We start from the raw sequence: 56,076 nt of genomic DNA, 5'->3' as shown, positions 1-56,076 counted from the left end.
TGGCTGGCATCGAAAGGCGGCAACTGGCGGCTGTCGCGCACCAGTCCGAGGTTCTGGTTATAGACCGTCAGCGTCAATGCCTGGCGGGCGTCGGCGTCGATATGCAGCGTCTGGGCGCCGAGCGGGGCGGCCATCGCCGCCAGCAGCAGACTCAGGCAGCGAAAGGACATGGGCATGGGGGCTCTCCTTATCTCATGGAGACGGTATGACCCGTCAGCCGGCGATTGGTTAAGTTAGGGGCTGTTTGGCCGATCGGTTGCGCTCGCGGGAAGGTCCACGGCGACCCTGAAGCCCCAGCTCGAACGCCGCGTGTCGGGCGGATGCCGGTAGCGGCTCGAGGACCTTACCAGACGGCCGATATCGAACCAGGAGCCGCCGCGCATCACGCGATACTCGCAGTTGTCTTCGCTGCGGGCGGCGCCGTTAGCCGGCGCGCCGGCGTGGCTGTCGAAATAGCAGTCCTGTACCCACTCGTCGACGTTGCCGTTGAGGTCGTGGAAGCCCCAGGGATTGGCCGCCAGGGTGCCGGCCGGTGCCGGCCGTCGGCCGTCCCAGTCGCTGCCGCACTCGTCGCAAACCGCGTGCCCCTGGCCGAGTTCGTCGCCCCACCAGTAGGGGCCCGTGGTACCGGCCCTTGCGGCGTATTCCCATTCCGCTTCGCTGGGCAGACGGTAGGGCTGGCCGCTTTGCTCCGCCAGCCAGCGGGCGTAGGCCCTCGCATCGTTCCAGCTGACGTTGATGACAGGTTGTTGACCGCGGCCCCAGCCGCCGTCGTCCGGCAACGGACGGCCGGTGGCCCCGGCGAAGCGGTCGTATTGCTCGAAGGTGACTTCCTGACGCGCCAGGGCAACGCCGTGGCCGATGTCGATGCGCGTGACCGGACGCTCGTTGTCGTCGGCCAGTTTCGAGTCCGACCCCATCAGGAAGCTTCCGCGCGGAAGCATCAGCATATCGGGGCCGAAGCCGCCGCTACTCAGCTCGTCGCGAAAGGCCCCGGTCGTACCGGCGGTACTGTCTGCGCTGCTTTCGGGCGTTCCGTCGGGGGCGGATAGCTGCGACTCCCCGGGGGCTTCCCGGGGCGTCTGGGAGGCCTGCAATGCCTGCAATGCGGTCCTAAGCTCCGCGCCGCGCTGCGCCACCTCCCGCAGCTGCGAGCGGGTGGCATCGAGCTGTCGCTGTCCGAGCCAGATTCCGAGCAGGAATCCCAGTACCAGGCCGGCGGCAAAGATGGCGGGGACGCGCAGCCGTTCCGGCCGCAGCCTGGCGGTGAGACCTGTTAGCGCCTGCAGCGCGGCGCGGCTGCGTCCGGCTCCCGCTGCCGGCGATACGTCGTCCCCGGCGGCAGAGGTATCCCCGGCAGGCGCGCTGGTTTCGGGGCGTTCGGACCTGGCTCGGGGCTCGGGCTCATCCGCCAGCGGCTCGTCGCTGAACAGCTGGCGTACCCAGGCGGTGGCGCTAGCCGGGCGCCGGGCAGGATCCGTTGCCAGGGCGCCGGTGATGAGCTGCCATTGCCGGGTATCGATCTTCGAAGGGCGCGACAGGCGCGAGGGATCCCGATCCCCGGGCGACGACGTCCAGGGCGGGGATCCGGCGAGCAGCTCGTGGGCCAGCAGCGCCAGGCTGTAAAGGTCGGCCCGCGCGTCGGGCCGGCCCGGGCCCTCGGTCTCCGGCGCGAGATAGGCCGCGGTTGCGTGCTCGAGCTCCGGCAGCTTGCGGCCGGCCAGCTGCAGGCACTCGAGACCGGCGAAGCCGAGCAGCTTGACGCCCTCGCGGCGATTGATGAAAACCTGCGCCGGTGTCAGCACGCCGTGGGGCTGGCGCAGCTTGTGGTAGCCGGTTTCCAAAGCCTGCGCCAGTTGCCCCAGCAGCGCCCGCTTTTGCGCCGTCGGCAGCTTTCGTCCTCTGCGGCTCGCCAGCAGCTGCGCCAGAGTCAGGCCTTCGAGGACTTCATGGGCGCTGAACAGGCGTCCGCCGCGATCGAGAAAATAGCCGTAGCTTTCGGTTAGGTGGGGGTGTTTTAGCGACTTGCACAGCGTCTGCTGTTTCTTGAACGCGTTGACGAAGGCGCTGTCGCCGCCGAGTTCAGGTTTCAGGACCAGCAGGGTGACGTTGGCGGTCGGCTCGGTACTGAGGTCCCTGGCGTGCCAGAGTTCGCCGAACAGATAGTCGCCGAGGCGGTCACTGAGCTGGAATCGGTGGTGTTCCGGTCCCAGCGCCTGGCCGCTGGCGAGGGGCGGGTACTGCTTGTCCGTCGGCGTTTCCATCGCTGGCCTTGTCCTGGTTTTTGATGATGATAGACAAGGCCCGCGAAGAAATTAAGTGTTGCCGGATGCAGTCGGTGGCGTCCGGCAGGGGCGGTTTCAGGCCGAGGTGTCCAGCGGCGCGAAGCTCTTGACCAGTTCGTCCACCGCTTTCATCTGGGCCAGATAGGGTTCCAGCTTCGCCAGCGGCAGTGCGCAGGGGCCATCGCACATGGCCTGCTCGGGGTCCGGGTGCGCCTCGAGGAAGAGACCGGCGATGCCCTGGGACAGGCCCGCGCGGGACAGCTGGGCCACCAGCGCGCGACGGCCATCGGCGGAGTCGGCGCGGCCTCCCGGCATCTGCAGGGCGTGGGTGGCGTCGAACATTACCGGATAGCCGAACTCCTTCATGATGCTGAAGCCGAGCATGTCGACGATCAGGTTGTTGTAACCGAAGGCGCTGCCGCGTTCGCACAGGATCAGGCGGTCGTTCCCGGCGTCCTCGCACTTGTGCAGGATGTGCTTCATCTCGTGCGGCGCCAGGAACTGGGCTTTCTTGATGTTGATCACCGCGCCGGTTTTGGCCATCGCCACCACCAGGTCGGTCTGGCGCGAGAGGAAGGCGGGCAGCTGGATGATGTCGCAGACCTCCGCGGCCGGTGCGGCCTGGTAGGGCTCGTGCACATCGCTGATGATCGGCACACCGAAGGTGTTCTTGACCTCTTCGAGGATCTTCAGGCCTTCGTCGAGGCCCGGGCCGCGGAAGGAGTTGAGGGACGAGCGATTGGCCTTGTCGAAAGAGGCCTTGAAGACATAGGGGATATCCAGGCGCCCGGTGACTTCGACATAGTGCTCGGCGATCTTCAGCGCCAGGTCACGTGACTCCAGCACGTTCATGCCACCGAACAGAACCATGGGCTTGTCGTTGGCGATTTCGATGTTGCTGCCAACCTGTACGACTTTCTGTTGCATCTTTTCCTACCGTTGCCGGAGATGGGAACGGGATCACCACCGGTCCCGGACCGCGGATTCGCAGTTCAGGGCTTGGATGGTTCCCTAAAGGCCCGATTATAGGGCATTCGCCGGGAAAAGTGCGGCATATCGGGCGATCCATTCCAGCGCGGCTTCGTCCTCGCTGAGGAAGCGGCCCTGTGTTTCCTCCAGAAGGCGGCGGTAGCGGCGGATATGGCAGACCTGCTCGAACATCCTCACGCGCATGGCGTGTTCCGAGTCCGGGAACAGAATGCCGAGTTCGAACCCGCCCCGTTGCGGGTGGCACCAGTCAACCTGGCCTTTGATGTCGGGGCAGTGGATCTGGCTCCGGGCGTTGATGCTGACCTGCTGGCCGCACTCGAGCGGCACCGGTAGTCGGCAGACCAGCCTCAGGGGTATGGAGTCGTCGCTTCGGGCGACAGGTCGTTCGATGACTTCGAGATCGAGGGGGATCTCGTCCGGGTGGCGAATGAAAAGTTGCAGGTTGCTCATGACAACCTCCGCAGTCCATGGATGACCTGGACGTCGGTACGGTGCGCGAAGGAACTTCAGCTCACGACCGGCTCCATTAGGTAATGCAGGTCCCGGGTTGTTTCACTGCCGGACCGGCAGAGGCTCGATGTGCACAGGTCCCGATTACCTATACCTACAGTATATCGGCCAGGGTGAAAGTAACCTGAACAGTCGGAAATCATTTTTTTCGGAATATTCTGTATTCCATCAGGAAAAGCTAATAGAGACGCCACGACTGTTGCATAAAACTTACAGCAGTGGCTCAGAGCACGAGCAGCAGCTCGCCTGCGACCCAACTGGCAACGAGCACGGCGACGAAGCAGCCATGGGCCATCCAGCGGAAGCGGCGTGCCAGCTTCTCTTCGTCGAGGGTGGAAATCACGAACGGCTGGCCGCTTTCCTCGGGGCAATTGAGTACGTGCACCGTTGGCATCGCGTGCAGGTCGCGCTGTTGTGCCGCGGCCTGGCGCCGCGCCTCGTCCTGCACCTGCTGCCATTCCTGCAGATCCAGCTCGCCGTTGCCGTCCTGGTCGAAGCGTTCCAGCAACTGCTCGTAGTTCGCTTTCCAGCCGCGAATCAGGTCCCCGGCGGCCTTGTCCTGGTCGAGGTTGTCGCGTCCGCCGCCGACGCTCTGGAAGCGGCCGAGGGCATAGACCCGCTCGTATTCCAGCACCAGTTCCTCGAGATAGCGGTAGCGTCCGCCGCCGAAGCTGACGTTGATATTGAAAATGGAGCCGTTGCGGCCGGTGTCGGTTCCCGGGTTGGGGCTGTTGCCGTACCAGCGGCGCCGGCTGTCGACCCGGCAGTGGGCGCCCTCGGGATCGATCTGGCAGACGCCGCTGCCGTCATCGAGCTGAAACCACTGAGTCGAGGTGCCGCTGCGCTCGGTGACCCAGCGGCGGTTCTTGCCGCTGCCCTTTTCCCGTTCCACCCTGTAGCGGTACCAGACGCATTCGGTGCCGGTCAGCGGCGCGTAGACCGGCCCTTCGGGTCCGGGTTGTGCCTGGCCGATCAGTTCGACATAGCCCTGGTGCGCCGAACGGATACGCGCCGTCGGGGTGTCGGCGATCAGGTGATAGCGCCGCAGCTGACGCAGCCCGTACCAGAGGCCGATCAGCGCCACCACAGCGCAGGCGACCAGCAGCATCAGGCGCTCGTGGGAAGCGAGGCCGGTCACGTCGATCAGCATTAGCCGAACAGTGCCTTGATATTGACATCGGCCTTCTCGGCGTCATCGAACTCGAGCAGATCGGCCGCCTTGAAACCGAAACGGCCGGCGATCAGGTTGTCCGGAAACTGCTCGATGCGGACGTTGTTGAGGTTGACCGACTCGTTGTAGAACTCGCGGCGGTCGGCGATGGCGGTTTCCAGACCGCTGATACGCGACTGCAGGTGCTGGAAGGAGTCGCTGGCCTTGAGGTCGGGGTAGTCTTCGGCGACCGCGAACAGGTTGCCAAGCCCCAGTCGGAGCTGGGTTTCGGCCTGTCCGAGCGCCTTGACGTCCTGCGCCTCGCGTGCCGCCGATACCGAATTGCGGGCCCGCATCACCGCTTCCAGGGTCTGCTGCTCGTATCCCATGTACTGCTTGCAGGTTTCGACCAGCTTCGGCAGTTCGTCGTGGCGCTGCTTGAGCAGCACGTCGATATTGGCCCAGGCCTTGGAAACGTTGTGCTTGAGGCGAACCAGGTTGTTGTAGAGCGTGATGCCGTAGAACAGCACCACCACCAGTGCCGCCAGTACGATAAGGGTAATCGGGTCCATTGCATTCATCCCTGTCTGTTTGCAGCCAGAGTACAGAATACAACCTGTAAGGGGAATGAGGGGAATGCTACTGGAACCTGGCACGACGTAGGATGGGTCAAGCGATGCAACGGCACGGATTTTGAATCGCCTCGCAGCTTGAGCATCGCGGACCCATCATATCGATCGTATTACAGATCGATGGAACCCGGTTGGCGTTTTAGGCTCCGAGGATACCGATGTTGGGTTACGCGACTCCGTCGCTAGACCCAACCTACGGAGCTCTCCGAATAATAGGTCAGCGAGCGCGATTGCATCGCTAGACCCACCCTCCTGTGCCGTGCCAATCTCCGTCACCCGTCACCCGTCACCCGTCACCCGTCACCCGTCACCCGTCACCCGTCACCCGTCAGATATGCCCGCTGCCCATCAGCTCGACGACGACCGTCTTGATAACGAAGGCGAACAGGCCCATGCCCAGCACGACGAACAGCATGGCGGTGCCGAACTTGCCGGCGTTCGACTTCTTCGCCAGGTCGTAAATGATGAAAAACACGAAGATCGCGAACACGGCCAGCCCGATGTTCAGCGCAATGGACTCCATTTCTGCCAGACGCATGGGATTCCTCTCGGTACAAGTCTCTGAAAAAGGCCAAAAAACTGGTCGCGGATTGTACAGCATTCTGCGCCGACGGAGAACCTTGGACGTCGCTGTGACGGCTGGTCGAAATTGGATTGTTGTTGTGTCGCAAAATGGTGCGTGCCGCTTAAAGGCAAGTGGCAGGCGCCCTTTTATCGCGCACTCGGCTGTATTTTGGTCAGCGAAGGGTCTGTGACTGGCGGCGGCAGAGGCACGCAGGGCGGGCGTTGCGAGCCATAAGCCCACAGTTGGCACCTGCATTGCATCATGTCAGCGCGCATGTTTCTGACTGATGCACACAACTGACGAAGGGGTAACTGATAATGGAAAACAAGGCTTCGAAGTCCAGGTTGCTGTTGGGCTCCGTATCCGCGCTGGCGCTTTCGGTTTCGATGAACGTGGCGATGGCGGCGGAGGACACCATCAAGGTCGGTATTCTGCACTCGCTGTCCGGCACCATGGCGATCAGCGAGACCACGCTCAAGGACACCATGCTGATGCTGATCGAGGAGCAGAACAAGAAGGGCGGACTGCTCGGCAAGCAGCTGGAGCCGGTGGTCGTCGACCCCGCCTCTAACTGGCCGCTGTTCGCGGAAAAGGCCCGCGAGCTGATCGAGAAGAACAAGGTCGATGCAGTGTTCGGCTGCTGGACCTCGGTGTCCCGCAAGTCGGTGCTGCCGGTATTCGAGGAACTCGACAGCCTGCTGTTCTACCCGGTGCAGTACGAGGGTGAGGAGTCGTCCAAGAACGTCTTCTACACCGGTGCTGCGCCCAATCAGCAGGCCGTGCCGGCGGTGGACTACCTGATGAACGATCTCGGCGTCGAGCGCTGGGTTCTGGCCGGTACCGACTACGTCTATCCCCGCACCACCAACAAGATTCTCGAAGCCTATCTGAAGGCCAAGGGCGTTGCGCCCGAGGACATCATGATCAACTACACCCCGTTCGGCCATGCCGACTGGCAGTCGATCGTCTCCGACATCAAGAAGTTCGGCTCCGAGGGCAAGAAGACCGCGGTGGTCTCGACCATCAACGGCGACGCCAACGTACCGTTCTACAAGGAACTCGGGGCCCAGGGCGTTTCGGCCGGCGATATCCCGGTGGTGGCATTCTCGGTCGGCGAAGAAGAGCTGTCCGGTATCGACACCGCGCCGCTGGTCGGTCACCTGGCGGCCTGGAACTACTTCATGAGCGTCGATTCGGACGCCAACGACGGCTTCATCGACAGCTGGCACAGCTATATCGAGAACGAGGAGCGGGTTACCAACGACCCGATGGAAGCGCATTACATCGGCTTCAACATGTGGGTCGAGGCGGTCAAGAAGGCCGGTACCACCGAGCCTGCCGCGGTGCAGGATGCCATTGTCGGCGTCGCGGTGCCGAACCTGACCGGCGGCTATTCCACCATGATGCCGAACCACCACATCACCAAGCCGGTGCTGATCGGCGAGATCCAGGACGATGGCCAGTTCGAGGTGGTCTGGGAAACCTCCGGTACCGTCGCCGGGGATGCCTGGTCCGATTATCTCGAGGGTTCGAAGGACATCATTTCCGACTGGCGTGCGCCGCTGTCCTGCGGCAACTACAACACCAAGACCGGCAAGTGCTCGGGTCAGAATTTCTGATCCACTGATCCACTGATCCACTGAGCCGGATGAGCGGGCTAGCAGCCTGTCTGTATTGGCGCCGTACCGGCAGGGATGTCGGCCGGCGCCCGACCCGATCGGAGACCGACGCAGGCCGCTCCGACCACATCAACTGTTGGGAGAACGGAATGTCGAAGCCCCTGGTCAGACCGTTGCCATTTTTCGCACTCTGGATGCTGATTGCGCTGCTGCTGGGACTGTCGCTGCAGGCCCGTGCGGCCGAGGATGAGACCCTGGCGCAGGTCAGCGCGCTGCTGGTGCAGAAGTTCGATCAGCGCGCCCGTGGCGTGGCCTTACTGGTGGAGCAGGAGCATCCGCGGACCGAGGAAATCCTGCACCTGCTGAAGGATGGCGAACTCTATTACCGCAAGGACGACGACCGGCTGTTCATCGTACGGTCGGCCGATACCGGCGCCGAGGCGCTGGATCTTCTGGATGGCAGTGCTGTCATCATCGAGAAGAAACGCGATTTCAGAAAGGTCACGCTGAACAACCTGATGCGTGGCCAGATAAGTCAGGCGCTGGCGGAGCTGGGCCTCAAGGCCGAGGACCCAGAGCGTCGCGCTGCGGCGGTGCGCGAGCTGCTCGGTGCGCTGGATCCGGATACCGTCGCCGTGCTGCGCAACCGTATCGGCGACGAGCCGGTGACCGAAGTGCGAGAGCTGATGGCGCAGGCGCTGGCGATTCAGGATCTGGAGACCGGTGACGAGGCGGCCCGTCTGCAGGCCATCGAGCGCCTTGACGGCTCACTCGAGCCGCCGGTGCGCAACGCCCTGACGGCGCTGCTCGAGAGCGATGCCGGCGACCAGGTCAAGCGGCAGGCGCAGCTGGCGCTGAACGGCATCGATGAGAAAATCCGCTATTACGGCATGCTCGAGACGCTGTATTTCGGCATCAGTCTGGGGTCGGTGCTGGTGCTGGCCGGTATCGGACTGGCGATCACCTTCGGCGTCATGGGCGTTATCAACATGGCGCACGGCGAGCTGATCATGCTCGGCGCCTATACCACCTACGTCATTCAGCAGCTGATGCCGAATCATATCGGCGCCTCCATACTGGTGGCGATTCCCGCGGCCTTCGTGGTCTCGGGACTGGTCGGCATTGCCATCGAGCGCGGCGTGATCCGCTTTCTCTACGGCCGGCCGCTGGAAACCCTGCTGGCCACCTTCGGCATCAGTCTGGTACTGCAGCAGGCGGTACGCTCGATCTTTTCGCCGCTGAACCGCTCGGTGGAGACGCCGGACTGGATGAGCGGCCTGGTCGAGATCAATCCGGTGTTTTCGCTCACCCTGAGTCGCCTGTACATCATCCTGTTCTGCCTGCTGGTGTTCGCTGCACTGGTGATGGTGCTCAAGCGAACCCCGCTGGGCCTTCAGGTGAGGGCGGTGTCGCAGAACAGGGCCATGGCACGGGCCATGGGCGTGCGTTCGAAATGGGTCGATGCGCTGACCTTCGGTCTCGGCTCCGGGGTTGCCGGTGTCGCCGGCGTGGCGCTGTCGCAGCTGACCAACGTCGGGCCCAACCTCGGCCAGGCCTACATCATCGACTCCTTCATGGTGGTGGTGTTCGGAGGCGTCGGCAATCTCTGGGGAACCCTGGTTGCAGGTCTCAGTCTGGGTGTTGCCAACAAGGTACTCGAGCCCTGGGCGGGCGCGGTACTGGCCAAGATCCTGGTGCTGGTGTTCATCATTCTGTTTATCCAGAAGCGCCCGCGCGGACTCTTTCCGCAGCGTGGCCGTGCGGCGGAGGGCTGAGCGATGTCGGAAAGGAATGTATGCAGGCGACCCGGCAGCGGTCCGCAGACCCGCGCGGTGGCACGCAAGCGCACGGATTCATTCACTGTCATGGTGACCGTGCGGCGGAGGGCTGAACCATGTTGATGCAAGCGCTCAGGAATGACCGCGGCGGCCAGGTGCTGATCGGCGTGCTGCTGGTGCTGATGATCGCGGTACCCTTGCTGAATCAGCTGCCACCCGGGCACGCGCTGCACGTGCCGACCTACACCGTCACGCTGATGGGCAAATACCTGACGCTGGCGCTGCTGGCGGTGGCCGTCGACCTGGTCTGGGGCTATTTGGGGATACTGACGCTGGGCCACGCCGCCTTCTTCGCCCTGGGCGGCTACGCCATGGGGATGTATCTGATGCGCCAGATCGGCGATCGCGGCGTGTACGGCAACCCGCTGCTGCCGGACTTCATGGTGTTCCTGAACTGGGACGAGCTGCCCTGGTTCTGGTACGGCTTCGACGAGTTCTGGTTCGCCGCGCTGATGGTGCTGCTGATACCGGGGCTGCTGGCCTTCGTGTTCGGCGCGTTGGCGTTTCGTTCCCGTGTCTCCGGCGTCTACCTGTCGATCATCACCCAGGCGCTGACCTACGCGCTGATGCTGGCGTTTTATCGCAACGAGATGGGGTTCGGCGGCAATAACGGCCTGACCGATTTCAAGGATATCCTCGGCTTCGACCTTCAGGCCGACAGCACGCGTCTCGGGCTCTTCATCGCCTCGGCACTGGCGCTGCTGCTGGGTTATCTGCTCTGCCGCTACCTGATGGCCGGCCGGCTCGGCCGTGTCTGCGTTGCGGTGCGCGATGCCGAGTCGCGGGCGCGTTTCCTCGGCTATCGCGTCGAGAACGTCAAGCTCGGTGTCTTTACCGTCTCGGCGATGTTGGCGGGTGTTGCCGGCGCGCTTTACGTGCCCCAGGTCGGCATTATCAACCCCAACGAGTTCTCGCCGCTCAACTCCATCGAAGTCGTGGTCTGGGTGGCCGTCGGTGGTCGTGCGACGCTGTACGGCGCAGTGGTCGGGGCTCTGGTGATCAACTACGCCAAAACCTACTTCACCGCCGAGCTGCCGGAAATCTGGCTGTTCGCCCTCGGCGGACTCTTCGTAGTGGTGACGCTGCTGCTGCCGCGCGGCATCACCGGGCTGTTGCGACGCCGGGAGGCCAGTGCATGACCGTTGCCAGCGTGTTCGAACAGATTCTCGATCGTGACCATGTCTATCCGTTCATGCAGCGGGCACGACCGCACGATATCGACGTCAGCCATCAGGTGCTGCTTTACCTGGAAGGCATATCGGTCAGTTTCGACGGCTTCAAGGCCATCAACGACCTCAATCTCTACATCAACGACGGTGAGCTGCGCTGCATCATCGGTCCCAACGGCGCGGGCAAGACCACGATGATGGATATCATCACCGGCAAGACCCGGCCGGATACCGGCTCGGCCTGGTTCGGCCAGACCATCAACCTGCTGGATATGGATGAGCCGGCGATCGCGCAGGCCGGCATCGGCCGTAAATTCCAGAAGCCCACGGTGTTCGAGTTCCTCAGCGTGGCGGAAAACCTCGAGCTGGCGATGGAGGATGATCGCACCCTCTGGACCATCCTGAGCTCGCGGCTCAGCGGCGAGCAGCGCGATCACCTCGACCAGGTGCTGGAAATGATCGGCCTGGCCGATCAGCGTCTGCTGCACGCCGGCAGCCTGTCCCACGGGCAGAAGCAGTGGCTCGAGATCGGCATGCTGATGATGCAGCGCCCGCGTCTGTTGCTGGTGGACGAGCCGGTTGCCGGCATGACCCACCAGGAAATGGATCGTACCGCCGAGCTGCTGACGTCGCTCGCCGGGCAGCATTCGGTGGTGGTGGTGGAGCACGATATGGACTTCGTGCGCAATCTGGCCGCCGGTGGGCGCACCGTGACGGTGCTGCACCAGGGCTCGGTGCTGGCGGAGGGCACCATGGACGAAGTCCAGAACAATCAAAAGGTCGTCGAAGTGTACCTGGGGGAATAGGATGCTGAAGATCGAGCAACTGAACCAGTTCTACGGCGAGAGTCACACCCTCTGGGATGTCGACCTCGAGGTGCCGGAAGGGCAGTGCACGGTGCTGATGGGACGCAATGGCGTCGGCAAGACCACCCTGCTGCAGTGCATCATGGGGCACCAGCCGGTACGCAGCGGCGATATCCGTCTCGCCGGCGGCGACCTGCTGAGCCGGTCGGTGGAGCAGCGGCCGCGCCTCGGCATCGGCTACGTACCCCAGGGACGACAGATCTTCCCGTTGCTGACGGTGGAGGAGAATCTGCAGATCGGCCTGCCGGTGCGAAAGCGCGGCGACCGCAAGATTCCGGACTACATTTTCGAACTGTTCCCGGTGCTCAGGCAGATGCTGGGCCGGCGCGGCGGCGACCTGTCCGGCGGTCAGCAGCAGCAACTGGCGATCGGCCGCGCCCTGGTGGTGGATCCAAAACTGCTGATCCTCGACGAGCCCACCGAAGGCATTCAGCCCAACGTGGTGCAGGAGATCGGCGATATCATCCGCCATCTGAACCGCGAGATCGGTCTTACAGTGCTGCTGGTGGAGCAAAAGCTGCCATTCGCGCGTAAGGTCGCCGACCGCTTCTGCATCCTCGACCGCGGCCGCAGCGTCGCCAACGGCGCCATGGATCAGCTCGACGACGGTCTGATCCGGCAGTATCTTACCGTTTAAACCGTTGTAGGAGCCCGGTCCCCGGGCGAATGGACGTGGCGGCCTCCGTCCCGGTGGGGTTCGCTCACGGAGTGAGCTCCTACGTGCTTTTCGCTTCTTATGTAGGTTGGGTCTAGGCGCGTAGCGCCGTAACCCAACATCGCTTTGGGAACCGACTAATGGACATGGCAGTACCCGAAACCCGCGGCTGGCAGGCGCGGCTGGAGCTGGGCTTCGAGGCCCGGTTCGATAAAACCCGCCTCAAACACCGCCGCCAGCGCGGTCCTCTGGCGGTGCAGAGACCTTTCTATCCGGAGTATGGCGTTTGCCACTGCTATCTGCTGCACCCGCCTGGCGGCGTGGTCGGCGGCGATGAGCTGGAAATCGACGTGCACGTCGCCAGCGGCGCCCAGGCGCTTATCACCACGCCGGGCGCGACCAAATTCTACCGTTCGGCGGGCCTTTCGGCATTGCAGACCCAGCATCTGAGGGTCGAGGCCGGTGCCTCGCTGGAATGGCTGCCGCAGGAAAACATCTATTTTCCCGCGGCCCGCAGCCGGCTGCGCAGCCGTGTCGATATTGCCGAGGGTGGGCGTTTCATCGGCTGGGAACTGCACTGCCTCGGGCGTCCGGCCAATGGCGAGCGTTTCGATACCGGTACGCTCGACAGCCGTGCCGAGTTCTGGCTCGACGGGCGTCGCGTGCTGATCGACCAGCTGCAGGTCAGCGGCGACGACCAGTTCAGCGCCGCGGCCGGCATGCGCGGCCACGCGATGGCGGCAAGCCTCTGCGCGGCGCCGGCCGGCCAGGCGGAACTCGATGCGGTGCAGGCGCTGATCGAAGAGCGCTTCGCGGCTCTGCCGGTTGGGGCGACCCTGGTCGACGGCGTGCTGGCGGTGCGCATGCTGGGGCAGAACACCGAATGTCTGCAGGCCACGCTGATTCCGGTCTGGGAGCTGTTGCGACAGCGGTTGCTGGGGCTTGCACCCTGTCCGCCGCGGATCTGGGCGACCTGACAGCGGGATTGATCAAAGTCATAGACTTGTTACGACTTTCGTCTAGACTGGGTTGCTCAATGAAACGGCGCTGGAGCGCTTGCAATGTCCGAGACCGATTATCTCATTCTCAACGGCAATACCGACACCAGGATGACCGGGCGCATGGTGCAGCTGGCATCTGCGCATTTCGGCGACGAGTTCCGGGTGCGCGGTATCAGCGCCGAAACCGGGGCTCTCTCCATCCGCACGCCGGAGCAGTGCGTCCAGGCCTGCACTGCGGTGCGCGCGATGCTGAGCAAGGCGCAGGGTGCGGTGGAAATCGGTATTCTCGGGACTTTCGGGTTGCCGGATTTCGACGGCCTGCGCGCCCGGTCGCCGTTTCCGCTTATCGACCTGGTCGAAGGCGGCGTGAATGCCGCGCGGCAACTGACCGACCGCTATGCGATCGTGACGGTCGGCGGCCGCTGGCCGTCGATGCTGCAGCTCGAGCTGAAGCGCCGTGGCCTGTTGTCGGGCTGCGTCGGTATTCAGGCATTGCCGCAGCTGGCGTTCGATCCGGTGGCAGAACCGCAGCGGCTGGCGGCGTGGCTGCGCGAACCCGTGGCGCAGCTCATCGAAGATGTCGATCCCGGTGCCGTGCTGCTTGGCGGAGCGGTATTCGCAGGCCTCGGAGAGGCGGTGCAGGACGGCGTCGAAGTGCCGGTCATCGATGCTTTCAGCGCCACGCTAGAACTGGTCGAAACGCTGCAGCTGATGCAGCAGGTCGGACTGGAGTCTCCGTTGCTCAGCGTTGCCGGGGCTCGTTCCGGTCCGGCCTGTCGCTCCGCCTGATCGGCCGGCCTTCCCCGTCGGCCCTGTCGCGCCGGTCTGAGCGTTCCGGGCGCTGCTGTCGCTGGTCGTGGCGTTGTCGCGCCCGTTCGGCGTTGTCCTTTCTCTTTCTGGGCTCCTCGTTGCGTCTCTCCTGGACGCGGCGTGGGAGGACGTCGGTCCTTTCAGGCCCGGGCCTGTGGGCCCTCGAACGCTGTTCCCTTTCGTGACGCTCGGCGCGTGACGCATCGCGCCGGCCGCCGTCGCGACGTGAGTCCGGCCGCCGCTGCCGGTCCTGCAGCAGTTTCCGGTCAGGCTCTTTGTCCCGGCGTCGCACGTCGCTGCGATGCAGATCCCGGTGGCGCAGGTCCTGATGGATACGATCCCTGTCGCGTTGCCAGTCCCTATCTCTATCCCTATCCCGGTCGTTTTCGTGCCGGATACTGCGATCCCGCCGCTCGTGGCGGTCGTCGCGGTCGCGCAGGCGGCGATCGTCCCGGTCCCGTCGCCAGTCCCGGTTCCGGTCATAATGACGATCGCGATAGCGTCCCTTGCGATGGTCATCGTAGTAGCGCCAGGGGCGGTCTCGATCCAGCTGGAGCTTGACGCGGTGGCGGTGGTTCAGGTGATAGTGTGACGGAAGCCGGTGCACCCTGATCCAGCGATCATGCGGGCGGTACCAGTAGTCACCCGAGCGGATGCTGAAATAGACACCGACATCGGGGTAGAAGTAGTAGTCGTCGTAAACGGTGCTGACATAGCCACTGCTGTATCCGCTACCGACGTAGCCGCTGGCGTAATAGGGATCGTAGACGCATGCGGTCAGCAGCGTGGCGGCCATCAGCATCAGACCCCGGCAGATTCTGTTCGACATGGCCGACCTCCGAAGGGTTGTCGATGTATCAGGCAGGCATTTGCAGGTGATACCAGTAAGACACCCGGCAACTGAATCCATGCTGAAATTCCTGTGGCTGACCGGTTTTTTTCGCGGCGACCCGGGGATCCGTGACGGGTATGCCGCTCGAGGTGCCCTGCTGAACGGCGGGAGCGAACCCACGGCGGCTGCAGCCATCCTACAATTGGAGATTTTCCCGCAAGCGCTCGATGAGCCTTTTATCACAGGTGTAGAAAACATGACGAAACCGCGTTGGGTGCTGGTCGCCGCGCTACTGCTGACGGGCTGCTCCGATAACGAAGTGGGGGAGGTCAGCCTCGGGCTCTTCACCACCAAGGATATCAAGCTGGAAATGCTGAAGGATCCCAAGATCCCCGGTGTCACCTGCCATATCAGCCATGTCGAGGCCAATCTGGATTTTGCCGACCCGTCTGACATGGGCATCGCCTGTCGCCAGACCGGCCCCATCACCGCCGAGATGATTGCCTCCATTGATAAATCCAGGAGCGGCGAGGTGCTGTTTCGTACCTCGAAAAGCGTGCTGTTCAAGTCGCTCAAGGTACGTCGAATATTCGATGCCGAAAACCGCACGCTGCTCTACGTCAGCTACTCTACCAAGGAGGTTCAGGGCAGCCACAAACATTCGCTCTCGACGGTTCCACTATGGGGCAACCCGGTTTGGGGGCAGTTGCAGGCAGAGGCCGGAGCAAAGTAAGTTGCCTGAGGTGTTGCACCATATAAGTGCAGATCGTTCTGTTTATGGTCTTTAATGGTGCGAAAGTTGCCTGTTTGTGAGCCGTATCTCTGGTCCGTTTATTGCTCTTGACTTCTGCATCCTAAGAATTTGTATACCAAGGGAGTGAAAATTGGAGCAGATCGAACAGCGCCTGCAGAACGAATACAGCGAGTTGCCACCGCAGGAGCGCCGGCTGGCCGATTTTATTCTGGGGCACCCGGAAGATCTGCCGCTATACAACAGCACCGAGCTGGCACGGCACTGCGGCGTCTCCAAGGCAACGGTCAGTCGTCTCTTCAAGCGTCTTGGGTTCGGGTCGTTTCGCGAAGGCCGGCAGCGGTTCCGCGACCTGCGGCAGCAGGGTGTGCCGGTCGTCAACGAGGACGCCTTTGGCGGCGGTATACTCGAGCAGCACCTGGAGCGGGAGATCGGCAACCTGAAACGGCTTTATGGAGGGTTGGACAACGATCTGCTGACGAATGCCGTCGAGGCGCTGATACAGGCGCGCGAGGTCGTGGTCATCGGCTTTCGCAACAGCTTCCCGGTGGCACTGCATCTGCGTCAGCAACTCGCCCAGGTGCGGGAGCGCGTGAGGATGGCGCCTCAGCCCGGACAGTCGCTGGGGGAAGAACTCGCGGAGCTGCACGCGGATGATCTGGTCGTGCTGTGTGGGTTCCGTCGCCGTCCGCACAAATTTCCGGCGGTTCTGAGATCACTGCACCGACAGGGTGTGCCGGTCCTGCTGCTGGCGGACGGTTCGGCTCGTGGGATTGCCAGTCAGGCCAGCTGGTGGCTGGAGTGTCCGCTCGACAGTCTTTCTGCGTTCGATTGCTACAGCAGCGCCATGAGCCTGACCAACCTTCTTGCCAACCTGGTACTGCATCAGAATCTGAGCGCCGGTAGTGAACGTATCGCTGCCATCAATGAACAGTATGAGCTGATTGACGAGCTGTCACTGGACCTCTCCGGTAGCGCACGTTGATAGCTGATTTGTAGAGATTTTTTCTGCCCTAGTCCCTCGTTCGCCTTCCTGAAAGTTTTGTTTCGTTCCGGCACCTTGTTGGTGCCGACGTCCATTTTTGTGCACTTCTCTGGAGCCCTCTGCCGCAGATTCAGGGCGTTGTTTTTGGATAAATAACGCTATCTGTTTGTTTGTAAAGTTGTTTTCCTTTCTGGTCCGTTAGTTGCAGGCCTGTCTGTTAGTGAAACAAAAGTAACAGATAGTCCGGCAGACGTAGGAGCAAGAAGCAATGAAAAGCCTGGTTAAAAAGTGTGCATCTGTATTGGGGGCAGCGGTGTTGACGGTAACGGCTATCACCTCTCAGGCAAATCAACTGGAAGAGGTTGAAGCCCGCGGCATTCTGCGCGTAGCGGTACCGCAGGACTTTCCGCCGTTTGGTTCCGTAGGAGCGGATCTGCAGCCCCAGGGCTACGACGTCGACATGGCCGGCTATCTGGCGGACGGCATGGGCGTGAAGCTCGAACTGGTGCCGGTGACCAGCGCCAACCGCATTCCCTACCTGCAGACCCGCAAGGTCGACCTGGTGATCTCGAGTCTGGGCAAGAACCCCGAGCGCGAGAAGGCGATCGACTTTTCCCGTGCCTATGCCCCGTTCTTCCTCGGTGTATTCGGTGACGAGTCAGTCGAGGTGGCCGCACCGGAGCAACTCGGGGGCCAGGTGGTTGGCGTCACCCGCGGTTCGGTCGAGGACATGGAGCTGAGCGAACTGGTGCCGGCCGACGGTGAAATCAAGCGCTTCGAGGACAACAACACCACTCTGTCGGCCTATCTTGCCGGGCAGGTCGATCTGATCGCGACCGGTAACCTGGTGGTTGCAACCATTGCCGAACGCAATCCGGACCGCCAGCCGGTGACCAAGTTCATGCTCAAGAACTCGCCCTGCTACATCGGCGTGCACAAGGGGGATACGGAGCTGCTCGAGAAGGTCAATGCGCTGGTCGAGGCCGGTCTGGCCGACGGTACTCTCGAGGGCATGTCGATGAAATGGCTCAAGGCGCCGCTGCCGGCCGACCTCAAGGGGTGAGGCAGAATCATGGAATACCAACTGCAATTCGGCGAATTGCTGCCTTATGTGCCGCAACTGGCACACGGTTTCTGGGTGACGGTCTGGCTCACAGTCGTCACCACCCTGGCGGGGTGCGCGCTCGGTATCCTGGGCGCGGCTGCCCGCAGTAGCCGGCAAGCCTGGTTGCGCCGCGTATCGGGTGCTTATGTCGAGGTATTTCGCAACACGCCCTTCATCGTGCAGCTGTTTTTCATCTTCTTCGGTCTTCCGGCGCTGGGATTCAAGCTGTCGGCGGTCGAGGCAGGGCTGCTGGCGCTGGTCGTCAACCTTGGCGCATACAGCACCGAGATCATCCGCGCCGGTATTCAGGCAACCCCGACGGGTCAGCTGGAAGCCGCACGAACCCTGGGGCTTGGCAAGGTGCAGACATTTGTCCGGGTGGTGTTGCCGCCGGCGTTGGAACGCATCTATCCGGCGCTGTCGAGCCAGTGCATCATCGTGATGCTGGGCTCCGCGGTGGTGTCGCAGATCTCGGTCGAGGACCTGACCTTCGCCGCCAACTTCATCCAGTCCCGCAATTTCCGTAGCTTCGAGGTCTACCTGGTCACCGCGCTGATGTACCTGCTGCTGGCGATCGGCATGCGCCAGGGGTTTCGGCTGGTGGGTTACTACGCCTTTCCCAAGAAGAGGACTCGTTGATGGCTTCGTTAACCGACTGGGACATCCTGCGAAACCTGTTGCTGGCGGCGCGCTGGACCATAGTGCTATCGCTGATCGCCTTTGCCGGCGGGGCTGTCGTGGGCCTGCTGCTGACCTTCATGCGCATGAGCCGGCGTACGGCTTTGATCTGGTTTACCCGGCTTTATACCGAGCTGTTTCAGGGAACCCCGCTGCTGATGCAGCTGTTCCTGGCGTTTTTTGGCCTCTCGATGCTCGGTATCGAGGTGTCTGCCTGGACGGCTGCGGCGCTGGCCCTGACGCTGTTCAGCAGCGCCTTTCTTGCCGAGATCTGGCGCGGCTGTATCGAATCGATCCCCCGTGGGCAGTGGGAGGCGGGGCGCTGTCTGGGCCTCGGCTACTTCGAGTTGATGCGCCATGTGATCCTGCCGCAGGCGCTGCGCGTGGCGGTCCCGCCGACGGTGGGTTTCTCGGTGCAGATCGTCAAGGGCACGGCGCTGGCTTCGATCATAGGCTTTGTCGAACTGACCAAGGCCGGCACCATGCTCAACAATGCCACCTTCGAACCGTTCAAGGTGTTCGGGCTGGTGGCGCTACTCTACTTCCTGCTCTGTTATCCGCTGTCCAAGGCCAGCCAGAATCTGGAGAAAAAGCTGCATGTCACTCGTTAGCATCGATAATGTCCATAAATACTATGGCGATAACCACGTCCTGAAGGGTGTGGATCTGAAAATTGTGGCTGGCGAGGTGGTGTCCATCATCGGACGCAGCGGTTCCGGCAAGAGTACGCTGCTGCGCTGTATCAATGGCCTGGAGGGGTATCAGGACGGTGGCATCGTCGTTGACGGCCTCGAGGTCACCAGCGATGACCATCAGGTCCGCAGACTGAGCCGCAGTGTCGGCATGGTGTTCCAGAGCTTCAATCTTTTCCCGCACCTGACCGTGGGGCAGAACGTGATGCTGGCACCGAAGCTGGTGCTGAAGTTGTCCGCTGCCGAGAACGAGGCCAGGGCCCGTGAGGTCCTTGCCAAGGTCGGCCTGGCCGACAAGTTCGACGCCTATCCCGAGCAGTTGTCCGGAGGTCAGCAGCAGCGGGTGGCGATTGCCCGCTCGCTGGCGATGCGCCCGAAAGTACTGCTGTGCGACGAGATCACCTCGGCACTGGATCCGGAACTGGTGGGTGAGGTGCTCAAGGTCCTGGAACAGCTGGCCGCCGAAGGTATGACGCTGATTCTGGTCACCCACGAAATGAACTTTGCCCGTGACGTTGGAGACCGGGTGGTCTTTATGCATCAGGGCAAGGTATGGGAAACGGGCCCGGCAAAGGAAGTGTTCGCCGCACCGCAGACAGAAGAGCTGCAAAATTTCATACGAGCTGTGCTTTAGGTCTAGTCTCTAGTAGTCCGAGAGTCATTTTGGTGCAGCTGCCGGTTGTTCCTGCCTTGCTTTGGTACACATATTGCTTGCAGGTTGAGGGCGGGCAATGACCGGCCCGCTGCTTTCGCTAACAGAATCAACAGAAAGAGCTGCGTATGGAACTAACACCGCGGGAAAAGGACAAGCTGCTGCTGTTTACGGCCGGCTTGCTCGCCGAACGCCGCAAGGAGCGAGGTTTGAAGCTCAACTACCCCGAGGCGGTGGCCTATATCAGTGCAGCCATCCTCGAGGGTGCGCGCGACGGCCGCACCGTTGCCGAACTGATGGATTACGGCCGCACGCTGCTGACGGTCGATGACGTCATGGAAGGGGTGGCCGAGATGGTGCACGAGGTGCAGGTCGAAGCGACCTTCCCGGACGGCACCAAGCTGGTCACCGTGCACGACCCGATCGTTTGAGGAGCGCCTTATGATTCCCGGAGAGATAATCGTCCAGGCGGGCGATATCGAACTCAACGCCGGCCGCCCGACCGTCACGGTGGAGGTCGCCAATACCGGCGACCGGCCGATTCAGGTGGGCTCCCACTACCACTTCTTCGAAGTCAATGACGCACTGCGTTTCGATCGCGATCAGGCGCGGGGCTTCCGCCTCAATATCGCCGCCGGCACCGCGGTGCGCTTCGAACCGGGCCAGACCCGTACGGTCGAGCTGGTGGAGTACGCCGGCGATCGCAAGGTCTATGGCTTCCAGGGCAAGGTAATGGGGGATCTGTAATGGCGAAAATATCACGGCAGGCCTGTGCGGAAGCGGTTGCGAGAGCGGCCCACATCGGCTTCTTCGTCGCCGGCAGGGAGGTCTAACCGATGGCCAGGATTTCACGACAGGCCTATGCGGAAATGTTCGGCCCCACCACCGGTGACCGGGTACGGCTGGCCGACAGCGAACTCTGGCTTGAGGTCGAGAAGGATTTCACCGTCTATGGCGACGAGGTTAAATTCGGCGGCGGCAAGGTCATTCGCGACGGCATGGGCCAGGGCCAGCGGCCGAGCAGCGAAACCATGGACCTGGTGATCACCAATGCGCTGATCCTCGACCACTGGGGTATCGTCAAGGCCGATATTGGCATCAAGGCCGGCCGCATTGCGGCGATCGGCAAGGCCGGCAACCCCGATGTTCAGCCCGGCGTCGATATCGTCATCGGTCCCGGCACTGAAGTGCTGGCCGGGGAAGGGCAGATCCTGACCGCTGGCGGTATCGATTCCCATATCCACTTCATCTGCCCGCAGCAGATCGACGAGGCGCTGATGTCCGGCGTCACCACCATGCTGGGCGGCGGCACAGGTCCTGCGACCGGCACCAATGCCACCACCTGCACGCCGGGTCCCTGGAACATCCACCGCATGCTGCAGGCGGCCGATACGCTGCCGATGAACATCGGCTTTCTCGCCAAGGGCAACGCCAGCCAGCCGGAGGCGCTGCGCGAGCAGGTCGCGGCCGGAACCATCGGGCTCAAGCTGCACGAGGACTGGGGCACCACTCCGGCGGCGATCGACTGCTGTCTGTCGGTGGCGGACGAGATGGACGTGCAGGTGGCGATCCACACCGATACCCTCAACGAGGGCGGCTTCGTCGAGGAAACGCTGAAGGCGATCGGCGGGCGCACCATTCACACCTATCACACCGAGGGTGCCGGCGGCGGCCACGCCCCCGATATCATCAAGGCGGCGGGCTTCGCCAACGTGCTGCCGTCTTCCACCAACCCGACGCGTCCGTACACGGTCAATACCGTGGACGAGCACCTCGATATGCTGATGGTCTGCCACCATCTGGACCCGAGCATCGCCGAGGACGTGGCCTTTGCCGAGTCGCGCATCCGCCGCGAGACCATCGCTGCCGAGGACATTCTGCACGATCTTGGCGCCTTCTCGATGATCTCGTCCGACTCCCAGGCGATGGGCCGGGTGGGCGAGGTGATCACGCGCACCTGGCAGACCGCGCACAAGATGAAGGTCCAGTTCGGCAGTCTCGACGGCGACCCCTCGCACCACGACAACAAGCGTCTCAAGCGCTACGTCGCCAAATACACCATCAACCCGGCGCTGGCCCACGGTATCGCCCACGAGGTGGGGTCGGTGGAGGTCGGCAAACTGGCGGACCTGGTGCTGTGGAAACCGGCCTTTTTCGGCACCAAGCCGAGCGTGATCCTCAAGGGCGGTCTGATCGCCGCGGCGCCGATGGGCGATCCCAATGCCTCGATCCCGACGCCGCAGCCGGTGCACTACAGGCCCATGTTCGGCGCCTATGGCGCGGCGTCGCAGGCCACCTCGATGCTGTTCATGTCCGGCGCGTCCATTGCCGCCGGCGTGCCCGAGCAACTCGGACTTGGCAGCCTGATCGGCGAGGTCGAGCGCTGCCGCAGCGTGACCAAGAACGATATGGTGCACAACAGCTACCAGCCGGTCATCGACGTCGACTCCCAGACCTACCAGGTGCGCGCCGACGGCCGTCTGCTGGTGTGCGAACCGGCCGAGGTGCTGCCGATGGCGCAGCGGTATTTCCTGTTCTGACAAACAATGACAACTCATTGTAGGAGCCCACTCCGTGGGCGAACCGGGTTGGCACCCTGGTTGTTCGCTCGCAGAGCGAGCTCCTACAGCCCGTAGGATGGGTGCAGCGATGCAATGCCGGAAAGGTGTCAGGTTTGCACCTGTTGCGGGCATCGCGTAACCCATCATGTATACCCAAAGAGTGGCGAGTAAAGAATGATCAAACTGACCCGGGTGCTGCGCGACGCAAAGCCCCATGAGGCCGCGCTGCGGTTGCCGATCGATAAGCGCATCAAGAGCCGGCTGCGCGCCGAGCTGACCGACGGCCGTGAGGTCGGGCTATTCCTGCCGCGGGGCCTGGTTCTGCGGCACGGGGATCTGCTCGAAAGCGACGATGGTCTGGTGGTGCAGGTCGAGTCGGCGCCGGAGACGGTTTCCACGGTGCGCAGCACGGATGCCCTGCTGCTGGCCCGTGCCTGCTACCACCTTGGCAATCGCCACGTGCCGCTGCAGGTCGAGGCGGGCTGGATCCGCTACCTGCACGACCACGTACTCGACGACATGGTGCGTGGCCTGGGCCTCGAGGTGATTGCCGAGCAGGCGCCGTTCGAGCCCGAAGCGGGCGCTTACCAGAGCAGCGGACAGGGCCACCACCATCATGGCGACGACGATGGTCATGAACACAGCCACGGCGGCCACCACCATCACTGAATACGGACAAGCTGAAACGGAGTATCCACGATGAACATGAAGCAGAAACTGAGCCTGACTACCGTTGCAACCCTGGCCTCCCCGCTGGCCCTGGCCCATGGCGAGCACCAGGGCAGCGGCCTGGCCGGGGCCCTTTCGCACCAGTTCACCAGCCTCGACCACCTGGCCATGCTGGCGGTGCTCGGTGGCGCGCTGTATTTCGTGCTGAAGCTGACGCGTTCCGAGCGCAAGCGCGACGACCAGGAAGGGCGTTGAGCCGATGCTGGCGGACCTGCGCCTTTATCAGCTGATCAGCCCGTCGCTGCCGGTCGGAGCCTTTACCTACTCGCAGGGACTCGAGTGGGCCATCGAGTGTGGCTGGGTCAGGGATGCCGACGGCCTCGGCGACTGGCTTGAGAGCGTGCTCGATCATAGCCTGGTGACGCTGGAGCTGCCCCTGCTGGCGCGGCTGTGCGATGCCTTCGAGCGCGAGGACGCCGGGGCGGTTCAACGCCACTGCGACTGGCTGCTGGCCTGTCGCGAGACCTCGGAGCTGCGCAAGGAGGAGCGCCAGCGCGGGGCGGCACTGGCAACCCTGCTGCCGCAGTTGGGCGTGGCGGTGCCCGAGGCGCTGCGACCGGCGCTCGACAGCACCCAGCTGGCAGGTTTCGCGCTGGCTGCGGGTTGCTGGAATATCCAGCGCGAGGATGCCCTTGGCGGTTACTGCTGGAGCTGGCTGGAGAACGGCGTCATGGCGGGCGTCAAGCTGGTGCCGCTGGGGCAGACCGCCGGTCAGCGCCTGCTGCTGCGACTGTCCGAGCGCGTGCCGCAGGCGGTTGCTCGGGCGCTCGAGGTTGACGACGACCGTATCGGCAGCTCGACGCCGGCGCTGGCGATCGCCAGCAGTCGGCACGAGACACAATACACGAGGCTCTTCCGTTCCTGAGCGGATGGAAGAAGATGGCAGGGCGGCGGTCGTCGTTGTCCTGCTCGCATTTCAAGACACCTAACAGGGTGTTGAAAAACGTTTTCGAGGCAGCCGAGGCTAGGCAAAAACAGGCGAAAAAGCGCAGTTTAGTGGACTAAATGAGCATTTTGAGCCTGTTTTTAACGACGCATTCGGCAACGCAGATAGATTTTCAACAGCCTGCTAAATGTTTCCGTTTCCGAGGACCAGTAATGAACGACTACAAATCCCCGCTGCGCATCGGTATCGGCGGGCCGGTGGGTTCCGGCAAGACCGCGCTGCTGGAAGTGCTGTGCAAAGCGATTCGTGACGATTTCGATATCGCCGTCGTGACCAACGACATTTACACCCAGGAAGACGCCAAGATCCTGACCCGTGCCGAGGCGCTGGCCGCCGATCGCATTATCGGCGTCGAAACCGGCGGCTGCCCGCATACCGCGATCCGCGAGGATGCCTCGATGAACCTGGCCGCGGTGGAAGAGCTGGCAAAACGTCACAAGACCCTCGATGTGGTCTTCGTCGAAAGCGGCGGCGACAACCTCAGCGCCACTTTCAGCCCGGAACTGGCGGATCTGTGCATCTATGTCATCGACGTGGCCGAAGGCGAGAAGATTCCGCGCAAGGGCGGCCCGGGCATCACCCGCTCCGACCTGCTGGTGATCAACAAGATCGACCTCGCTCCCCATGTCGGCGCCGACCTTGCGGTAATGGAAGCCGACACCCGGCGCATGCGACCGGGCAAGCCCTATGTCTTTACCAACCTCAAGGAAGGCAAGGGGCTGCCGGAGATCATCGACTTTATCGTCCGTGAAGGCATGCTGGAGCCGCATAAGGCATAAGGCATAAGGCATAAGGCATAAGGCATAAGGTGTAAGGCGTAAGGCGTATAACGCGTAACGCCCCTTAGCGGTTGAACCCGAGCCTGCAAGTCCGGTCTATGGAGGTATTCCCTGTCCGAGGAGCTGGCCGATGCTGTTCCGGTTGCCGCTGATCCTTCTGTTGCTCGTCTCGCTGGTCGGCTGTGCCGGCCAGCGGGTGTCGGTCGATTACCAGCCCGGCACGGCCTTTGGGCTGATGCAAACCTTCGGCTGGGCCGAAGGTGACTCCTCGGAACTCGCGGCCCGCAACGGCCTGATGGAGCGTCGCATCCGCGACGCCATCGCCCAGCAGCTCAGGTGGCACGGCTACAGTGAAGCCAGCGCCGATCCGGATTTTCTGGTCGATTTCCGGCTGCAGGACGTGCAGCGCGTGCGCTACCACACCTACTACGACGATCCCTTCTTCTGGGGCTATCACAGACCCTATTTCGGGCCGGTGTTCAGCCGCACCGTCGCCGAGCCCTACATCGAGCGCATCCTGACCCTCGACGTGCTGGACCCGGAGCGTCGGCTGGTCTGGCGCGGCAGCTACTCGGGACGTCCGTCCAGCGCCGAGTCGCCGGCCGAACGCGAGGCCGAGATCCAGGCTCAGATCCAGGCGATCCTGCAGCATTTCCCGCCCTAGCAGCCTGTCGGACTTAACACTGATCTACTCGGCTCGGGCATCCTGCTTCGCCCTACCTCCTGCATCCATGCAGTCGTGCGGAAAAGCCGATTCTGGCCATTTTTGAGCTCTTGTGCATGGGGCACTTCCTTGTGCCCCACCTCTTCGAGGCAGCCTGCGGCTGTGCAAATCGGCGATCCTGCCGATTTGTGTTAAGTAGAACCACTATTCGTCGCGAAAGAGCTCAAAAACTGACTCAGAACGGTCTTTCCCTCGCTACGACCGGCTAAGCCCGACAGGCTGCTAGCGGCGCCAGTCATGGTAGCGCTTTAACCAACGTAGCAGCCGCTCCGGCTTGTGGTTGCGTTTCCATTCCCCGGCGGCATATTTGCTCGCTTCGCTCAGGGTCGGATAGACATGGATGGTGCCGAGGATCTTGTTGAGGCCCAGGCCGTGCTTCATTGCCAGCACGTACTCGGCCAGCAGGTCGCCGGCGTGCGCCCCGACGATGGTGGCGCCGAGTATCCGGTCGCTGCCGGGGGGCGTCAGTACCTTGACGAAGCCGCGCTCGTGGCGGTCGGTGATGGCGCGGTCCAGCTCGCCGAGTTCGAAGCGGGTGACTTCGTGGGCGATGCCGCGCTCGGCCGCCTCCTTTTCGTTGAGTCCGACGCGGGCCAGCTCGGGGGCTGTGAAGGTGCACCAGGGAATAACGCTGTAGTCGACACGAAAGCGCTTCACCGCGCCGAACAGCGCATTGACCGCCGCGTACCAGGCCTGATGGGCAGCGGTGTGGGTGAACTGGTAATGCCCGACAACGTCGCCGGCGGCATAGACGGTCGGAATACTGGTGCGCAGGTGCGCGTCGACCAGGGGCGCGCCGCGGCTGTCCGTCGTCAGGCCCAGCTGTTCGAGTCCCAGCCCTTCGGTGTTCGGGGTACGGCCGAGCGCCAGCAACAGGGTGTCGAAAGCGAGTTCGGTCTGGCCCCCGGGCGTCTGGCAGATCAGCACCCGGGCGTTATCACGTCGTTCGAAGCGGATGGCGCTGTGTTCCTTGAGCACGCGAACGCCGTCCTGTCGCAGGGATTGCTCGACGATGGCGGCGGCGTCGAGGTCTTCCCGCGGCAGCAGCTGGTCGCGTCGCTGTACCAGCGTGACCTCGGCGCCGAGCCGGGCGAAGGCCTGGCCCAGCTCGCAGCCAATCGGACCGCCGCCGAGCACCAGCAGGCGGCCCGGGTCTTGGCGCAGTTGCCAGAGACTGTCGGAGGTCAGGTAGGGGACCTCGTCGAGCCCGGGAATAGACGGCACCGACGGCCGCGCGCCGGTGGCGATGACGATATTGCGGCTGCTGATCACGCGGCCGTCGACCTCGATCTCCCAGGGGGAGACTATACGGGCCTCGCCGGCGATGCAGTCGACGCCGAGCCCGCGGTAACGTTCCACCGAGTCATGGGGCTCGACCTTTTCGATGACCCCTTGCACGCTCTCGAACAGCGCCGCGAAATCGACCTCGGGCTCGGCCGGTGCGATGCCGAGCTTCGCGGTGTCACGCATCTCCCGTGCGGCCTGCGCCGAGCGGATCAGGGCCTTGCTCGGCACACAGCCGGTGTTGAGGCAGTCGCCCCCCATCCGGTGTTTCTCGATCAGCGCGACCCGGGCCATGACGGTGGCGCCAATGTAGCTGGTGACGAGGCCCCCCGCGCCGGCGCCGATGGCCACCAGGTTGTAGTCGAAGTGTCGGGGCCTGCGAAATCCCTTGAGTGAGCGCCGTTGCTGGACCCCGTCCAGGAGTCGCCGGGCCAGCAGCGGAAACAGGCCCAGCAGCGCGAAGGAACCGATCAGTTCCGGCGACAGTATACCGGCGAGGCCCTCGATCTCGCCCAGGCGGGTGCCGGCGTTGACGTACACCAGTGTCCCCGCCAGCATGCCGACCTGGCTGACCCAGTAGAAGGTCCAGGCGCGCAGCGGCGTCAGCCCCATCACCAGGTTGATGATGAAAAAGGGGAACAGCGGTACCAGGCGCAGGGTGAACAGGTAAAAGGCGCCGTCGCGTTCGATGCCGCGGTTGACCGATTGCAGCGTATGGCCGAAGCGTGACTGCACCGCGTCGTGGAACAGGTAGCGCGAGACCAGAAATGCCAGGGTCGCGCCCAGGCTGCTGGCGAAGGACACCAGCACCACCCCGGTGCCGAGCCCGAACAGGGCCCCGGCTGCCAGCGTCATTACCGCGGCGCCCGGCAGCGACAGTGCGGTAACCAGTACATAGGCGGCGAAAAACAGCGCCGGTGTGGTCAGCGGGTGGGCCCGGTACCAGGCGTCGAATTCGGCCTGGCGGTGTTTAAGCGCTTCCAGGTTCAGGTACTGCTGCAGATCGAAGGCGAAGAACAGCGCGATCAGCGCGGCAATCGTCAGCAGCAGCAACAGGCGGGTCTTGTTCATTTCGTGGCCGGCATCCTTGTAGGTCGGTTGAGCCTATTCTGCATTCCCCGATGAAACCAGTCTGAACCGTGCCACTGATTCAGCGCAAGGTATCGCAGCGGTGTGGTTTCTATACTGAGGACATATAAACCGGCACTGACCATACCTGATTCGGGGAAACAGCAAAGCCTGTTGTGTTGAGCGGTTGGTCCTGCCTGAAGAATACCGATAAAAACAGAGAGCAGACATGGACACCGAACGGCTATTCGACCGCAGCTACGAGCGGGTACTCTCGCACGAAGTCGACGGGCGCGCCTTCTTCGAAGGCTTCTACGATGCCTTCCTGGCTGCGTCCGACGAAGTGGCGGAGAAATTTCACGACACCGATATGGATCGCCAGCAGGCGATGCTGATGAAATCCTTCTACCACCTGCTGAGCTTCTATGCCTCCAACAACGCCGACTACTACCTCGATCGCGTTGCCATCAGTCACAACCGCCATCATATCAACATCCGGCCGGCGCTCTACGATCTGTGGCTCGACACCCTGATTCTTACGGTACGTCGCTTCGATCCCGAATGCTGCGACGAAACGGAACTGGCCTGGCGCCTGGTGATGACCCCGGGAATCGTCTATATGAAGTTCCACTACAACCGCGACAGCATCGTCGGGTCCTGACCCGGGGGCGAAGCTTTTGGTCAGGGCAGTTATTCGCGGCGAGAAAGTGCCCTTGAGTTTGGGTACGCCGCTCCTACGAGATCCGGGCGTCCGGCACCTCATCGTGGGAGCCGCGCCCCCGCGGCGAAGCCTTTGGTTTTGGGGCTCTTCGCGGCGGGGCGCCGCTCCTACGAGATCCGGGCGTCCGGCACCTCGTCGTAGGAGGCGCGCCCTCGCGGCGAAGCCTTGGTTTTGGGGCTCTTCGCGGCGAGACGCCGCTCCCACGGGATTCGGGTACTTGGGACCCGTCGCAGGAGCTGCGCCCCCGCGGCGAAGCTTTTGGTCGAGCAGCGCTATTTGCGGCAGGTCGCCCTGTAGACGGCTACAATTCCCCTGCTCAACCTCTTTATGCACGTTCAAGGATGAATGTTCATGGGCAGAGTACAACGAACCTATCACGGCAGGGATTTGCGCAAAGGTCGGGTATCGGAGCCGGGAACCGCTTATCTGGTGACGACCGTGACCCGAAACAGGCAGGCGCTGTTTCGAGATTTGCAGAGCGCCCGAATCCTTGTCCGAAGCCTTCGTGCGGAAAGCGATAATGCCACCACGCTGGCATTTGTCGTGATGCCGGACCATCTACACTGGCTGCTGCAACTCATTGATGGGGTGACCCTGTCTGGTCTGATGCAGCGCGTCAAAAGTGCAAGCGCCCATCACATCAACCGGCATCTGCAGCTTTCGGGTGCTGTCTGGCAGTCCGGCTTTCACGATCATGCCGTTCGTACCGAAGAGGATTTGCGCCAGCTGGCACGCTACGTCGTGGCCAACCCTCTTCGGGCGGGTCTGGTCAGTAAGGTAGGTGACTATTCGCACTGGGATGCCATCTGGCTGTGATCGGGATTTCGCGACTGCATATTCGCGGCGGGGCGCCGCTCCTACGAGATCCGGGCGTCCGGCACCTCATCGTGGGAGGCGCGCCCCCGCGGCGAAGCCTTTGGTTTTGGGGCTCTTCGCGGCGGGGCGCCGCTCCTACGAGATCCGGGCGTCCGGCACCTCATCGTGGGAGCCGCGCCCCCGCGGCGAAGCTTTTGGTCGAGGCGGCTATTCGCGGCGGGAAAGTGCCCTTGAGTTTGGGTACGCCGCTCCTACGAGATCCGGGCGTCCGGCACCTCGTCGCAGAAGCCGCGCCCCCGCGGCGAAGCTTTTGGTTTTGGGGCTCTTCGCGGCGGGGCGCCGCTCCCACGGGATTCGGGTACTTGCCACCCGTCGTAGGAGGCGCGTCCCGCGGCGAAGCTTGCGGTCTGTAGCGGCTTAATCGTTCACCAACAGAATTACCAGCGTGCGCGGGCCGTGGGCGCCCATCTGCAGTTTCTGCTCGATATCCGCGCTGCGCGAGGGGCCGGTGATCATGTTGACGGTGCGGGGCATCTTGCCGCCGGTAGCGTCACGCAACAGCTGCCAGGCGTCTTCGTAGACGCCGACGATCTGCGAGCGGCGCAGTATCACCAGGTGGTTGTCGGGCAGAAAGTTCAGCGTTGTCGGGCTCTCGGGCTGCGAGTAGAGCATCAGGGTGCCGGTTTCGGCGATGCCGGCGAAACAGCTGGTGAGGCTTGCCAGGTCGCCGGCGCGCGCGACCCGGGTTTCGCGGCGGATATCGGCAGTGCCGGCCCAGTCCAGCGTCGCCACTATCTCATCATTGGCGCAGACCAGTTCCTCGATATGGTGATGGCGCAGCCACTCGGCCGCTACGGCTGGCACTTCGTCCATCGTATTCAGCTCGATCAGGTCGGCGGCGGCCTCCCGCGCCATGGTCTTGAACAGTTCCACCTGCCCGCTGACCGGCAACTGCGCCCGTGCCGGAATCAGGTTGGCGCGCCGGTTCTCCAGTCGCTGCCGCACGACCTGACGCTGTGCGTCGCTGGCCTCGCCACGCTTCAGACCACGGCGGACGTTGCCCAGAATTTCGGCCTTGCTCATGCTTTTTTCTCCCGGCTCACGGCTGTTTCTCCTGCTTTTTTTTCATTCCACTGCTGCATGAAGGTTCTGCCGCTAGGCGCCGGCATATCGCGCCAGTCGGTCCAGCCGCCGGCCAGGGGCAGTCTGTGGATACGGCCCTTGCTGCCGGCCAGCGTCCGCAGTGCCCTGTTGGCGACACGACTCAGCAGCCGGTACAGCCTGGGGCGGCGGGCGAAGAAGCTCCAGCCGCCGAGGCCGTACCGCGCTGCCCTCGGCGTCAGGTGCTTCTCGAACTCCTTCTCGCGCCAGTGGCGCATCAGCTTCGGCAGCGGTATGCGCACCGGGCAGACCTCCTCGCACTTGCCGCAGAAGGTGGAGGCATTGGGCAGCAGCGCCGCCTGCTCGATACCGACCAACTGAGGTGTGAGCACCGAGCCCATCGGCCCCGGGTAGACCCAGCCATAGCTGTGGCCGCCAACAGCGCCGTAGACCGGACAGTGGTTCATGCAGGCGGAGCAGCGTATACAGCGCAGCATCTCCTGGAACTGGCTGCCGATCATGTCGCTGCGGCCGTTGTCGACCAGCACCACGTGGAAGTTTTCCGGTCCGTCCAGATCGCCCGGGCGGCGCGGCCCGGTGGACAGGGTGTTGTAGACGGAGAACTCCTGGCCGGTGGCCGAGCGCGTCAGCAGGCGCAGGAACAGGGTCATGTCCTCGAGCGTCGGCACCACTTTCTCGATCGAGGTGATGACGATATGGGTTTTCGGCAGCGTCTGGGTCAGGTCACCGTTGCCCTCATTGGTGACGATAATGGTCGAGCCGGTTTCGGCTACCAGGAAGTTGGCGCCCGTGATGCCGACATCGGCGGCGACGAACTGCTTGCGCAGCATCTCCCGTGCCTCGCGCATCAGCACCGCCGGGTCGTCGGACTTCGGTCGCCGGTGGTGGCGGTGGAAGGCGTCGGAAACATCCTCGAGATTGAGGTGGATCGCCGGAGCAATGATATGGCTGGGATGGTCGCCGCGCAGCTGCAGAATGTATTCGCCAAGGTCTGTCTCGACCGGCTGAATACGGTTGGCCTCGAGGAAGGCATTGAGATTGATTTCCTCCGATACCATCGACTTGCCCTTGGTCACGGTTTTGGCGTCGACCGCGCGGCAGATGTCGAGGATGGTCTGGCAGGCGTCGTCGCCGGTGCGGCACCAGTGTACCTGGCCGCCATTCTCGACGACCTTGCTCTCGAACTGCTCGAGATAGAGGTCCAGGTGCTCGAGGATATGGTTCTTGAGGTCGCGGGCCTGATCGCGAAGGTCGTCGAACTCGGGCATACACGCCACTGCCTGGGCTCGCTTTTGCGGGAAACCGGCCTTGAGGTTGCCGAGCGCCCGCTGCAGGTTGGCGTCATCGAGGGCCTGGTGCGCGCGCTCCTTGAAGCGTGGGCTGTTGATCTGCATGTCGTGTCCTCTCAGAGTTGCCGTGCCAGACGGGTGCGGTCGTCGGCGGGTTCCGCGATCGCCGCTGTGTCGCTGCAGCCGGTCAGGATCTCGACCAGGTGACGGGTTTCGACGTCGTGCCCCTCGCGCTTGAGTTTGCCGGCCATGTTCAGCAGGCAGCCCAGGTCGCCGCCGACCAGGGTGCGGGCGCCGGACGCTGCAATATTGGCGGTCTTGTTGCCGACCATGCGGTTGGAAATGTCCGGGTATTTGACGCAGAAGGTGCCGCCGAAACCGCAGCAGGTTTCGGACTCTTTCATCTCCTTCAGCTCCAGCCCCTCTACCCGGGCGAGCAGGGCGCGCGGCTGTGCCTTGATGCCCAGCTCCCGCAGGCCCGAACAGGAATCATGGTAGGTCACGCTGCCGTGGAAACTGGCGGCGAGGTTGTCCAGGCCAACCACGTCGACCAGGAAACTGCTGATCTCGAAGGCGCGCGCTTTCAGGTCCTGGGCGCGCCGGTGCCAGGGATCGGATGTCTCGAACAGTTCCGGGTAGTGGTGCAGCATGCCGATGCAGGAACCCGAGGGGCCGACCACGTACTCATAGCCGTCGAAGGCCTCGATGGTGCGGATGGCGATATCCCGGGCGCTGCGGTTGTCGCCGGAATTGAAGGCCGGCTGGCCGCAGCAGGTTTGGGTTTCCGGCACCTCGACGTCGCAGCCGGCCTGCTCCAGCAGCTTGACGGTAGCGAAACCGATCTCGGGGCGGTACAGATCGACCAGGCAGGTGACGAAGAGCGCGACCCGGGGCGAAGAAGGAGTGTGCATCGGGGATTCCTGTTTCTTGTGTTTCTAACCTGGAGAACAATAGAAGCCGGTCGGGTAAAAAGAAATGCTAGACTGCGCACTGGTCTGACCAAGAGGTGATATGGAACGGCAAGACAAGGCGGGAGAGCTGGCGGCGCGTCTCAGCGCCCGGGTGCTGGATGGCAGCATCGCGCCCGGCGCACTGCTGCCGTCCGAGCGGCAGCTGGCGGCGGAGCATGGTCTTTCGCGAGCCACGGTGCGCCAGGCGCTGAGGACGCTGGCGCTGCAGGGGCTGGTCGAGACACGCCAGGGCGACGGCACCCGGGCGCGAAACCTGCTCGAGTCGCAGTTCCAAATGCCGGCTGGGGCGGCCGACAGTCTGGCGCTGCAGTTGCAGGTGATGGAGGTGCGGGCCACGCTCGAGGGCGAGGCGGCCTGGTACTGCGCGACTCGTGCCAGCGATGGGGAACTGGCGCGCATCGACGAGGAGTACCGGCGCATGTCCCTGCGCAGCGAGGGCATCACCACTCTGGCCAAGGCCAAGGCCGACCTGACCTTTCATCAGATGATCGCCGGGGCGAGCCACAACCTGCTGCTGATTTCCTTCACCCAGCTGTTCTACAGCCGCTACTTCAATGCCATCTACGGTGTGCTCGACCGTACCCTCAGGCAGTACGGGCGCTATCCCGACGGTATCCGCGCCCAGCACGCCGCCATTCATCAGGCGCTGATGGAGCGTGACGCCGAGGCCGCACGCCAACGCGCCACCGAGCATATTCTCTTTACCCGCAGCCTGCTCGAATCCTGCGACGGCTGACGCGTAGGCGCCGCGTACCCAAACTTACGGGCACTTCCTCGCGGCGAAGCTTTTGGTCGCGGCAGGTCATTCGCGGCGAGGCGCCGCTCCCACGGGTTCTCGGAACTCGGAAGCTCTCGTGGGAGCCGCGCCCCCGCGGCGAAGCCTTTTGACCTCGGCAGGTCATTCGCGGCGGGGCGCCGCTCCTACGGGTTCTCGGAACTCGGAAGCTCTCGTGGGAGCCGCGCCCCCGCGGCGAAGCGTTTTGGCCTCGGCAGGTCATTCGCGGCGGGGCGCCGCTCCCACGGGTTCTCGGAACTCGGAAGCTCTCGTGGGAGCCGCGCCCCCGCGGCGAAGCCTTTTGGCCTCGGCAGGTCATTCGCGGCGGGGCGCCGCTCCCACGGGTTTTCGGAGTTCGGCAGCTCTCGTGGGAGCCGCGCCCCCGCGGCGAAGCCTTTTGGCCTTCGGCAGGTCATTCGCGGCGGGGCGCCGCTCCCACGGGTTCTCGGAACTCGGAAGCTCTCGTGGGAGCCGCGCCCCCGCGGCGAAGCCTTTTGACCTCGGCAGGTCATTCGCGGCGGGGCGCCGCTCCTACGGGTTCTCGGAACTCGGAAGCTCTCGTGGGAGCCGCGCCCCCGCGGCGAAGCCTTTTGGTCGCGGCAGGTCATTCGCGGCGGGGCGCCGCTCCCACGGGTTCTCGGAACTCGGCAGCTCTCGTGGGAGCCGCGCCCCGCGGCGAAGCCTTTCTGGCACCGCGGTTGTTCGCCCACGGAGTGGGCTCCTACGATTCACCACTTACCACTCACCACTCCATGAACTTTATGAATTTAATACCCGATATGCACTGAACAGCCCTTATGTCCGCAAACTGGTCGTTTCGGTGGCACGGGACTAAGGTTCAAGCGTCTGCACCAGCAAGAGGCGGACTGCACCTTGAAAGTGCCCGCCAATTGCTTCGGCGACCGTATTCACGCAGCGGCGTATCTCTGCGCTGCTGACGACAACAAAAATGACGGAGTAGCTTGAATGAAATCTTCCTCGATCAAGACCCTGATTGCCTCTGCGACGCTTGCCTTGGCCGCCTCCCAGGCCGGCGCTTTCGAACAGTCCCGTACCGCCGAGTGCATCGCACCGGCCAACCCCGGCGGCGGCTGGGACTTCACCTGCCGCAGCGTGGGCAAGGTACTCACCGATATCGGCCTTATCGAAGGCAACGTCCAGACCGTGAACATGCCGGGTGCCGGCGGTGGTGTCGCCTTCGCCCACACCGTATCCAAGCGCGGTGACGACAGCGCCCTGATCGTCGCGGCCAGCACCGCCACCACCACCCGCCTGGCCCAGGGTCAGTTCGCCGGCATGGATCAGGAAATGGTCCGCTGGGTGGGCGCCCTCGGTGCGGACTACGGCGTCATCGCGGTGAGCAAGGATTCTCCGTACCAGACTCTGAGCGACCTGATGAGCGCGCTCAAGGAAGACCCGAACTCGGCCAAGTTCGGTGGTGGCAGCGCCGCGGGCGGCTGGGACCATCTCAAGGTGCTGATCGCCGGCAGTGCCGCCGGTATCGAGAAGAGCAGCCTGCCGAAGATCAAGTACCTGGCGTTCAACGGTGGCGCCGAGGCCATCACCCAGGTGGTCGGCGGACATATCGAGGCATTCACCGGTGACATCTCCGAGGCCCAGGGCTTCATGGAGTCCGGCGACCTGCGCGTGCTGGCGGTACTTTCCGAAGAGCGCCTGCCGGCACCGCTGGATGGCATTCCCACCGCCCGTGAGCAGGACATCGATGCCGTGGCGCCGAACTGGCGTGGCTTCTACGTGCCGAAGGATGTGTCCGACGATGCCTACCAGTGGTGGGTCGATACCATGGACAAGGTCTACGGCAGCCAGGAGTGGCAGGACGTGATGACCAAGAACGGCCTGATGCCGTTCCACAAATCCGGTGCCGACTTCCACGATTTCGTGCAGCAGCAGGTCAAGAGCATCAAGGATATCTCCACCGAAATCGGGCTGATTAAATGATCGGGGATCGCATCCTCGGTGTACTGCTGCTCCTCCTGGCCGTCGCGTACGGCTGGGAGGCTGCACACTTTCCCGAGCCCTTTGGCGGTGCCGAGGCCGTCGGGCCGGAAACCTTTCCGATCATGCTGTCGATCATTCTGGGACTGAGCAGTCTGTACCTGATCGTTCGCCCCGATGCGGACGAACCCTGGCCGCACCTGGCCATGCTGGGTGAACTGGCGTTCGTGCTGGTGATACTGGCGATCTTCGCCACCATGCTGCAGCCGGTCGGCTTTATCCCGGCCACCACGCTGATGGTCGGCGTGCTCTGCTGGCGCATGGGTGCCAGGCCGCTGCCGGCTTTTCTGACCGGTATCGGTAGCGCGGTGGTGGTATTCGTGCTGTTCAACTTTATGCTCGAGCTGCACCTGCCAGCGGGGCTCCTGGATCTCAACGGAGGCTGAGCTGATGGAAACCTTGAACTACCTGTTGCAGGGGTTCGCCGTCGCGCTGACCCTCGATAACCTGATGTTCGCGGCCGTTGGCGCGATTCTGGGCACCCTGATCGGCGCGCTGCCCGGTCTTGGCCCGGCCAACGGCGTGGCGATCCTGATTCCACTGGCGTTCAGCCTCGGGCTGCCGGCCGAGTCGTCGCTGATTCTGCTGACGTCCGTGTATGCCGGCGCCATGTACGGCGGCCGTATCTCCAGTATTCTGCTCAACATTCCGGGCGACGAGCCGGCGATGATGACCTGCCTCGACGGCTATCCGATGGCGCTCAAGGGCAAGGCCGCCGAAGCGCTGGCGATCTCCGCCATCGCATCGTTCATCGGCAGCCTGCTGGCCACCGTCGGCCTGGTGATTCTGGCGCCCTGGCTGGCGAAGTTCGCGCTGCGGTTCGGCCCGGCCGAGTATTTCGCGCTGTTCACGCTGGCGTTCGCGACGCTTGGCGGCATCACCGGCAAGAACCAGTTCAAGACCGTGATCGCGGCCTGCCTGGGATTGATGATCGCCACCGTCGGTGTGGATATCTCCACCGGCAACCAGCGTTACACCTACAACATCCTCGAGCTGTACGAGGGCGTCGACTTCATCATCGCCATCGTCGGTCTGTTCGCCATCAGCGAGCTGCTGTTCTTTATCGAGATGCACGCCGGCGAGGGCCTTAAAAAGGTGACGCTGAACAAGCTCAAGCTAAGCATGGCCGACATCATCGGTGTGCTGCCGACCAGCCTGCGCGGCTCGGTACTGGGCTTTATCTCCGGCGTGCTGCCGGGTGCGGGCGCCTCGCTGGGCAGCTTTATCAGCTACACCCTGGAGAAGCGTCTGGTCGGACACAAGGGCAGCTTCGGCGAGGGCGATCCGCGCGGTGTCGCGGCGCCCGAGGCCGGCAACAACGCCGCTGCCAACGGCGCCCTGGTGCCGATGCTGACGCTGGGCGTGCCGGGCAGCGGCACCACCGCGGTGCTGCTGGCGATGCTGGTGTCGCTGAACATCCAGCCGGGTCCGATGCTGTTCACCCAGAACGCGGACCTGGTCTGGGGTGTGATCGCGGCGCTTTTCATCGGCAACCTGATCCTGCTGCTGCTGAACATCCCGATGGTCGGCGTGTTCGTCAAGCTGCTGAGCATTCCGCCGAAGTACCTGATGCCGGTGGTGACGCTGGTCGCGTCGGTGGGCATTTTCGCCATCAGCAACAGCGCGTTGGACCTGTACTTCATGATCGGTTTCGGCCTGCTGGGCTACGTGCTGCGCAAGCTGCACATCCCGCTGGTGCCGATCATTCTCGGCATGCTGCTGGGGCCGGAAATGGAGAAGAGCCTGCGTCACGCCCTGACCATTTCCGACGGCGACTGGAGCATCCTCTGGGGCAGCGGTCTGGCAGTCGGCATCTGGGTGGTCGCCATAGCCGGCCTGGTACTGCCGTACCTCATCGGCCCGATCCTGCGCCGCCGCATGGCCGCCCAGGCCGAGAAATCGCACAGCGTCGTCGATTGATCCCGGGTTGCATCCCAACCTGGCGGGGTAGTGTAGGGCCGCCCCGTCATTCAGCCGCCTCCGGGCGGCTTTTTTGTACATGGATGTACTTATCCTGCGAGTGCATGGATGCGCAGGAGCGGGGTTTATGTACAGGATGTACGGTATGCCGCGTGCGCATGGGCAGTTATTTGCTCCTGCAATAACTGGCTTCAGGTCATCCATGACCTTCATGCGCACGACTGCATGGATGCAGGAGGTAGAGCGACGCAGGATGCCAAAGCCGACGACTGCATGGATGCAGGAGGTAGGGCGACGCAGGATGCCAAAGCCGACGACTGCATGGATGCAGGAGGTAGGGCGACGCAGGATGCCAAAGCCGAGGAGCGGCGCGTGTCCGTCGGCAGCGGGGTCTGATCAGGATTTGTAGGTTGGGTCTAGCGGCGCAGCGACTGCAATGGACTGCAGAAATGCCGGTATTGCAGGAGCAAAATGCCGGCCGTGTAACCCAACAGGCGCGGCATCCGTTTCAGGCAGCGGGCTTCGCCCGAGTGATGGGTTGCGCGATGCCCGAACGACAGCGGTAAAATTGATTCTTGTACCATTGCATCGCTCCACCCATCCTACAATTAATCGGTCAAATCAACGTAACCAGGGACGGGTACGATGGATTACCGACGCATACGGGAGCCAGGCGGCACCTATTTCTTTACGGTCGTGCTGGAGGATCGCTCCTCGACTCTGCTGACCGATCATATCGAGACCTTGAGGCAAGCATTTCGTCAGACAAGGGCGGCGATGCCATTCACGCTTGAGGCGGCCGTGGTGCTTCCGGAGCATCTTCACTGTATCTGGACGCTGCCGGCCAACGATGCTGATTTTCCGCGCCGCTGGCGTTATATCAAGGGCACTTTTTCCAGGAAGCTTCCCAGGCTGGATGCTCACTCGGCGAGCAGGGTCAAAAAGGGCGAGCGTGGCATCTGGCAACGCCGTTACTGGGAACACCTGATCCGCAACGAGCGCGACCTGCACCGTCACCTCGACTACATCCATTACAATCCGGTCAAGCATGGGCTGGTTTCGCAGGCACGGGAGTGGCCGTACTCCAGCTTTCACCGGTTTGTGAAACAGGGGTATTACAGCCTCGACTGGAGCGATGAGCCGGATGATTTTGATGCCGGCGAATGACGCACGAAACGGGGGGCGGATCGATGGGTTAGGCGGCAAGCCGCTTCACCCATCCTACGGAAAACGCGCTTTTCGTAGGTTGGGTGAAGGCCCGGAGGGCCGCAACCCAACATTTCTCACCGCGGTGCCAACCGATATATATCGACCTGCAATACGGTCAGTTTGATGGGTTGCGCGATGCCCAAACGACAGCGGTAACGTTAAATTTCGTGCCGGTGCATCGCTTCACCGCATCCTACGGTTCACCCGTCACCCGTCACCCGTCACCCGTCACCCGTTGTGGGAGCCGCGTCCCGCGGCGAAGCTGCTTTACCGCGGTAACCGATACTGCCGTTCGGGGCGGCCGACGCTGCCGTAGGCGACGTCGGCGCTGAGTTCCCGGGTGCCGACGAGGTACTCGAGGTAGCGGCGGGCAGTGGTGCGGCTGGAGCCGATCTGCTCGCCGACCTGTTCGGCGCTGAGGCTGGCCGAGGGTTTGGCCCTGAACACCCTGCGCACTTTCTCCAGCGTCAGGGTGTCGATGCCCTTGGGCAGGGGCTCGGCTGCCGGCGCCGTCCTGGTTGCGCCACCGCCACTGCCACTTCGCGGCAACAGGCCATCCACTTCCTGTTGCGACAGGCTCTGCATCTGCAGCAGGCGCTGCCGGTGGGCGCGGTAGTTGCCGAGCGCCTGCTGCAGGCGGTCGAACACCACCGGCTTGAGGATATAGTCGAACACGCCCCAGCGCAGCGCTTCGGTCAGGGTGTCGACCTCCTTGGCGGCGGTGATCATCACCACGTCGGTGGCGCTGTTGTCGGTGCGCAGCCGGCGCAGCAGTTCGAGTCCGCTGCCGTCCGGGAACTGGATGTCGAGCAGCAGCAGGTCGGGTCGCATGACGTCGACGAGATCGGTGGCGTCCCGGGTATTGTGGGCAATGCCGCGCACTTCGAATCCTTCGACGCGTTCGATAAAGCGTCGCTGAATCTCGGCGATCTGTGGGTCATCCTCGGCGATTACCACGCTGATTGCGGCACTCAAGCGTCCACCTCCTTGGGCCCGCAGGCAGGATTAGAGAGCGCGGTAAAGCGGCCTGCATCGATGCTTGCATCAGGGGATATCATCCAGCCTCCACCTCCTTCGGAATATATGCGGTAAAGCGGGCGCCGCCGTTGCTGCCGTCGGACACCGTGATCTCGCCCCCGAGCTGCGTCAGCGTCTGGCGTACCAGGTGCAGACCGATGCCGCGGCCGGTCGACTTGCTGCTGTGTCCGCGCTGGAAAATCTTCTCGCGTTCGGCCATCGGCACACCCGCCCCTTCGTCCTCGATCTCGAAAATCAGCTCGCGGCCGAGGTCGGTCATCGACAGCCGGACCTGCCTGCCGCCGGCGGCGAGGGTCGCCTCGAAGGCGTTGTCGAGCAGGTTGCCGAGCAGGGTGACGATCTGCTCCGGCGTTATGCCCTCGGGCAGCGCGCCCATGTGACTGTCCGGGTCGATCTCCAGCTGCAGCCCGAGTTCATGGGCGCGATTGTACTTGCCGAGCAGACAGCCGGACAGTACCGGTTCGCCGACGGATTCGGACAGCCAGCGCAGCAGCGCCTGATGTTCCCGGGTTTCCTGGCCGATGATCTCGAGCGCCCGGTCGCTGGCACCGATCTGGATCAGGCCGGCGATGGTGTGCAGCTTGTTGGCGTATTCGTGGGCCTGGCTGCGCAGGGTTTCGGCGTACTGCCGGATCTGGGTCAGCTGGCGGCTGACCTGGTCGAGCTCGTCCTTGCGGCGGAAACTGGCGACGCCGCCGATAATGCGGTCGCCGTCCCGGATCGGAATGCGGTTGACGATCAGGGTCTGCCCCTCGACGGCGAGCTCGCGGTCGAATTCGGGCTGCCCGGACTGCAGCAGGTCCGGCAGCCGGCTGTCCGGCAGCACCTCCTGGATCGGCCGGCCGCGGATCGGCTCGGCCGCGGGCAGCCCCAGCGTTTTCGCCGCGGCCTGGTTGAAGGTGGTGATCTGTCCCTCGGCGTTGACCGCGATGATGCCTTCGCGCACCGACTCGAGGGTGGCGTTGCGCTCCTCGAACAGGCGCGCGATCTGGTGCGGCTCCAGACCGTAGATCGCGGCCCGGAAGCGGCGTGATATCCACACCGCCAGCAATATCGACAGCAGCAGCAGCCCCAGGGTCACGCTGATGACGATGCTCTGGTAGCGCAGGATGATGTGCTCGAGGCTGGTGGTCAGGTAGCCGACCGACACCACGCCGAGAATATCGCCCTGTTCGGAGAAGATCGGCGCCTTGCCACGCACCGACGGGCCGAGGCTGCCGGTGGCGCGGGAAATGTAGCTCTGGCCGAGTTTCAGCGCGCGTTCGTTGTCGCCGCCGACCATCGGCTTGCCGATGCGCTCCGGCAGCGGGTGGGCCAGGCGGATGCCCTCGCTGTCGCCGATCGAAATGAAGGTCGCATCGGTGGCCTCGCGCAGTTCCTCGGCCAGCATCTGCATGCTGTGGCTGTCGCGGGTACGGGCGGCTTCGCGCACCGCCGGGGTCTGGGCGATCATCGAGGCCAGCTGCAGCGCGCGCAGGCCGATCTGGTCCTCCAGCGAGGAGCTCAGGTAGCGCAGTGCGAAGCCGCCGAGCAGCGCCGCCTGCAGCAGCACCAGCAGGCACATCATGATCATCAGCCGGGTGCTGATCTTGAGTCGGGCCATCGTCGTTTATTGTTCTAATCAATGTTTTTTCATTATCGGCGGGGGAGGGCCCTCGCTGCAATCCGGAGCGCCCGGGTAGGATGGGTGAAACGCTGCCGGGCAGCGGAGTATCCGACTTTGCCGCGGTCCGGGCATCGTGTAACCCATCATTGCTTGCGGGCCTCACTGCACCGAACTGAAACCGCTTGATGGGTTACGCCGCCACGAACAAGGTGCTATCCGGCCCGTGCATGGCAATGGCGGCTCCACCCATCCTACGATTCTGAATATCCAGCCGTAGGATGGGTGAAACGACGCTTAGGCACGGCATATCCGGCTCTGATGTAGTTTGGGCGTCGTGTAACCCATCATGAGGTATCGGTTCGGCACCGAGGAGCCGGAGGTAATGATGGGTTACGCCGCCACGAACAAGGTGCTATCCGGTCAGTGCATGGCAATGGCGCTCCACCCATCCTACGATTCTGAATATCCAGCCGTAGGATGGGTGAAACGACGCTTCGGCACGGCATATCCGGCTCTGATGTAGTTTGGGCGTCGTGTAACCCATCATGAGGTATCGGTTCGGCACCGAGGAGCCGGAGGCAATGATGGGTTACGCCGCCACGAACAAGGTGCTATCCGGCCCGTGCATGGCAATGGCGGCTCCACCCATCCTACGATTCTGAATATCCAGCCGTAGGATGGGTGAAACGACGCTTCGGCACGGCATATCCGGCTCTGATGTAGTTTGGGCATCGTGTAACCCATCAAGAGGTTTCGGTTCGGCACCGAGGAGCCGGAGGCAATGATGGGTTACGCCGCCACGAACAAGGTGCTATCCGGCCCGTGCATGGCAATGGCGCTCCACCCATCCTACGATTCTGAATATCCAGCCGTAGAATGGGTGAAACGACGCTTCGGCACGGCATATCCGGCTCTGATGTAGTTTGGGCGTCGTGTAACCCATCATGAGGTATCGGTTCGGCACCGAGGAGCCGGAGGCAATGATGGGTTACGCCGCCACGAACAAGGTGCTATCCGGCCCGTGCATGGCAATGGCGGCTCCACCCATCCTACAATTGAGGTGTTCCCGAGGTGGCCGCGCCGCGGCGCTTCCTGTATACTTTTCCGCCCTTGAGTCCGTACCTCGTCTGTACGGCATTAACAAGATTTACCGGCCAAACGCCTTAAGTGACCTGTCGTGGGGGTCACCACTGAGCCAAAAGGGATATACATGCCTGTTATTACGCTTCCTGATTCCAGCAAACGCGAATTCGACAACCCGGTCAGCGTTCATGACGTCGCGGCGTCCATCGGTACCGGTCTTGCCAAGGCGGCGCTCGCCGGCAAGGTCAACGGCACCCTGGTGGATACCAGCTACACCATCACCGAAGACTGCGACCTGGCGATTGTCACCGCGCGCGATGAAGAAGGCGTCGACGTTATCCGTCACTCCTGCGCCCACCTGATGGCGATGGCGGTGCAGGAGCTGTTCCCGGGGGCTCAGGTCACCATTGGCCCGGTCATCGACAACGGCTTTTACTACGATTTCGCCTACGAGCGTCCGTTCACGCCGGAAGATCTGGAGAAGATCGAGAAGCGCATGCTGGAGCTGTCCAAGGAAAACCTGGCGGTGTCCCGCTCGCTGATGAGCCGCGACGAGGCGGTGGCGATGTTCGACGAGATGGGCGAGAAGTACAAGGTCGAGATCATCAAGGACATCCCGGGCAACGAGGAACTGTCGTTCTACTCCCAGGGCGATTTCATCGACCTGTGCCGCGGTCCGCACGTGCCGTCCACCGGCCATATCAAGGCGTTCAAGCTGATGAAGGTCGCCGGTGCCTACTGGCGCGGCGACTCGAACAACGAGATGCTGCAGCGCATCTACGGCACCGCCTGGGGCGACAAGAAGGAACTCAAGGCCTACCTGTTCCGTCTGGAAGAGGCCGAGAAGCGCGACCACCGCAAGCTGGGCAAGCAGCTCAACCTGTTCCATATGCAGGAAGAAGCGCCGGGCATGGTGTTCTGGCACCCGGCCGGCTGGACCCTGTACCAGGAAATCGAGCAGTACATGCGCGCCAAGCTGCGCCGGCACGACTACCAGGAGATCAAGACGCCGCAGGTGGTCGAGCGTACCCTGTGGGAAAAGTCGGGTCACTGGGACAAGTTCTCGGAAGAGATGTTCACCACCCATTCCGAGCACCGTGATTTCGCCATCAAGCCGATGAACTGCCCCTGCCACGTGCAGGTGTTCAACCAGGGCCTGCGCTCCTACCGCGAGATGCCGCTGCGCCTGGCCGAATTCGGTTCCTGTCACCGCAACGAGCCGTCCGGTGCGCTGCACGGTCTGATGCGCGTGCGCGGCTTCGTTCAGGACGATGCCCACATTTTCTGTGCCGAAGCCGATATCCAGCCGGAAGTGGCGAGCTTTATCGACTTCCTGCACGAGGTTTACGAAGACTTCGGCTTTACCGAGGTGCTGTACAAGCTCTCGACCCGTCCGGAGAAGCGTGTCGGTTCCGACGAGAGCTGGGACAAGGCCGAGAAGGCCCTGGGCGATGCGCTCGACGCCGCCGGCCTGAAATGGGACCTGCTGCCGGGCGAGGGCGCCTTCTACGGGCCTAAGATCGAATTCTCGCTGAAGGATTGTCTCGGTCGGGTCTGGCAGTGTGGTACCATTCAGGTCGACTTCTCGATGCCGGGCCGTCTCGGCGCCCAGTTCGTCAACGAAGAGGGCGAGCGCGAGACGCCGGTCATGCTGCACCGCGCGATCCTTGGTTCCTTCGAGCGTTTCATCGGCATTCTGATCGAAAACTATGCCGGTGCCCTGCCGACCTGGCTGGCACCTCAGCAGGTGGCGGTACTCAATATCACCGACAAGCAGGGTGAATATTGTAAAAAAGTGGCGCAACTTCTTGAAGATAAGGGGTTCCGTGCACAAGCGGACTTGAGAAACGAGAAGATCGGCTTTAAAATCCGCGAGCGTACACTGCAGAAGGTCCCCTACCTTCTGGTAGTGGGGGACAAGGAAGTGGAATCCGGCTCGGTGGCCGTGCGTACCCGCACCGGCGAAGACCTGGGCACCTTGTCCATAGAAGAATTCGTGGCACTTCTGGCGAAAGACGTTGGCCAGAAAGGTCGCAAGCACTAATCTGAGCAGGAGATAGTACCATCAGGCGCGATAACAGACGCGGCGAAAAACGCCCAGCGATCAACGACAATATCAAAGCACGCGAATGTCGACTGATCGGTCCGGACGGCAGCCAGATTGGAATAGTATCGATTCGAGACGCTCTTGAGGCAGCTCAGGAAGCGGGCCTTGACCTGGTACAGATCGCAGAATCCGACCCCATCGTCTGCAAGGTGATGGACTACGGCAAGCATCTGTACGAAGCGAAGAAGCAGGCGAACCTGGCGAAGAAAAAGCAGGTTCAGATGCAGGTCAAGGAAGTGAAATTCCGTCCCGGGACGGAAGAAGGGGATTACCAGGTAAAACTGCGCAACCTGGTACGTTTCCTTGAAGATGGAGACAAGGCCAAGGTAACCCTGCGGTTCCGAGGTCGTGAGATGGCCCACCAGGAGTTGGGTATGCAGCTGTTGAACCGGGTTGAAAAAGACCTGGAAGAGCTGGGTACCGTTGAACAGCGTCCGAAGATGGAAGGCCGTCAGATGACCATGGTCATCGCTCCGAAGAAGAAAAAGTAACCCGTTCGGCGCACAACCCGTAACTGTTTCCTTCGGGATACGGCTGCGGGTTTTGTTGTTGTCCGGGTGAACACAACTTAACGAATGCGTGGAGATGTATTGAAATGCCCAAGATCAAATCAAACCGCGGCGCCGCCAAGCGCTTCAAGAAAACTGCGAACGGCTTCAAGCACAAGCAGGCTTTCAAAAGCCACATTCTGACCAAGAAGAGCACCAAGCGTAAGCGTCAGCTGCGTCCGATGCTGCAGGTTCATGCAGCGGACCAGGCGCTGATCAAGCGCATGCTGCCGTACATCTAAGTCACTCTTGGTATCAACAGAACTCAGCTTTAGGAAGGTATTGCAATGGCTCGCGTAAAACGTGGTGTTATCGCACGTCGTCGTCACAAGAAAGTATTGAAGCAGGCCAAGGGTTACTACGGTGCCCGTAGCCGTGTATTCCGCGTTGCTAAACAGGCCGTCATCAAGGCCGGTCAGTACGCTTACCGCGACCGTCGTCAGCGTAAGCGTCAGTTCCGTGCCCTGTGGATCGCCCGTATCAACGCCGGTGCCCGCACCAACGGTCTGTCCTACAGCCGTCTGATCGCCGGCCTGAAAAAAGCCAGCATCGAGATCGACCGCAAGGTCCTGGCCGATCTGGCCGTTCACGAGCAGGCTGCGTTTGCCGCTGTCGTCGAGAAAGCGAAAGCTGCCCTGGCGTAAGGCACACCCGCCTCTTGTAGGTAATTGATCGAATCGAACAGGGGAAGGGTGCAAGCTCTTCCCCTGTTTTTTTGGTTCTTCGCAGATGACAGAAATCAGGCGATGAAACCGTAGGATGGGTGGAGCCGGGGCAGCTGATGGCATGTAGGATGGGTGGAGCCGCAATGGCGCTGCGATTTCAGAACGCAGCGGGGATTGAGCGGCGCAACCCATCACTGTCCCAGGTGTCCACGGCCTCGAATCAGCTGCCCAAGATGGGTTTCCCGAAAAACTGCTCCTGCGTTTTCGGGATTTCCACCGTCCGTGGCGGTTACACGACGCCCTGTCTGCATTGGGCTCGGAAAGCCCTTGCCCGGGCGTCGTTCCACCCATCCTACGAATTGCGCCTTCTTCATGCTGAAGCGCGAAGTACCTTTATCTTTGGAGCCGGTAATGGAAAACATTGAGTCCCTGTTGACGCAAGGCATCGAAGCCGTCGAACAGGCCACGAGCACCCAGGATCTGGACCAGGTCCGTGTTCAGTATCTCGGTAAGAAAGGTCATCTTACTCAGCTGCTGAAAGGGCTGGGACAGTTGTCCGCAGAAGAGCGTCCGCAGGCGGGTGCGCGCATCAACGAGGCCAAGCAGGCGCTGCAGGCCCAGCTCAACATCCGCAAGGATGCGCTCGAGTCCGAGGCTCTGAACGCCAAGTTGGCGGCCGAAACCATCGACGTGACCCTGCCGGGCCGCGGCCAGGAGCTGGGCGGTCTGCATCCGGTCACCAAGACCCTGGAGCGCATCGAGGCGTTCTTCGCCGGCATCGGCTACAGCGTTGCCGAGGGCCCGGAGATCGAGGACGACTACCACAACTTCGAGGCGCTCAACATTCCCGAGCACCACCCGGCGCGTGCGATGCACGACACCTTCTACTTCAACGCCAACACCCTGCTGCGGACCCACACCTCGCCGGTGCAGATCCGTACCATGGAAGAGCAGAAGCCGCCGGTGCGCATCATCTGCCCGGGTCGCGTCTACCGCTGCGACTACGACCAGACCCACTCGCCCATGTTCCACCAGGTCGAGGGCCTGCTGGTCGACAAGAACATCAGCTTCGCCGACCTCAAGGGCACCCTCGAGCAGTTCCTGCGCGAGTTCTTCGAAGAGGACGTCAAGGTGCGCTTCCGCCCGTCCTACTTCCCGTTCACCGAGCCCTCGATCGAGGTCGACATCGACCGTGGCGACGGCAAGCCCGAAGGTGTTCGAATACGTCGGTATCGACCCGGAAGAGTACACCGGCTTCGCCTTCGGCATGGGCGTCGAGCGCCTGGCCATGCTGCGTTACGGCGTCAATGACCTGCGCCTTTTCTTCGAGAACGATCTTCGCTTCCTGCGCCAGTTCAGCTGATCGCCGATCAGCTGAAACGGAACAAGTGGAATCAAGCGAGTTAATAGTTTAAGCAGGACAGCAGAATGAAATTCAGTGAACAGTGGTTGCGCGAACTGGTCAACCCGGCGATCGACAGCGACGCCCTGGTGGCGCAGATCACCATGGCTGGCCTTGAGGTCGACGAAGTGGTGCCGGTGGCCGGCAAGTTCTCCGGCGTCGTGGTCGGCGAGATCCTCAGCGCCGAACCGCATCCCAACGCCGACAAGCTGCAGGTATGCAAGGTCAGCGACGGCCATGAAGAATTCCAGGTGGTCTGCGGTGCGCCCAACGCGCGCGCGGGCCTGAAAACCTCCTTCGCCAAGGTCGGCGCGGTGCTGCCGGGCGACTTCAAGATCAAGAAGGCCAAGCTGCGCCAGGTCGAGTCCTTCGGCATGCTCTGCGCCGAGGACGAGCTGGGCCTGTCCGAGGATCACGGCGGCATCATGGAGCTGGCGGCCGATGCGCCGGTGGGCCACTGCCTGCGCGACTACCTCGGTCTCAACGACCAGATCGTCGACGTCGACCTGACGCCGAACCGCGGCGACTGCCTCAGCATCACCGGCCTTGCGCGCGAAGTCGGCGTGCTCAACAAGGCGAAGGTCCGGTTTGTCGACGCCGAGCCGGTGGAAGCCCGCATCAAGGACGCTTTCCCGGTCGAGGTCGAGGACAAGGCCGGCTGCCCGCGCTATGTCGGTCGCGTTATCCGCGGCATCGACGCAGGTGTGCAGTCGCCGCTGTGGATGGTCGAGAAGCTGCGCCGTGCCGGCATCCGCTCCATCGATCCGGTGGTCGACGTCACCAACTACGTGATGATCGAACTCGGCCAGCCGATGCACGCCTTCGACCTGAACCAGCTTCACGGCAATATCGTCGTGCGCCCGGCCGGGGCACGCGAGAAGCTGACCCTGCTGGACGGCCAGGAGGTCGAGCTGACCGAAGGCACCCTGCTGATCGCCGACGAGAAAGGCCCGCTGGCGATGGCCGGCGTGATGGGCGGCGAGCACAGCGGCGTGACCGCCGAGACCCGCGACATCTTCCTCGAGAGCGCCTTCTTCGCGCCGCTGGCAATCGCCGGTCGTGCCCGTTCCTACGGCCTGCACACCGACTCGTCGCACCGCTTCGAGCGCGGCGTCGACTGGCAGCTGCAGCGCAAGGCGATCGAGCGCGCCACCGCGCTGCTGCTCGAAATTGTCGGCGGCCAGCCGGGCCCGGTGACCGAGGTCAAGAGCGCCGAGCACCTGCCGGCGGCCGCCACCGTGCGTCTGCGTCATGCCCGCGTCAACCAGCTGCTGGCGTTCGAGATGCCGGCGATCGAGATCGAAGAGATCCTCGAGCGTCTGGGCATGCGTCTGAGCCAGGTCGAAACCGGCGTCTGGGACGTCGCCGTGCCGTCGTACCGCTTCGACATCGACATCGAGGTCGATCTGATCGAGGAGCTGGCGCGCGTCTACGGCTACAACAACCTACCGGTCAAGACCCCGACCGCCGAGCTGCCGTTCACGCCGCACCAGGAATCCCGTGTCGAGACGCGCCAGATGCGCCGTCACCTGATCGCGCTGGGCTACCAGGAGGCGATCACCTACAGCTTCATCGAAGCGGGCCTGCAGAAGCAGTTCGACGACCAGTACGAAGGCGTCGCGCTGGCCAACCCGATCTCGGCCGAAATGGCGGTGATGCGCACCAGCCTGTGGCCGGGCCTGGCCAAGGCGCTGCAGTACAACCAGAACCGCCAGCAGGATCGCGTGCGCCTGTTCGAAACCGGCCAACGCTTCCTGACCCAGGACGCGGAACTGGTGCAGGAAAACGTTATCGCCGGCCTGATCGCCGGCAGCCGCGAGCCGGAAGGCTGGACCACCGGCAAGGCGCAGAAGGTCGACTTCTACGACCTCAAGGGCCATGTCGAGTCGCTGCTGTCGCTGGGCGGCGCCGCCGAACAGTTCAGCTTCAGGGCCGCCAGCCACGGCGCGCTGCACCCGGGCCAGAGCGCCGCCATCGAGCGCGACGGCAAGGTGATCGGCTACATGGGCGCGCTGCACCCGAGCCTGGTCAAGTCGCTGGACCTGGACGCTCCGGTGTTCCTGTTCGAGATCAGCCTCGAGGAAGTCGCCCGCGGACGCCTGCCGCGCTTCTCGGAACTGTCGAAATTCCCCGAGTCGCGTCGCGACCTGGCGCTGATCGTGGATGAGAAAATCGCCTTCGAAGACCTCCGTCAGGTGGCGCAGAAAGAGGGCGGCGAGTACCTGAAATCGGTCCGTCTGTTCGACGTCTATCAGGGCCAAGGTATTGAAGCAGGACGAAAAAGTCTGGCCGTCGGCTTGACCTGGCAGCATCCATCGCGCACTCTTAATGACGAAGAGATCAACGGAACCATCCAGGCGGTTGTCGCCGCGCTGAAGTCGGAGTTCGGCGCGACATTGCGGGAGTGATGACAGGGGAGAACGGCATGACCTCGTTGACGAAAGCGGAAATGGCGGAACGCCTCAACGAAGAACTTGGCCTCAACAAGCGCGAGGCCAAGGAAATGGTTGAATCCTTTTTCGACGAGATCCGTGCCAGCCTGGCGGCGAACGAACAGGTGAAGTTGTCGGGATTCGGCAACTTCGACCTGCGCGACAAGCGCCAGCGCCCCGGCCGCAACCCCAAAACCGGTGAGGAGGTCCCCATCTGCGCACGCCGCGTGGTGACCTTCCGTCCAGGCCAGAAGCTCAAGGATCGGGTAGAAGCCTATGCCGGAAACCGGTCAGAATAACCACGACCGGCTCGAACCCATCCCCAACAAGCGGTATTTCACGATCGGCGAAGTCGCCAGGCTGTGCGACCTCAAGACCCACGTGCTGCGCTATTGGGAACAGGAGTTCGACCAGATCGCCCCGGTCAAGCGCTCCAATCGGCGCTACTACCAGCGCCAGGACGTACTGGTCATCCGCCAGATCCGCAGTCTGCTGCACGAGCAGGGCTACACCATCAGCGGCGCCCGCCAGTGGCTCTCTGGAGAGCAGGCCGGCGACGACTCGGCCCGCTACAAGCAGCTGGTCCGGCAGACCATCACCGAACTCGAGGACATCCTCGCCAACCTGAAAAGTTTTTGAAGAAAAAACTTCACAGAAACAAAACCTTAGGGTATATTACCCACCACTTCGAAGCGACGATCGTCGGTTCGTTCTTACAGTCGGGGCGTAGCGCAGTCTGGTAGCGCACTTGCATGGGGTGCAAGGGGTCGCAGGTTCAAATCCTGCCGTCCCGACCATTAAAATCCTCAAAATATCAAAAGCTTATCCTGAGCGCTTTAGTTCTTAGTGCCTAGTGTGTTTTTGCTGGTGCAGGACTGGTGCAGGAAATTATTCCCGTAAACTAGGCTGGTGCAGGAAACTCACAGCTTTTCGAAGTTGGTTACACGCGTCCCTAGTAGCTGAGAAGGCAAACTTTGCATAAGTGCCGATAGTAGCGCTCCAGTTTCAGCGCAGCTATTTCAGGTAGGGATAGAAATCCAACCCGGCGTTCCGGGAAAGTATGGAGCAGGTCGCAGAGGAACCGTCTGGTGCCAAGCGTCTCGGCTATGCCGTAACCAACTGAGAGGGCGACAGTCAGGTCAACTGTATTGCCGCGCCGATCCTGAATATTCGCAGTGAGTCGTTAGCGGATATCAGTGCCGCCGTCAACGATAAACTCATGAATGCAAAGGATGCAAGCACCTACTCGAAGAGTCTGGTTAAGGCTGCGCGGCAATTGTCATCCAGGATTATTTAGCCTGTACTGACTCGGTTTAGCGGCAGTCCGCGGTCGAGAAAAGCCGCAATATTAGCTTTCAGGCCGAGCGAGACACTGCGACAGTGCTCCGGGATATTACTGACCTTGATCCCGCGGGCTCGGGCGGCTTCGATATCGATACGGTCAGTTTGGCTTCCTGCGATTGCAATGAGTTCGAGCGAGGTAGGTAGCTGGATGATCAGGCTCGCGTCCATTGAATCCTTTTCACCGCAGATATAAATGCGCGCGCCGCTTGACACTTTCCCACGGGCGGTCGCGAGGCTTCCCAACGCTTTTAGCGGGTCCGTCAGTTCAGAAGGAAGGGAGGGGCTCAACGCAATACTTGTTTTGTGATGCACAATTGAATTCTCCGATATGCACAGGGAGGAGCTGCTAAGGGAAACCGACGCTGTTCAAGCGGGACAATCACAGGCAAACCAATCGCACAGTTTGATCGTACGGCGACTTTTACCGGATCTAAACACCCCCGGTGGTACCGGGTTGTGTTCATGAACAGGCGTGGTAAAAATCAGGCGGGCGAATGCCCGCCTATAGGGTCAGCTCGGCAGGAACTCGCGGCCCCAGCCGGTGCCGGCAATGCCGCGCTCGATCATCGACTCGATCTCGTCGGCGCGGTAACCCGCACCCTCGAGAATCTGCCGGGTCGAGTGGCCGAAGCGCTCGGTCGGCGTGACCGCCTTGATGGCGGCTTCCTGCGGCCGGATCGCGTAATGGTCGATCTGGGTGATGCAGTGGCCGCTGGGGTGATCGTGGTAGATCGAGAAGGCATAGCTGCCGCGGTCGATGCCGACGCTGCCGTCGGCTTCACGGCTGTACAGCTCGCGCAGGGTCTCGATGGCCAGCGGTTCAGCGGCTGCGATGTCCGCCTCGTGCAGCACTTCGATCCAATAGGCCGAGGGCGCCTGCGCGAAGGCGGTGCGCAGGCAGGCGGCCCGGTCCTCGGCTTGGCCGATGCCTGCCAGCCCCTCGATGGCGTCCAGCTTGTCGAGTTCGGCCGGGCTGGCATCGAGGAAGATCCAGCCGTCTTCGGTCCGGTAGAAGTGCGACAGCGCGTGGTTGCCCAGGGCTTCGCGGCCTGAGGGCTCGTCGAAAGGCGCGCGTCCGGCGTAGTCGAAGGCGAACGGCAGCTGAGCGATGTTGGTGACGGCGGACAGCGAGGTCCGGGCCCGGGTCGCCTGGCCGGTTTTCAGCTTGTGGTACAGCGCGACCGCCATGCCTAGGCCGGCAGCGAAGCCGCAGTTGACGTCCAGGGTGCCCAGGTGGGCGTGCTCCTCCGGCGTCGCGGGTCCGCCGAAGCGGCTCATGATGCCGCTGTGAGCCTGGATGATGTCGTCGTAGCCGATGTAGTTGCTCTTGGGGCCGACACGCGGGCCGCCGAGGCAGTCCAGACGACAGAACAGCACGCCCGGGTTGATGGCCTGCAGGCTGTCGTGATCCAGGCCCAGCGGCTTCATTTGCCGGTCGGGGGCGTTGATCACCACCAGGTCGACGGCGCGCACCAGGCGGTTGAAGGCCTCCCGTCCTTCTTCGGTGGTGATATCGACCAGGGCGCTCTGCTTGCCCATGCCGCACTGAAAGGTGAACAGCGTGCCGATCAGCGGATCATACAGCGGCGTCACCGGATCCAGCTTGGTGACCTGGGCGCCGAAGCGGGTCAGGAAAGCGGCGGAGTGCGGGCCGGCGATGACGTTGGTCAGGTCGAGCACGCGCAGGCCGTCGAGCCAGCCGCCCCGGCTGGCGGGTGACTTGGCCTGCAGCGCGGCGTAATCGGTGGCCGCCTCCGGAGAGCCGGCTCGCAGCACCGCCAGCGCTTCATCGAAGTCGACATTGCGGCGCGGGCGCGGGTGCAGCATCGGCTCGGCGAGGCCTTCGAGCCAGGCGATCGGACCGGGCTGTTTCATCCGGCCGTATTCCGGATCGTCCACTTCGACGATCAGGCCGGCGGCGTTGGTGTGCTCGCTGTTGACCCATTCCTGCGTTGTGCGATGCGGCGCACCGGGGATGTGGCCTTCGCCGAAAATGCGGCCCCACTCCTCGGAGGTCTTGGTGAGGAAGGCCTTCTTCATCTTGGCCGAGATGATATCGGCCCATTTCTTCGGCAGGGGGTACACGCCGATCGAGGTTTCGCCGTCCCACTCGCTGATCGGCAGGTGCAAGTTTTTCACGTCCGGCAGCCCTTCGGCCACCAGTTCGTCGTAGATGCCCAGTACCTGCAGGCAGCGTTTGGCATGGTTGCGGTGCGACGGGCAGACACAGTAGAACATGCGGCCGTCGGCGCATTCGTAGGTGCGATAGAAGGGGTCGAGATATTCCTGCAACGCGTCATAGCTCAGGTCCATCTCGATGCCGTTGGCCTTGCGATACTCGATCTCCTGCTCGCGCATGGTCTTGTAGCGCTCCGGCAGGCCGTCGATGACAATAGAGTTGTAGGATAGTCCCTCCATCAGCGCGGCGGTGACCGGCACCTCGATGCTGTCGCCATGGCCGCTCTTTTCCCGTTCCAGCAGCGCCATGACCACAGCGCCGGCCGCCAGCGAGGTGGCGTAGGAGGACCCCAGCGGCAGCGGCGAGAAGCTGGGGTTGAGGCCCATCAGCACCCGGTTGAAACCCATATCGGTGAAGGCGCCGGAGGTCGCGGCGACGATGGCTTCGGTGGCTTTCCATTCCCGGCGCAGCTCATCGTTGCTGGCGAAACCCGGCACCGACAGGGTGATCAGCGCCGGGCGCGCCTCGCGCAGCCGGGCAAAGTCGACGCCCAAGCGCTGCATCACGCCGGGGCGAAAGCTTTCGATGACGACGTCGGCCTGGCCGATCAGTGTCAGGGCCTGCTCGAGACCGGTATCGGTTTTCAGATCCAGCCGCAGGCAGCTCTTGTTGCGGTTTAGAATCGCATTGGCTGGATGGTCCCACTGCGGGCCAGTCGGTGGATCGATATGCACGACGGTTGCGCCGAGATCCGCCAGCACCATGGCGACCGCCGGCCCGGCGATTTGTTGGCCGAAGTCAACAACTCGGATGCCGGACAAAGGCAATTGATTGTTATTCTGCATGTCAATTATTCCTTCTCGCTGTTGATGCAGTTTCCTGCGATTAAATGCATTGATGCTGTACGCTGGTTTTTCGGACGGCTCTTTAAGCGAAGTGCTGACGTGGCTCTAATAAGAGCCCGTTTTAATTTGCCAGCATTCGAGGGTTTCTCGAAAGACAGAGCGATATTAAAAACGCTGGCCCAGGGGCGCCAGCAATAAAAAATATGCCTTAGGCCTGATTTTAATTATGGCTGAGAGCTGGCGGCCCTGGGTGACAGTCCCTGTGTCCATAGAGTCGCCGCACTGGAGGTGTGGCGGTGAGGCGGCGGATGGGGTGTCGCGCTCAGGTATAAATAAATTTGGGTCTAAGGTCATTATATTATTGCTTCCCAATCCGCGAATTAATTACAAGAATGGATCCCGTGTTGGTGGTGGCAGCGGTTCGTCCGAACGCTTTTTTATCTGACGTTGCTATTTGTCAATTGGTGGGCGACTGGCAGGCTTGTATCAGTTGTTCACGACTTGCCTGGTTGTGCTGATTGAAAATCCTGTTTGGTTTGATCGGCTGTCATATTAATCAATCCTGATCCCGATGTTGGATCACTTAGAATCAAGGCCTTCACTATGAATAATAATTACAAGACCGGGCTGATGCCCGAAAACTTCCTTGAACCGGCCCGGCCACAGCGGACCCCTCAAGGTGGCACTCGGGCTGCGTGCGCCATGGCAGCAGGGGAGGTGCGGTCATGAGCGGTCGCCCGAGTGCAATGGGGCCCGCGGGCGGAGCTGTCGCCGGCAATCCGGTGATGGTGATCGGCTCCGGCCTACTGGTAATGGTCTTCGTACTATTCACTGTCCTGAATGCCGATGCAGCGAGTGCCCTCTACGCGGCGGCAAAAAACTATATTGCGTCGGATCTGGCCTGGTATTACATCGCTCTGGTGAGTTTCAGTCTCTTTCTGGCGGTCTGGCTGATCTTCAGCCGCTATGGCGACATTCGCCTGGGCCAGGACAGCGACCGGCCGGAGTTCAGCAACTTTTCCTGGTTCTCGATGCTGTTCGGTGCGGGCATCGGTATCGGCATTCTGTTCTGGAGCATTGCCGAACCGATCTACCACCTTCAGGGCACGCCCTTCTTCGCGGACGATCAGAAAGGGACCGTGGAAGCGGCGCAGATTGCGATGCGCGTGGCCATCTTTCACTGGGGCTTACATGGCTGGGGGCTGTTCGCCGTTATCGGTTTGGCGCTGGCCTATTTCGCCTATCGCAAGGGGCTGCCACTATCAATCCGCTCCTGTCTCTATCCGGTGTTCGGCGAGCGTATCTACGGGCCCATCGGTCATGCCGCCGACCTGCTAGCGGTGTTCGGAACGGTGTTCGGCATCGCCACCTCGCTCGGGCTGGGCGCTCAGCAGATGAATGCGGGGCTGTCCCATCTTCTCGGGATCGAGGTCTCCACCACCAATCAGGTGATTCTGATCGCCGTGATCTCGGTGATTGCCACCGCTTCCGTGCTGTCCGGCGTTAACCGTGGCATCCGTATACTCAGCGAATGGAATATGCACCTCACCGTCCTGATTCTGGGATGCTTCGTCGTCTTCGGCCCGACCGCCTACGTTCTCGGCGCCTTCATTACCAACCTGGGTGACTATTTCGTCCATGCCGTCGCGCTCGGGTTCTGGGTGGATCCGGATCCTCAGGGGCAGTGGCAGGGCTGGTGGACGATTTTCTACTGGGGCTGGTGGATCGCCTGGGCACCGTTCTGCGGCATTTTCATCGCCCGTATCTCGAAGGGACGGACCCTGCGTGAATTTGTGCTGGGCGTGCTGATTGCCCCGACCCTGCTGGCGGCGTTCTGGATCACGGTGTTCGGTAATACCGCCATGTATATCGAACTGTTCGGCAACGGCGGTGTCGTCGCCGCCGTCAACGAGGATGTCACGATGTCGCTGTTCAAGACGCTCGAGCTCATGGACATGGGGCGCGTCGTGACCCTGGCGATGGCGACGATCTGCACCCTTATGCTGGTGACCTACTTCGTCACCTCGGCCGATTCCGCGACCCTAGTGATCTGCACCCTGGTCTGCATGGGCAACGACCATCCGCCATCCCGCTATCGGGTGTTCTGGGGCA

53 protein-coding genes, 1 tRNA gene and 1 pseudogene (2 of these 55 only partly in view) are annotated in these 56,076 nt (G+C 62.6%); 39 read left to right on the top strand and 16 right to left on the bottom strand.

Going from position 1 to position 56,076, the window contains the following annotated elements; translation table 11 throughout:
* The 7 genes from IEX85_RS11385 to IEX85_RS11355 form a co-directional block, all read right to left on the bottom strand.
* Positions 1-176 carry the 5' end (the start) of a DUF4139 domain-containing protein gene (locus IEX85_RS11385; RefSeq protein ID WP_188860714.1) on the bottom strand. It extends 1,213 nt beyond the left edge of the window, so 176 of the gene's 1,389 nt are visible here — the first part of the coding sequence; the start codon lies at positions 174-176; the stop codon falls past the left edge of the window.
* A 57-nt stretch (positions 177-233) separates the two neighbouring features.
* Positions 234-2,264 carry an SUMF1/EgtB/PvdO family nonheme iron enzyme gene (locus IEX85_RS11380; protein WP_188860713.1) on the bottom strand — a complete coding sequence of 677 codons (2,031 nt, stop codon included), beginning with the start codon at positions 2,262-2,264 and terminating at the stop codon, positions 234-236.
* A 96-nt stretch (positions 2,265-2,360) separates the two neighbouring features.
* A complete protein-coding gene (kdsA, locus tag IEX85_RS11375; RefSeq protein WP_188860712.1) occupies positions 2,361-3,212 on the bottom strand; it encodes a 3-deoxy-8-phosphooctulonate synthase in 852 nt (283 codons plus the stop codon).
* Positions 3,213-3,308: 96 nt separating this feature from the next.
* Positions 3,309-3,725, bottom strand: a complete 417-nt coding sequence (locus IEX85_RS11370; RefSeq protein WP_188860711.1) for a hypothetical protein — start codon at positions 3,723-3,725, stop codon at positions 3,309-3,311.
* 283 nt (positions 3,726-4,008) lie between these two features.
* Positions 4,009-4,935: a GIDE domain-containing protein gene (locus IEX85_RS11365; RefSeq protein ID WP_188860710.1), complete on the bottom strand. Its 927-nt coding sequence runs from the start codon at positions 4,933-4,935 to the stop codon at positions 4,009-4,011.
* Complete coding sequence (locus tag IEX85_RS11360; RefSeq protein WP_188860709.1) at positions 4,935-5,507, bottom strand: LemA family protein; 573 nt, start codon at positions 5,505-5,507, stop codon at positions 4,935-4,937. The genes IEX85_RS11365 and IEX85_RS11360 overlap by 1 nt, the downstream gene beginning before the upstream one ends.
* Before the next feature lie 388 nt (positions 5,508-5,895).
* On the bottom strand, positions 5,896-6,105 hold the full coding sequence (locus tag IEX85_RS11355; protein ID WP_188860708.1) for a DUF2788 domain-containing protein: 210 nt from the start codon (positions 6,103-6,105) through the stop codon (positions 5,896-5,898).
* Positions 6,106-6,449: 344 nt separating this feature from the next.
* Between IEX85_RS11355 and urtA the strand changes: the two genes are divergently transcribed.
* The 7 genes from urtA (at position 6,450) to IEX85_RS11320 (ending at position 14,069) form a co-directional block, all read left to right on the top strand.
* Complete coding sequence (gene urtA, locus IEX85_RS11350; RefSeq protein ID WP_188860707.1) at positions 6,450-7,751, top strand: urea ABC transporter substrate-binding protein; 1,302 nt, start codon at positions 6,450-6,452, stop codon at positions 7,749-7,751.
* A gap of 149 nt (positions 7,752-7,900) precedes the next feature.
* Positions 7,901-9,526 carry an urea ABC transporter permease subunit UrtB gene (gene urtB / locus IEX85_RS11345; protein WP_188860706.1) on the top strand — a complete coding sequence of 542 codons (1,626 nt, stop codon included), beginning with the start codon at positions 7,901-7,903 and terminating at the stop codon, positions 9,524-9,526.
* A gap of 119 nt (positions 9,527-9,645) precedes the next feature.
* Complete coding sequence (gene urtC, locus IEX85_RS11340; protein WP_188860705.1) at positions 9,646-10,728, top strand: urea ABC transporter permease subunit UrtC; 1,083 nt, start codon at positions 9,646-9,648, stop codon at positions 10,726-10,728.
* Positions 10,725-11,564, top strand: a complete 840-nt coding sequence (gene urtD / locus IEX85_RS11335) for an urea ABC transporter ATP-binding protein UrtD (protein ID WP_188860704.1) — start codon at positions 10,725-10,727, stop codon at positions 11,562-11,564. Before urtC ends, urtD begins: the two co-directional genes overlap by 4 nt.
* 1 nt (position 11,565) lies before the next feature.
* Positions 11,566-12,261 carry an urea ABC transporter ATP-binding subunit UrtE gene (urtE, locus tag IEX85_RS11330; protein WP_188860703.1) on the top strand — a complete coding sequence of 232 codons (696 nt, stop codon included), beginning with the start codon at positions 11,566-11,568 and terminating at the stop codon, positions 12,259-12,261.
* A 158-nt stretch (positions 12,262-12,419) separates the two neighbouring features.
* Complete coding sequence (locus IEX85_RS11325) at positions 12,420-13,256, top strand: urease accessory protein UreD (protein WP_188860702.1); 837 nt, start codon at positions 12,420-12,422, stop codon at positions 13,254-13,256.
* A gap of 84 nt (positions 13,257-13,340) precedes the next feature.
* On the top strand, positions 13,341-14,069 hold the full coding sequence (locus tag IEX85_RS11320; protein ID WP_188860701.1) for an aspartate/glutamate racemase family protein: 729 nt from the start codon (positions 13,341-13,343) through the stop codon (positions 14,067-14,069).
* Here the strand turns inward: IEX85_RS11320 and IEX85_RS11315 are convergent.
* The gene (locus IEX85_RS11315; protein WP_188860700.1) at positions 14,023-14,919 is read right to left on the bottom strand and encodes a hypothetical protein; all 897 of its coding nucleotides are present in this window, start codon (positions 14,917-14,919) and stop codon (positions 14,023-14,025) included. The two genes, IEX85_RS11320 and IEX85_RS11315, sit on opposite strands and share 47 nt — an antisense overlap.
* Positions 14,920-14,998: 79 nt before the next feature.
* Between IEX85_RS11315 and IEX85_RS11310 the strand changes: the two genes are divergently transcribed.
* The 14 genes from IEX85_RS11310 (at position 14,999) to IEX85_RS11245 (ending at position 25,464) form a co-directional block, all read left to right on the top strand.
* Positions 14,999-15,655, top strand: a complete 657-nt coding sequence (locus IEX85_RS11310) for a CreA family protein (RefSeq protein WP_308425647.1) — start codon at positions 14,999-15,001, stop codon at positions 15,653-15,655.
* Between the two features lie 151 nt (positions 15,656-15,806).
* Positions 15,807-16,658, top strand: a complete 852-nt coding sequence (locus IEX85_RS11305) for a MurR/RpiR family transcriptional regulator (protein ID WP_188860699.1) — start codon at positions 15,807-15,809, stop codon at positions 16,656-16,658.
* Between the two features lie 268 nt (positions 16,659-16,926).
* The gene (locus IEX85_RS11300) at positions 16,927-17,721 is read left to right on the top strand and encodes a transporter substrate-binding domain-containing protein (protein ID WP_188860698.1); all 795 of its coding nucleotides are present in this window, start codon (positions 16,927-16,929) and stop codon (positions 17,719-17,721) included.
* 9 nt (positions 17,722-17,730) lie between these two features.
* Positions 17,731-18,402 (top strand): amino acid ABC transporter permease, encoded by a 672-nt coding sequence (locus IEX85_RS11295; RefSeq protein WP_188860697.1) that lies wholly within the window; start codon positions 17,731-17,733, stop codon positions 18,400-18,402.
* Complete coding sequence (locus IEX85_RS11290; protein ID WP_188860696.1) at positions 18,402-19,052, top strand: amino acid ABC transporter permease; 651 nt, start codon at positions 18,402-18,404, stop codon at positions 19,050-19,052. The genes IEX85_RS11295 and IEX85_RS11290 overlap by 1 nt, the downstream gene beginning before the upstream one ends.
* Positions 19,039-19,767 (top strand): amino acid ABC transporter ATP-binding protein, encoded by a 729-nt coding sequence (locus tag IEX85_RS11285; protein ID WP_188860695.1) that lies wholly within the window; start codon positions 19,039-19,041, stop codon positions 19,765-19,767. Before IEX85_RS11290 ends, IEX85_RS11285 begins: the two co-directional genes overlap by 14 nt.
* A 146-nt stretch (positions 19,768-19,913) precedes the next feature.
* Positions 19,914-20,216, top strand: coding sequence for an urease subunit gamma (gene ureA / locus IEX85_RS11280; RefSeq protein ID WP_188860694.1), 303 nt, complete (start codon positions 19,914-19,916; stop codon positions 20,214-20,216).
* A 10-nt stretch (positions 20,217-20,226) separates the two neighbouring features.
* Positions 20,227-20,532, top strand: a complete 306-nt coding sequence (locus IEX85_RS11275) for an urease subunit beta (RefSeq protein WP_188860693.1) — start codon at positions 20,227-20,229, stop codon at positions 20,530-20,532.
* 89 nt (positions 20,533-20,621) lie between these two features.
* Positions 20,622-22,325 (top strand): urease subunit alpha, encoded by a 1,704-nt coding sequence (ureC, locus tag IEX85_RS11270; protein WP_188860692.1) that lies wholly within the window; start codon positions 20,622-20,624, stop codon positions 22,323-22,325.
* A 195-nt stretch (positions 22,326-22,520) separates the two neighbouring features.
* A complete protein-coding gene (gene ureE / locus IEX85_RS11265) occupies positions 22,521-23,015 on the top strand; it encodes an urease accessory protein UreE (RefSeq protein ID WP_188860691.1) in 495 nt (164 codons plus the stop codon).
* A 30-nt stretch (positions 23,016-23,045) separates the two neighbouring features.
* Positions 23,046-23,270, top strand: a complete 225-nt coding sequence (locus IEX85_RS11260; protein WP_188860690.1) for a HupE/UreJ family protein — start codon at positions 23,046-23,048, stop codon at positions 23,268-23,270.
* Positions 23,271-23,274: 4 nt separating this feature from the next.
* A complete protein-coding gene (locus tag IEX85_RS11255) occupies positions 23,275-23,940 on the top strand; it encodes an urease accessory protein UreF (RefSeq protein WP_188860689.1) in 666 nt (221 codons plus the stop codon).
* Positions 23,941-24,173: 233 nt separating this feature from the next.
* On the top strand, positions 24,174-24,800 hold the full coding sequence (gene ureG / locus IEX85_RS11250) for an urease accessory protein UreG (RefSeq protein ID WP_188860688.1): 627 nt from the start codon (positions 24,174-24,176) through the stop codon (positions 24,798-24,800).
* A 130-nt stretch (positions 24,801-24,930) separates the two neighbouring features.
* A complete protein-coding gene (locus IEX85_RS11245; protein ID WP_188860687.1) occupies positions 24,931-25,464 on the top strand; it encodes a DUF4136 domain-containing protein in 534 nt (177 codons plus the stop codon).
* 282 nt (positions 25,465-25,746) lie between these two features.
* Here IEX85_RS11245 and IEX85_RS11240 read toward each other — a convergent pair whose 3' ends face one another.
* Positions 25,747-27,879: a dihydrolipoyl dehydrogenase family protein gene (locus tag IEX85_RS11240; protein ID WP_188860686.1), complete on the bottom strand. Its 2,133-nt coding sequence runs from the start codon at positions 27,877-27,879 to the stop codon at positions 25,747-25,749.
* Positions 27,880-28,105: 226 nt separating this feature from the next.
* Between IEX85_RS11240 and IEX85_RS11235 the strand changes: the two genes are divergently transcribed.
* Both IEX85_RS11235 and IEX85_RS11230 read left to right on the top strand, forming a co-directional pair.
* Positions 28,106-28,537 (top strand): globin, encoded by a 432-nt coding sequence (locus IEX85_RS11235; protein WP_188860685.1) that lies wholly within the window; start codon positions 28,106-28,108, stop codon positions 28,535-28,537.
* A gap of 411 nt (positions 28,538-28,948) precedes the next feature.
* Positions 28,949-29,413 (top strand): REP-associated tyrosine transposase, encoded by a 465-nt coding sequence (locus IEX85_RS11230; protein WP_188860684.1) that lies wholly within the window; start codon positions 28,949-28,951, stop codon positions 29,411-29,413.
* Positions 29,414-29,830: 417 nt separating this feature from the next.
* On the opposite strand, the gene IEX85_RS11225 is transcribed toward IEX85_RS11230, so the two are convergent.
* Genes IEX85_RS11225 through IEX85_RS11215 form a run of 3 tightly spaced genes read right to left on the bottom strand, consistent with a single transcriptional unit; the run spans position 29,831 to position 32,735 of the window.
* Entirely contained in the window at positions 29,831-30,496 is a 666-nt protein-coding gene (locus IEX85_RS11225; protein WP_188860683.1) for a LutC/YkgG family protein, read from the bottom strand.
* Positions 30,493-31,929: a LutB/LldF family L-lactate oxidation iron-sulfur protein gene (locus IEX85_RS11220; protein ID WP_188860682.1), complete on the bottom strand. Its 1,437-nt coding sequence runs from the start codon at positions 31,927-31,929 to the stop codon at positions 30,493-30,495. Before IEX85_RS11220 ends, IEX85_RS11225 begins: the two co-directional genes overlap by 4 nt.
* A gap of 11 nt (positions 31,930-31,940) precedes the next feature.
* Complete coding sequence (locus IEX85_RS11215; protein WP_188860681.1) at positions 31,941-32,735, bottom strand: (Fe-S)-binding protein; 795 nt, start codon at positions 32,733-32,735, stop codon at positions 31,941-31,943.
* A gap of 100 nt (positions 32,736-32,835) precedes the next feature.
* Here IEX85_RS11215 and IEX85_RS11210 point away from each other — a divergent pair, with 100 nt between their 5' ends.
* The 5 genes from IEX85_RS11210 to IEX85_RS11190 all read left to right on the top strand — a co-directional run bounded on the left by IEX85_RS11210 (position 32,836) and on the right by IEX85_RS11190 (position 38,673).
* Complete coding sequence (locus IEX85_RS11210; RefSeq protein WP_188860680.1) at positions 32,836-33,531, top strand: FadR/GntR family transcriptional regulator; 696 nt, start codon at positions 32,836-32,838, stop codon at positions 33,529-33,531.
* 1,005 nt (positions 33,532-34,536) lie between these two features.
* Complete coding sequence (locus IEX85_RS11205; RefSeq protein ID WP_188860679.1) at positions 34,537-35,529, top strand: Bug family tripartite tricarboxylate transporter substrate binding protein; 993 nt, start codon at positions 34,537-34,539, stop codon at positions 35,527-35,529.
* The gene (locus tag IEX85_RS11200) at positions 35,526-35,972 is read left to right on the top strand and encodes a tripartite tricarboxylate transporter TctB family protein (RefSeq protein ID WP_188860678.1); all 447 of its coding nucleotides are present in this window, start codon (positions 35,526-35,528) and stop codon (positions 35,970-35,972) included. Before IEX85_RS11205 ends, IEX85_RS11200 begins: the two co-directional genes overlap by 4 nt.
* Before the next feature lie 4 nt (positions 35,973-35,976).
* Complete coding sequence (locus IEX85_RS11195) at positions 35,977-37,506, top strand: tripartite tricarboxylate transporter permease (RefSeq protein ID WP_188860677.1); 1,530 nt, start codon at positions 35,977-35,979, stop codon at positions 37,504-37,506.
* A gap of 645 nt (positions 37,507-38,151) precedes the next feature.
* The gene (locus tag IEX85_RS11190; RefSeq protein ID WP_188860676.1) at positions 38,152-38,673 is read left to right on the top strand and encodes an REP-associated tyrosine transposase; all 522 of its coding nucleotides are present in this window, start codon (positions 38,152-38,154) and stop codon (positions 38,671-38,673) included.
* 309 nt (positions 38,674-38,982) lie between these two features.
* On the opposite strand, the gene IEX85_RS11185 is transcribed toward IEX85_RS11190, so the two are convergent.
* Together IEX85_RS11185 and IEX85_RS11180 are read right to left on the bottom strand one after the other, a co-directional pair.
* Positions 38,983-39,690: a response regulator gene (locus IEX85_RS11185; protein WP_188860675.1), complete on the bottom strand. Its 708-nt coding sequence runs from the start codon at positions 39,688-39,690 to the stop codon at positions 38,983-38,985.
* A 79-nt stretch (positions 39,691-39,769) separates the two neighbouring features.
* Complete coding sequence (locus tag IEX85_RS11180) at positions 39,770-41,356, bottom strand: ATP-binding protein (protein WP_188860674.1); 1,587 nt, start codon at positions 41,354-41,356, stop codon at positions 39,770-39,772.
* A gap of 1,213 nt (positions 41,357-42,569) precedes the next feature.
* Here IEX85_RS11180 and thrS point away from each other — a divergent pair.
* The 10 genes and pseudogenes from thrS to IEX85_RS11135 all read left to right on the top strand — a co-directional run bounded on the left by thrS (position 42,570) and on the right by IEX85_RS11135 (position 50,393).
* Positions 42,570-44,486 carry a threonine--tRNA ligase gene (gene thrS / locus IEX85_RS11175; RefSeq protein WP_188860673.1) on the top strand — a complete coding sequence of 639 codons (1,917 nt, stop codon included), beginning with the start codon at positions 42,570-42,572 and terminating at the stop codon, positions 44,484-44,486.
* Positions 44,487-44,506: 20 nt separating this feature from the next.
* The gene (gene infC, locus IEX85_RS11170; RefSeq protein ID WP_188860912.1) at positions 44,507-45,040 is read left to right on the top strand and encodes a translation initiation factor IF-3; all 534 of its coding nucleotides are present in this window, start codon (positions 44,507-44,509) and stop codon (positions 45,038-45,040) included.
* A gap of 104 nt (positions 45,041-45,144) precedes the next feature.
* The gene (gene rpmI / locus IEX85_RS11165; RefSeq protein ID WP_188860672.1) at positions 45,145-45,339 is read left to right on the top strand and encodes a 50S ribosomal protein L35; all 195 of its coding nucleotides are present in this window, start codon (positions 45,145-45,147) and stop codon (positions 45,337-45,339) included.
* Positions 45,340-45,384: 45 nt separating this feature from the next.
* Complete coding sequence (gene rplT / locus IEX85_RS11160) at positions 45,385-45,741, top strand: 50S ribosomal protein L20 (protein ID WP_188860671.1); 357 nt, start codon at positions 45,385-45,387, stop codon at positions 45,739-45,741.
* 393 nt (positions 45,742-46,134) lie between these two features.
* The gene (pheS, locus tag IEX85_RS11155; RefSeq protein WP_505718234.1) at positions 46,135-47,073 is read left to right on the top strand and encodes a phenylalanine--tRNA ligase subunit alpha; all 939 of its coding nucleotides are present in this window, start codon (positions 46,135-46,137) and stop codon (positions 47,071-47,073) included.
* Positions 47,027-47,125, top strand: a pseudogene (locus IEX85_RS24300) (tRNA ligase subunit PheS family protein); the annotation flags it as partial. The gene pheS and the pseudogene IEX85_RS24300, both read left to right, overlap by 47 nt.
* A 65-nt stretch (positions 47,126-47,190) precedes the next feature.
* On the top strand, positions 47,191-49,572 hold the full coding sequence (gene pheT / locus IEX85_RS11150) for a phenylalanine--tRNA ligase subunit beta (RefSeq protein WP_188860670.1): 2,382 nt from the start codon (positions 47,191-47,193) through the stop codon (positions 49,570-49,572).
* Between the two features lie 17 nt (positions 49,573-49,589).
* Positions 49,590-49,895: an integration host factor subunit alpha gene (ihfA, locus tag IEX85_RS11145; protein WP_188860669.1), complete on the top strand. Its 306-nt coding sequence runs from the start codon at positions 49,590-49,592 to the stop codon at positions 49,893-49,895.
* Complete coding sequence (locus IEX85_RS11140) at positions 49,873-50,235, top strand: MerR family transcriptional regulator (RefSeq protein ID WP_188860668.1); 363 nt, start codon at positions 49,873-49,875, stop codon at positions 50,233-50,235. The genes ihfA and IEX85_RS11140 overlap by 23 nt, the downstream gene beginning before the upstream one ends.
* An 81-nt stretch (positions 50,236-50,316) precedes the next feature.
* Positions 50,317-50,393 (top strand) — tRNA-Pro (locus IEX85_RS11135).
* Positions 50,394-50,889: 496 nt separating this feature from the next.
* Here the strand turns inward: IEX85_RS11135 and IEX85_RS24005 are convergent.
* Positions 50,890-51,252, bottom strand: coding sequence for a hypothetical protein (locus IEX85_RS24005; RefSeq protein WP_229721887.1), 363 nt, complete (start codon positions 51,250-51,252; stop codon positions 50,890-50,892).
* A 198-nt stretch (positions 51,253-51,450) separates the two neighbouring features.
* Positions 51,451-53,964 carry a CoA transferase gene (locus IEX85_RS11120; RefSeq protein WP_188860667.1) on the bottom strand — a complete coding sequence of 838 codons (2,514 nt, stop codon included), beginning with the start codon at positions 53,962-53,964 and terminating at the stop codon, positions 51,451-51,453.
* Positions 53,965-54,689: 725 nt separating this feature from the next.
* Between IEX85_RS11120 and IEX85_RS11115 the strand changes: the two genes are divergently transcribed.
* Positions 54,690-56,076, top strand: the 5' portion of a protein-coding gene (locus tag IEX85_RS11115) for a BCCT family transporter (protein ID WP_229721886.1). Its footprint extends 239 nt past the window's final position; the window shows 1,387 of its 1,626 coding nt (coding positions 1-1,387); the start codon lies at positions 54,690-54,692; its stop codon lies beyond the right edge, outside the window.

This window comes from Marinobacterium nitratireducens, assembly GCF_014645375.1.
Classification (GTDB): Bacteria; Pseudomonadota; Gammaproteobacteria; order Pseudomonadales; family Balneatricaceae; genus Marinobacterium_A; species Marinobacterium_A nitratireducens.
The sequence above is the reverse complement of the archived record's forward strand: the minus strand, read 5'-3'. Positions and strand labels throughout refer to the sequence as shown.

Excerpts from the sequence above, each read along its gene's own strand:
- IEX85_RS11320 (WP_188860701.1), top strand. The coding sequence starts at position 13,341 with ATGTCCGAGACCGATTATCTCATTCTCAACGGCAATACCGACACCAGG.
- ureE (WP_188860691.1), top strand. The coding sequence starts at position 22,521 with ATGATCAAACTGACCCGGGTGCTGCGCGACGCAAAGCCCCATGAGGCC.
- IEX85_RS11370 (WP_188860711.1), bottom strand. The coding sequence starts at position 3,725 with ATGAGCAACCTGCAACTTTTCATTCGCCACCCGGACGAGATCCCCCTC.
- urtB (WP_188860706.1), top strand. The coding sequence starts at position 7,901 with ATGTCGAAGCCCCTGGTCAGACCGTTGCCATTTTTCGCACTCTGGATG.
- urtE (WP_188860703.1), top strand. The coding sequence starts at position 11,566 with ATGCTGAAGATCGAGCAACTGAACCAGTTCTACGGCGAGAGTCACACC.
- ihfA (WP_188860669.1), top strand. The coding sequence starts at position 49,590 with ATGACCTCGTTGACGAAAGCGGAAATGGCGGAACGCCTCAACGAAGAA.
- IEX85_RS11140 (WP_188860668.1), top strand. The coding sequence starts at position 49,873 with ATGCCGGAAACCGGTCAGAATAACCACGACCGGCTCGAACCCATCCCC.
- IEX85_RS11230 (WP_188860684.1), top strand. The coding sequence starts at position 28,949 with ATGGGCAGAGTACAACGAACCTATCACGGCAGGGATTTGCGCAAAGGT.
- IEX85_RS11380 (WP_188860713.1), bottom strand. The coding sequence starts at position 2,264 with ATGGAAACGCCGACGGACAAGCAGTACCCGCCCCTCGCCAGCGGCCAG.
- IEX85_RS11355 (WP_188860708.1), bottom strand. The coding sequence starts at position 6,105 with ATGCGTCTGGCAGAAATGGAGTCCATTGCGCTGAACATCGGGCTGGCC.
- IEX85_RS11300 (WP_188860698.1), top strand. The coding sequence starts at position 16,927 with ATGAAAAGCCTGGTTAAAAAGTGTGCATCTGTATTGGGGGCAGCGGTG.
- IEX85_RS11180 (WP_188860674.1), bottom strand. The coding sequence starts at position 41,356 with ATGGCCCGACTCAAGATCAGCACCCGGCTGATGATCATGATGTGCCTG.
- IEX85_RS11195 (WP_188860677.1), top strand. The coding sequence starts at position 35,977 with ATGGAAACCTTGAACTACCTGTTGCAGGGGTTCGCCGTCGCGCTGACC.
- IEX85_RS11200 (WP_188860678.1), top strand. The coding sequence starts at position 35,526 with ATGATCGGGGATCGCATCCTCGGTGTACTGCTGCTCCTCCTGGCCGTC.
- kdsA (WP_188860712.1), bottom strand. The coding sequence starts at position 3,212 with ATGCAACAGAAAGTCGTACAGGTTGGCAGCAACATCGAAATCGCCAAC.
- urtD (WP_188860704.1), top strand. The coding sequence starts at position 10,725 with ATGACCGTTGCCAGCGTGTTCGAACAGATTCTCGATCGTGACCATGTC.
- IEX85_RS11220 (WP_188860682.1), bottom strand. The coding sequence starts at position 31,929 with ATGCAGATCAACAGCCCACGCTTCAAGGAGCGCGCGCACCAGGCCCTC.
- pheS (WP_505718234.1), top strand. The coding sequence starts at position 46,135 with ATGCTGAAGCGCGAAGTACCTTTATCTTTGGAGCCGGTAATGGAAAAC.
- IEX85_RS11290 (WP_188860696.1), top strand. The coding sequence starts at position 18,402 with ATGGCTTCGTTAACCGACTGGGACATCCTGCGAAACCTGTTGCTGGCG.
- ureC (WP_188860692.1), top strand. The coding sequence starts at position 20,622 with ATGGCCAGGATTTCACGACAGGCCTATGCGGAAATGTTCGGCCCCACC.
- rpmI (WP_188860672.1), top strand. The coding sequence starts at position 45,145 with ATGCCCAAGATCAAATCAAACCGCGGCGCCGCCAAGCGCTTCAAGAAA.
- urtA (WP_188860707.1), top strand. The coding sequence starts at position 6,450 with ATGGAAAACAAGGCTTCGAAGTCCAGGTTGCTGTTGGGCTCCGTATCC.
- IEX85_RS11260 (WP_188860690.1), top strand. The coding sequence starts at position 23,046 with ATGAACATGAAGCAGAAACTGAGCCTGACTACCGTTGCAACCCTGGCC.
- IEX85_RS11285 (WP_188860695.1), top strand. The coding sequence starts at position 19,039 with ATGTCACTCGTTAGCATCGATAATGTCCATAAATACTATGGCGATAAC.
- IEX85_RS11210 (WP_188860680.1), top strand. The coding sequence starts at position 32,836 with ATGGAACGGCAAGACAAGGCGGGAGAGCTGGCGGCGCGTCTCAGCGCC.
- IEX85_RS11295 (WP_188860697.1), top strand. The coding sequence starts at position 17,731 with ATGGAATACCAACTGCAATTCGGCGAATTGCTGCCTTATGTGCCGCAA.
- ureG (WP_188860688.1), top strand. The coding sequence starts at position 24,174 with ATGAACGACTACAAATCCCCGCTGCGCATCGGTATCGGCGGGCCGGTG.
- thrS (WP_188860673.1), top strand. The coding sequence starts at position 42,570 with ATGCCTGTTATTACGCTTCCTGATTCCAGCAAACGCGAATTCGACAAC.
- IEX85_RS11365 (WP_188860710.1), bottom strand. The coding sequence starts at position 4,935 with ATGCTGATCGACGTGACCGGCCTCGCTTCCCACGAGCGCCTGATGCTG.
- IEX85_RS11325 (WP_188860702.1), top strand. The coding sequence starts at position 12,420 with ATGGACATGGCAGTACCCGAAACCCGCGGCTGGCAGGCGCGGCTGGAG.
- urtC (WP_188860705.1), top strand. The coding sequence starts at position 9,646 with ATGTTGATGCAAGCGCTCAGGAATGACCGCGGCGGCCAGGTGCTGATC.
- IEX85_RS11225 (WP_188860683.1), bottom strand. The coding sequence starts at position 30,496 with ATGAGCAAGGCCGAAATTCTGGGCAACGTCCGCCGTGGTCTGAAGCGT.
- IEX85_RS11235 (WP_188860685.1), top strand. The coding sequence starts at position 28,106 with ATGGACACCGAACGGCTATTCGACCGCAGCTACGAGCGGGTACTCTCG.
- IEX85_RS11275 (WP_188860693.1), top strand. The coding sequence starts at position 20,227 with ATGATTCCCGGAGAGATAATCGTCCAGGCGGGCGATATCGAACTCAAC.
- IEX85_RS11190 (WP_188860676.1), top strand. The coding sequence starts at position 38,152 with ATGGATTACCGACGCATACGGGAGCCAGGCGGCACCTATTTCTTTACG.
- IEX85_RS11310 (WP_308425647.1), top strand. The coding sequence starts at position 14,999 with ATGCTGAAATTCCTGTGGCTGACCGGTTTTTTTCGCGGCGACCCGGGG.
- IEX85_RS11205 (WP_188860679.1), top strand. The coding sequence starts at position 34,537 with ATGAAATCTTCCTCGATCAAGACCCTGATTGCCTCTGCGACGCTTGCC.
- rplT (WP_188860671.1), top strand. The coding sequence starts at position 45,385 with ATGGCTCGCGTAAAACGTGGTGTTATCGCACGTCGTCGTCACAAGAAA.
- IEX85_RS11255 (WP_188860689.1), top strand. The coding sequence starts at position 23,275 with ATGCTGGCGGACCTGCGCCTTTATCAGCTGATCAGCCCGTCGCTGCCG.
- ureA (WP_188860694.1), top strand. The coding sequence starts at position 19,914 with ATGGAACTAACACCGCGGGAAAAGGACAAGCTGCTGCTGTTTACGGCC.
- IEX85_RS11360 (WP_188860709.1), bottom strand. The coding sequence starts at position 5,507 with ATGGACCCGATTACCCTTATCGTACTGGCGGCACTGGTGGTGGTGCTG.
- IEX85_RS11245 (WP_188860687.1), top strand. The coding sequence starts at position 24,931 with ATGCTGTTCCGGTTGCCGCTGATCCTTCTGTTGCTCGTCTCGCTGGTC.
- IEX85_RS11120 (WP_188860667.1), bottom strand. The coding sequence starts at position 53,964 with ATGCAGAATAACAATCAATTGCCTTTGTCCGGCATCCGAGTTGTTGAC.
- IEX85_RS11315 (WP_188860700.1), bottom strand. The coding sequence starts at position 14,919 with ATGTCGAACAGAATCTGCCGGGGTCTGATGCTGATGGCCGCCACGCTG.
- IEX85_RS11240 (WP_188860686.1), bottom strand. The coding sequence starts at position 27,879 with ATGAACAAGACCCGCCTGTTGCTGCTGCTGACGATTGCCGCGCTGATC.
- IEX85_RS11215 (WP_188860681.1), bottom strand. The coding sequence starts at position 32,735 with ATGCACACTCCTTCTTCGCCCCGGGTCGCGCTCTTCGTCACCTGCCTG.
- pheT (WP_188860670.1), top strand. The coding sequence starts at position 47,191 with ATGAAATTCAGTGAACAGTGGTTGCGCGAACTGGTCAACCCGGCGATC.